The organism is Henriciella marina, assembly GCF_027213945.1.
GTDB lineage: Bacteria > Pseudomonadota > Alphaproteobacteria > Caulobacterales > Hyphomonadaceae > Henriciella > Henriciella marina_A.
Genome location: NZ_JAPWGW010000003.1, coordinates 452,451 through 508,800 on the forward strand (window position 1 = coordinate 452,451; position 56,350 = coordinate 508,800).

57 protein-coding genes and 1 other RNA gene (2 of these 58 only partly in view) are annotated in these 56,350 nt (G+C 59.4%); 23 read left to right on the forward strand and 35 right to left on the reverse strand.

The window, feature by feature from the left end; genetic code table 11:
- The 4 genes from O4G74_RS11445 to O4G74_RS11460 all read right to left on the reverse strand — a co-directional run.
- On the reverse strand, positions 1-797 hold the 5' portion of the coding sequence (locus O4G74_RS11445; RefSeq protein WP_269402743.1) for a TIGR01459 family HAD-type hydrolase. Its footprint begins 58 nt before the window's first position; only the first 797 of its 855 coding nucleotides appear in the window; the start codon lies at positions 795-797; the stop codon falls past the left edge of the window.
- 53 nt (positions 798-850) lie between these two features.
- Entirely contained in the window at positions 851-2,077 is a 1,227-nt protein-coding gene (locus tag O4G74_RS11450; protein ID WP_269402744.1) for an EAL domain-containing protein, read from the reverse strand.
- A gap of 302 nt (positions 2,078-2,379) precedes the next feature.
- On the reverse strand, positions 2,380-3,135 hold the full coding sequence (locus O4G74_RS11455) for a hypothetical protein (RefSeq protein WP_269402745.1): 756 nt from the start codon (positions 3,133-3,135) through the stop codon (positions 2,380-2,382).
- Between the two features lie 27 nt (positions 3,136-3,162).
- A complete protein-coding gene (locus O4G74_RS11460; RefSeq protein WP_269402746.1) occupies positions 3,163-4,017 on the reverse strand; it encodes a fumarylacetoacetate hydrolase family protein in 855 nt (284 codons plus the stop codon).
- Between the two features lie 119 nt (positions 4,018-4,136).
- Here O4G74_RS11460 and O4G74_RS11465 point away from each other — a divergent pair, with 119 nt between their 5' ends.
- A complete protein-coding gene (locus tag O4G74_RS11465; protein WP_269402747.1) occupies positions 4,137-5,798 on the forward strand; it encodes a DUF262 domain-containing protein in 1,662 nt (553 codons plus the stop codon).
- A gap of 25 nt (positions 5,799-5,823) precedes the next feature.
- On the opposite strand, the gene O4G74_RS11470 is transcribed toward O4G74_RS11465, so the two are convergent.
- The gene (locus O4G74_RS11470; RefSeq protein WP_269402748.1) at positions 5,824-6,381 is read right to left on the reverse strand and encodes a hypothetical protein; all 558 of its coding nucleotides are present in this window, start codon (positions 6,379-6,381) and stop codon (positions 5,824-5,826) included.
- Between the two features lie 189 nt (positions 6,382-6,570).
- Here O4G74_RS11470 and pip point away from each other — a divergent pair, with 189 nt between their 5' ends.
- Positions 6,571-7,527, forward strand: coding sequence for a prolyl aminopeptidase (pip, locus tag O4G74_RS11475; protein WP_269402749.1), 957 nt, complete (start codon positions 6,571-6,573; stop codon positions 7,525-7,527).
- A gap of 92 nt (positions 7,528-7,619) precedes the next feature.
- Here the strand turns inward: pip and O4G74_RS11480 are convergent, their stop codons facing one another.
- The 10 genes from O4G74_RS11480 to O4G74_RS11525 all read right to left on the reverse strand — a co-directional run bounded on the left by O4G74_RS11480 (position 7,620) and on the right by O4G74_RS11525 (position 18,972).
- Positions 7,620-9,107 (reverse strand): sodium-dependent transporter, encoded by a 1,488-nt coding sequence (locus tag O4G74_RS11480; RefSeq protein WP_269402750.1) that lies wholly within the window; start codon positions 9,105-9,107, stop codon positions 7,620-7,622.
- An 81-nt stretch (positions 9,108-9,188) separates the two neighbouring features.
- Positions 9,189-10,361, reverse strand: a complete 1,173-nt coding sequence (gene rodA, locus O4G74_RS11485; RefSeq protein ID WP_119380480.1) for a rod shape-determining protein RodA — start codon at positions 10,359-10,361, stop codon at positions 9,189-9,191.
- Positions 10,361-12,280: a penicillin-binding protein 2 gene (mrdA, locus tag O4G74_RS11490; RefSeq protein ID WP_269402751.1), complete on the reverse strand. Its 1,920-nt coding sequence runs from the start codon at positions 12,278-12,280 to the stop codon at positions 10,361-10,363. The genes rodA and mrdA overlap by 1 nt, the downstream gene beginning before the upstream one ends.
- Positions 12,277-12,837, reverse strand: coding sequence for a hypothetical protein (locus O4G74_RS11495; RefSeq protein WP_269402752.1), 561 nt, complete (start codon positions 12,835-12,837; stop codon positions 12,277-12,279). The genes mrdA and O4G74_RS11495 overlap by 4 nt, the downstream gene beginning before the upstream one ends.
- Positions 12,838-12,839: 2 nt before the next feature.
- Entirely contained in the window at positions 12,840-13,772 is a 933-nt protein-coding gene (mreC, locus tag O4G74_RS11500) for a rod shape-determining protein MreC (RefSeq protein WP_269402753.1), read from the reverse strand.
- Positions 13,773-13,884: 112 nt separating this feature from the next.
- Positions 13,885-14,925, reverse strand: coding sequence for a rod shape-determining protein (locus tag O4G74_RS11505; protein ID WP_119380476.1), 1,041 nt, complete (start codon positions 14,923-14,925; stop codon positions 13,885-13,887).
- Between the two features lie 279 nt (positions 14,926-15,204).
- Positions 15,205-16,740, reverse strand: a complete 1,536-nt coding sequence (locus O4G74_RS11510) for a 2-isopropylmalate synthase (protein ID WP_269402754.1) — start codon at positions 16,738-16,740, stop codon at positions 15,205-15,207.
- 160 nt (positions 16,741-16,900) lie between these two features.
- Positions 16,901-17,644, reverse strand: coding sequence for a TVP38/TMEM64 family protein (locus O4G74_RS11515; protein ID WP_269402755.1), 744 nt, complete (start codon positions 17,642-17,644; stop codon positions 16,901-16,903).
- Between the two features lie 51 nt (positions 17,645-17,695).
- On the reverse strand, positions 17,696-18,028 hold the full coding sequence (locus O4G74_RS11520) for a GNAT family N-acetyltransferase (RefSeq protein WP_269402756.1): 333 nt from the start codon (positions 18,026-18,028) through the stop codon (positions 17,696-17,698).
- 125 nt (positions 18,029-18,153) lie between these two features.
- Complete coding sequence (locus tag O4G74_RS11525; protein ID WP_269402757.1) at positions 18,154-18,972, reverse strand: class I SAM-dependent methyltransferase; 819 nt, start codon at positions 18,970-18,972, stop codon at positions 18,154-18,156.
- Between the two features lie 175 nt (positions 18,973-19,147).
- Between O4G74_RS11525 and O4G74_RS11530 the strand changes: the two genes are divergently transcribed.
- The 4 genes from O4G74_RS11530 to O4G74_RS11545 all read left to right on the forward strand — a co-directional run bounded on the left by O4G74_RS11530 (position 19,148) and on the right by O4G74_RS11545 (position 22,672).
- Positions 19,148-19,747: a tetratricopeptide repeat protein gene (locus tag O4G74_RS11530; protein WP_269402758.1), complete on the forward strand. Its 600-nt coding sequence runs from the start codon at positions 19,148-19,150 to the stop codon at positions 19,745-19,747.
- A gap of 92 nt (positions 19,748-19,839) precedes the next feature.
- Positions 19,840-20,616 carry a GGDEF domain-containing protein gene (locus O4G74_RS11535; protein WP_269402759.1) on the forward strand — a complete coding sequence of 259 codons (777 nt, stop codon included), beginning with the start codon at positions 19,840-19,842 and terminating at the stop codon, positions 20,614-20,616.
- A gap of 69 nt (positions 20,617-20,685) precedes the next feature.
- Complete coding sequence (locus tag O4G74_RS11540) at positions 20,686-21,696, forward strand: LLM class flavin-dependent oxidoreductase (RefSeq protein WP_269402834.1); 1,011 nt, start codon at positions 20,686-20,688, stop codon at positions 21,694-21,696.
- A 55-nt stretch (positions 21,697-21,751) separates the two neighbouring features.
- Positions 21,752-22,672: a DMT family transporter gene (locus O4G74_RS11545; RefSeq protein WP_269402760.1), complete on the forward strand. Its 921-nt coding sequence runs from the start codon at positions 21,752-21,754 to the stop codon at positions 22,670-22,672.
- Here O4G74_RS11545 and eda read toward each other — a convergent pair whose 3' ends face one another.
- The 5 genes from eda to O4G74_RS11570 form a co-directional block, all read right to left on the reverse strand.
- Positions 22,673-23,314, reverse strand: coding sequence for a bifunctional 4-hydroxy-2-oxoglutarate aldolase/2-dehydro-3-deoxy-phosphogluconate aldolase (gene eda / locus O4G74_RS11550; protein WP_269402761.1), 642 nt, complete (start codon positions 23,312-23,314; stop codon positions 22,673-22,675).
- Positions 23,311-24,291 (reverse strand): glucokinase, encoded by a 981-nt coding sequence (locus O4G74_RS11555; RefSeq protein WP_269402762.1) that lies wholly within the window; start codon positions 24,289-24,291, stop codon positions 23,311-23,313. The genes eda and O4G74_RS11555 overlap by 4 nt, the downstream gene beginning before the upstream one ends.
- The gene (gene edd / locus O4G74_RS11560) at positions 24,284-26,128 is read right to left on the reverse strand and encodes a phosphogluconate dehydratase (RefSeq protein ID WP_269402763.1); all 1,845 of its coding nucleotides are present in this window, start codon (positions 26,126-26,128) and stop codon (positions 24,284-24,286) included. Before edd ends, O4G74_RS11555 begins: the two co-directional genes overlap by 8 nt.
- On the reverse strand, positions 26,125-27,594 hold the full coding sequence (gene zwf / locus O4G74_RS11565; protein ID WP_269402764.1) for a glucose-6-phosphate dehydrogenase: 1,470 nt from the start codon (positions 27,592-27,594) through the stop codon (positions 26,125-26,127). Before zwf ends, edd begins: the two co-directional genes overlap by 4 nt.
- A 129-nt stretch (positions 27,595-27,723) precedes the next feature.
- Positions 27,724-28,140: a DUF3617 domain-containing protein gene (locus tag O4G74_RS11570; RefSeq protein ID WP_269402765.1), complete on the reverse strand. Its 417-nt coding sequence runs from the start codon at positions 28,138-28,140 to the stop codon at positions 27,724-27,726.
- Between the two features lie 208 nt (positions 28,141-28,348).
- On the opposite strand from O4G74_RS11570, the gene O4G74_RS11575 reads away from it, so the two are divergent.
- Complete coding sequence (locus O4G74_RS11575; RefSeq protein ID WP_269402766.1) at positions 28,349-29,698, forward strand: MBL fold metallo-hydrolase; 1,350 nt, start codon at positions 28,349-28,351, stop codon at positions 29,696-29,698.
- A 43-nt stretch (positions 29,699-29,741) separates the two neighbouring features.
- Here O4G74_RS11575 and ilvC read toward each other — a convergent pair whose 3' ends face one another.
- The 4 genes from ilvC to miaA all read right to left on the reverse strand — a co-directional run bounded on the left by ilvC (position 29,742) and on the right by miaA (position 34,296).
- Positions 29,742-30,761 carry a ketol-acid reductoisomerase gene (gene ilvC / locus O4G74_RS11580; RefSeq protein ID WP_269402767.1) on the reverse strand — a complete coding sequence of 340 codons (1,020 nt, stop codon included), beginning with the start codon at positions 30,759-30,761 and terminating at the stop codon, positions 29,742-29,744.
- Between the two features lie 46 nt (positions 30,762-30,807).
- A complete protein-coding gene (gene ilvN / locus O4G74_RS11585) occupies positions 30,808-31,359 on the reverse strand; it encodes an acetolactate synthase small subunit (protein WP_018149517.1) in 552 nt (183 codons plus the stop codon).
- A 6-nt stretch (positions 31,360-31,365) separates the two neighbouring features.
- A complete protein-coding gene (locus O4G74_RS11590) occupies positions 31,366-33,153 on the reverse strand; it encodes an acetolactate synthase 3 large subunit (protein WP_269402768.1) in 1,788 nt (595 codons plus the stop codon).
- A gap of 213 nt (positions 33,154-33,366) precedes the next feature.
- Positions 33,367-34,296 carry a tRNA (adenosine(37)-N6)-dimethylallyltransferase MiaA gene (gene miaA / locus O4G74_RS11595; protein WP_269402769.1) on the reverse strand — a complete coding sequence of 310 codons (930 nt, stop codon included), beginning with the start codon at positions 34,294-34,296 and terminating at the stop codon, positions 33,367-33,369.
- Between the two features lie 51 nt (positions 34,297-34,347).
- Here miaA and serB point away from each other — a divergent pair, with 51 nt between their 5' ends.
- Entirely contained in the window at positions 34,348-35,277 is a 930-nt protein-coding gene (gene serB, locus O4G74_RS11600) for a phosphoserine phosphatase SerB (RefSeq protein WP_269402770.1), read from the forward strand.
- A gap of 15 nt (positions 35,278-35,292) precedes the next feature.
- Here serB and O4G74_RS11605 read toward each other — a convergent pair whose 3' ends face one another.
- Positions 35,293-36,138, reverse strand: coding sequence for a prephenate dehydratase (locus O4G74_RS11605; protein ID WP_419715397.1), 846 nt, complete (start codon positions 36,136-36,138; stop codon positions 35,293-35,295).
- 244 nt (positions 36,139-36,382) lie between these two features.
- On the opposite strand from O4G74_RS11605, the gene O4G74_RS11610 reads away from it, so the two are divergent.
- On the forward strand, positions 36,383-37,198 hold the full coding sequence (locus tag O4G74_RS11610) for a c-type cytochrome (RefSeq protein WP_269402772.1): 816 nt from the start codon (positions 36,383-36,385) through the stop codon (positions 37,196-37,198).
- 10 nt (positions 37,199-37,208) lie between these two features.
- Here O4G74_RS11610 and O4G74_RS11615 read toward each other — a convergent pair whose 3' ends face one another.
- The 6 genes from O4G74_RS11615 to hflK all read right to left on the reverse strand — a co-directional run bounded on the left by O4G74_RS11615 (position 37,209) and on the right by hflK (position 42,380).
- Positions 37,209-38,060, reverse strand: coding sequence for an NlpC/P60 family protein (locus O4G74_RS11615; protein WP_269402773.1), 852 nt, complete (start codon positions 38,058-38,060; stop codon positions 37,209-37,211).
- Between the two features lie 13 nt (positions 38,061-38,073).
- Entirely contained in the window at positions 38,074-38,463 is a 390-nt protein-coding gene (locus tag O4G74_RS11620) for a MarR family winged helix-turn-helix transcriptional regulator (RefSeq protein WP_269402774.1), read from the reverse strand.
- A 98-nt stretch (positions 38,464-38,561) separates the two neighbouring features.
- Positions 38,562-40,028: a Do family serine endopeptidase gene (locus O4G74_RS11625; RefSeq protein ID WP_269402775.1), complete on the reverse strand. Its 1,467-nt coding sequence runs from the start codon at positions 40,026-40,028 to the stop codon at positions 38,562-38,564.
- Positions 40,029-40,100: 72 nt separating this feature from the next.
- Entirely contained in the window at positions 40,101-40,298 is a 198-nt protein-coding gene (locus O4G74_RS11630) for a DUF2065 domain-containing protein (protein WP_119452754.1), read from the reverse strand.
- Positions 40,299-40,337: 39 nt separating this feature from the next.
- Entirely contained in the window at positions 40,338-41,234 is an 897-nt protein-coding gene (gene hflC, locus O4G74_RS11635) for a protease modulator HflC (protein ID WP_269402776.1), read from the reverse strand.
- Positions 41,235-41,237: 3 nt separating this feature from the next.
- A complete protein-coding gene (hflK, locus tag O4G74_RS11640) occupies positions 41,238-42,380 on the reverse strand; it encodes an FtsH protease activity modulator HflK (RefSeq protein WP_269402777.1) in 1,143 nt (380 codons plus the stop codon).
- A gap of 90 nt (positions 42,381-42,470) precedes the next feature.
- Here hflK and O4G74_RS11645 point away from each other — a divergent pair, with 90 nt between their 5' ends.
- Positions 42,471-43,664, forward strand: a complete 1,194-nt coding sequence (locus O4G74_RS11645; protein WP_269402778.1) for an Mrp/NBP35 family ATP-binding protein — start codon at positions 42,471-42,473, stop codon at positions 43,662-43,664.
- 5 nt (positions 43,665-43,669) lie between these two features.
- Complete coding sequence (locus O4G74_RS11650; RefSeq protein ID WP_269402779.1) at positions 43,670-44,014, forward strand: DUF3088 domain-containing protein; 345 nt, start codon at positions 43,670-43,672, stop codon at positions 44,012-44,014.
- Positions 44,015-44,017: 3 nt separating this feature from the next.
- Here the strand turns inward: O4G74_RS11650 and O4G74_RS11655 are convergent, their stop codons facing one another.
- Both O4G74_RS11655 and O4G74_RS11660 read right to left on the reverse strand, forming a co-directional pair.
- Positions 44,018-44,926, reverse strand: coding sequence for an SMP-30/gluconolactonase/LRE family protein (locus O4G74_RS11655; RefSeq protein WP_269402780.1), 909 nt, complete (start codon positions 44,924-44,926; stop codon positions 44,018-44,020).
- A gap of 97 nt (positions 44,927-45,023) precedes the next feature.
- Positions 45,024-45,575 (reverse strand): dihydrofolate reductase, encoded by a 552-nt coding sequence (locus tag O4G74_RS11660; RefSeq protein WP_269402781.1) that lies wholly within the window; start codon positions 45,573-45,575, stop codon positions 45,024-45,026.
- Between the two features lie 116 nt (positions 45,576-45,691).
- Here O4G74_RS11660 and O4G74_RS11665 point away from each other — a divergent pair, with 116 nt between their 5' ends.
- The 3 genes from O4G74_RS11665 to O4G74_RS11675 all read left to right on the forward strand — a co-directional run bounded on the left by O4G74_RS11665 (position 45,692) and on the right by O4G74_RS11675 (position 47,700).
- The gene (locus O4G74_RS11665) at positions 45,692-46,402 is read left to right on the forward strand and encodes a VUT family protein (RefSeq protein ID WP_269402782.1); all 711 of its coding nucleotides are present in this window, start codon (positions 45,692-45,694) and stop codon (positions 46,400-46,402) included.
- Between the two features lie 75 nt (positions 46,403-46,477).
- Complete coding sequence (locus O4G74_RS11670; RefSeq protein ID WP_269402783.1) at positions 46,478-47,263, forward strand: SDR family oxidoreductase; 786 nt, start codon at positions 46,478-46,480, stop codon at positions 47,261-47,263.
- 86 nt (positions 47,264-47,349) lie between these two features.
- On the forward strand, positions 47,350-47,700 hold the full coding sequence (locus tag O4G74_RS11675) for a carboxymuconolactone decarboxylase family protein (protein WP_269402784.1): 351 nt from the start codon (positions 47,350-47,352) through the stop codon (positions 47,698-47,700).
- Positions 47,701-47,706: 6 nt separating this feature from the next.
- Here the strand turns inward: O4G74_RS11675 and O4G74_RS11680 are convergent, their stop codons facing one another.
- Positions 47,707-48,501 carry a thymidylate synthase gene (locus tag O4G74_RS11680; RefSeq protein WP_269402785.1) on the reverse strand — a complete coding sequence of 265 codons (795 nt, stop codon included), beginning with the start codon at positions 48,499-48,501 and terminating at the stop codon, positions 47,707-47,709.
- Between the two features lie 213 nt (positions 48,502-48,714).
- On the opposite strand from O4G74_RS11680, the gene O4G74_RS11685 reads away from it, so the two are divergent.
- The 7 genes from O4G74_RS11685 (at position 48,715) to O4G74_RS11715 (ending at position 53,896) form a co-directional block, all read left to right on the forward strand.
- On the forward strand, positions 48,715-50,166 hold the full coding sequence (locus O4G74_RS11685; RefSeq protein ID WP_269402786.1) for a TadE/TadG family type IV pilus assembly protein: 1,452 nt from the start codon (positions 48,715-48,717) through the stop codon (positions 50,164-50,166).
- 98 nt (positions 50,167-50,264) lie between these two features.
- Positions 50,265-51,527, forward strand: coding sequence for a TadE/TadG family type IV pilus assembly protein (locus O4G74_RS11690; RefSeq protein WP_269402787.1), 1,263 nt, complete (start codon positions 50,265-50,267; stop codon positions 51,525-51,527).
- Positions 51,528-51,883, forward strand: a transfer-messenger RNA (tmRNA) gene (gene ssrA, locus O4G74_RS11695).
- Positions 51,884-51,968: 85 nt separating this feature from the next.
- A complete protein-coding gene (locus O4G74_RS11700; protein ID WP_269402788.1) occupies positions 51,969-52,169 on the forward strand; it encodes a hypothetical protein in 201 nt (66 codons plus the stop codon).
- Between the two features lie 166 nt (positions 52,170-52,335).
- Entirely contained in the window at positions 52,336-52,836 is a 501-nt protein-coding gene (locus O4G74_RS11705) for an SspB family protein (protein ID WP_269402789.1), read from the forward strand.
- Between the two features lie 3 nt (positions 52,837-52,839).
- The gene (locus O4G74_RS11710; RefSeq protein ID WP_269402790.1) at positions 52,840-53,295 is read left to right on the forward strand and encodes a PaaI family thioesterase; all 456 of its coding nucleotides are present in this window, start codon (positions 52,840-52,842) and stop codon (positions 53,293-53,295) included.
- Positions 53,296-53,446: 151 nt separating this feature from the next.
- Positions 53,447-53,896, forward strand: a complete 450-nt coding sequence (locus O4G74_RS11715) for an SET domain-containing protein (RefSeq protein ID WP_269402791.1) — start codon at positions 53,447-53,449, stop codon at positions 53,894-53,896.
- A 30-nt stretch (positions 53,897-53,926) separates the two neighbouring features.
- On the opposite strand, the gene O4G74_RS11720 is transcribed toward O4G74_RS11715, so the two are convergent.
- Positions 53,927-54,283, reverse strand: coding sequence for a RusA family crossover junction endodeoxyribonuclease (locus O4G74_RS11720; RefSeq protein ID WP_269402792.1), 357 nt, complete (start codon positions 54,281-54,283; stop codon positions 53,927-53,929).
- A 136-nt stretch (positions 54,284-54,419) separates the two neighbouring features.
- Here O4G74_RS11720 and O4G74_RS11725 point away from each other — a divergent pair, with 136 nt between their 5' ends.
- Together O4G74_RS11725 and O4G74_RS11730 are read left to right on the forward strand one after the other, a co-directional pair.
- The gene (locus O4G74_RS11725) at positions 54,420-55,202 is read left to right on the forward strand and encodes a GGDEF domain-containing protein (protein WP_269402793.1); all 783 of its coding nucleotides are present in this window, start codon (positions 54,420-54,422) and stop codon (positions 55,200-55,202) included.
- 130 nt (positions 55,203-55,332) lie between these two features.
- Positions 55,333-56,350, forward strand: partial view of a TonB-dependent receptor gene (locus tag O4G74_RS11730; protein ID WP_269402794.1) — the 5' portion only. The gene runs 1,271 nt beyond the window's last position; the window shows 1,018 of its 2,289 coding nt (coding positions 1-1,018); it begins with the start codon at positions 55,333-55,335; its stop codon lies beyond the right edge, outside the window.

A 56,350-nucleotide genomic window follows, 5' to 3' on the forward strand; every position in this document is an offset into this window, starting at 1 on the left:
GTTTCAAGTTCGCTTTCAAAGTCGCTGCCGTGCTCTGCGAGGCCCGTGCCGACATAGAGCGCGTCAAAGCCCTGATCGGCAGCACCGCGCATGTCTGTGGCCGGGCTGTCACCGATGCAGAGGACGCTTTCAGGCGCCTTGCCGCGAATCTCTGCCGCCCGCGCCAGAGACAGTCGGTAGATCGGGTCGTGCGGCTTTCCGGGATAGATGACCTTACCGCCCTCTTCCTCATAGATCGCGGCAAGCGCACCTGCACACCAGATAAGCTGGTCGCCAACCCGGACTTTGATGTCCGGATTGGCGCAGATCATGGGCAGACCGCGCTTCGCGCCGACTTTCAGCTCTTCACGGTAGGCCTCCGGATCGTCCTTCTTTTCATCCTCGAGACCGACGCAAAGAACGGTTTCGGCGTCTTCAGGAGACGCGAAATCAAGGTCGAGCCCTTCGTAGAGAAACTTGTCCCGCTCCCAGCCGCTATCGACCCCGAGGCGCCAGATTTTCTCATCGCTGCGGCGAGAAAGCTCATCGCGCGTCGCATCGCCTGACGATACGCAGTCATCGAAAACCGCATCCGGCACGCCCATTGGACGGAAGTAGGATATAACCTGCTGTTTCGGCACGGGCGCGTTCGTAATGAGAACTACGGTGCCACCGCCTTCACGGAACTTCACCAGCGCCTCGCAGGCCGGGTCAAAGGCCTTGCGGCCATTATGGATCACGCCCCAGACATCGCAGAGGATCGTATCGTATTCTTCGGCAATCTCGCCGAGCCCGGAAATATGCTGAGGTTTCGTCATGGCGGGTCAGTTAGTTGCCGCGACATGTCGGGTCAAACCGGAAGTGCGCAGGATCAGCCAAAGGCCGACAGGCGGTCGATGAATTCCTGCGGCGGTGCCGTTTCCTGCATCAGGGACGACTTGATCGGCTTTGGCGCGCCGAAGACATGCCCCTGTCCGAACGGGATGTCGTATTCGAGGATTTCGACAACGCCGACTTCCTCTTCCATCTTCTCGGCAATCAGCGTCACACCATAGCGTGAGCAGACCGCCGCAACTTCCTCGCCAGCCAGGCGGCGATTGATATTGGACACGGGGCGCGGGCCAGACGGATCACGCAGCTGTTCGATAAGCGTGTCGCCATTCACCTTCACGAAGCGAACGCCTGATTCCTGAAGGCGCGGCAGGTCGAGGGTGAGATCGCTGGCGTGATCGATTGAGAAACGGAAGCCAAGCTGGATCAGTTTTTCCATACCTTCGCGCATCTGGCGCGAGCGGTTCTCGAAACGATCTGCCGGGATCTCGAAGATCAGCGCTCCAGCAAGATCCCGGTTCTCTTTCATGAATTCAAGAAAGTGCGGGAAGAATTGCGGGTCTGTGAGCGAGTTTGGCGAGATGTTGCAGAAGACGCCGACGCGGCGGTCCCGTTCTGCCAGACGACGCACAATCTGCACGCAGCGGAACAGGAGCATATTGTCCAGCACACCGAGCAGCCGGGCACGGCGGGCGGCTTCGAGGAAATCAGCTGGCAGCAGGATCGAGCCATCAGCCTCACGAAGGCGTGTAAAGCCTTCATAGAAAGCGACGCGGCGCTGGGGCAGCGATACGATCGGCTGGAGATGAAGGTCGACGCGCCCGTCCTGAAGCGCGGCCTTAACCGTCCGCAGCAGCGCATCATCCTGCGGCGCGATCGGCTCGCTTGTCTCACGCGACAGCTTGGTTTCGAAGCTCTTGGCGAGACGGTCGATAAGGCCTTCGAGCTGGCGCATCTCGGTCACGAGAGCATCACGGCGCTCTGAAAGCTCACTTTTGAGCGAGGCTTCGACTTCCTGGCTGCGCGTTTCGATACGCGTCATGCGCTTGTCGTTTTCCTCATAGGAAAGCTCAAGCGCATCAATCCGGTCCGAGCCTTCGGCCGTGGAAATAACGTGAGAGAAGAGCAGATGAAACTGGCCCAACAGCGCCGTCGTCACCGCGCCAAGCGCAATCGCGACGGGAATGCTCAAACCTGCATAGGAAACAAGCCCGAAACCGAGCGCGCTGCCGAGTGCGATATACAGGATGAAGAGTATTCCGGTCATACTGGTAATGTGCCCCGTCGTCGATGAAACTTAATAATAAGCCTCAAAATGTTAACGAATTGGTAGTATAGGAACTGATTTGCGTGACTTGCCAATGCGCGAGATGGCGACAAGCTCCGTGACAAACATGACACAGCTTTCATAATTGACAGCCCGCGCCACAGAATTCGCTTTCGACGGGTGCCCATTCCCTTTAGTTAAATTTCGTGTGCCGAAGCCTGAATGTCCGCGGCCAATTTGGCCGGACGGGGGCGTCTCGGGGGAGACCGGGGTCCTGCACCAGCAGGACCCCGATGCTTTTTCTAGCCACCATTCATGTGCAGGAAACGCGTGCCTGTGAAGGGCCAGTTTTCACCAAATTGACCATCTACGCAGGCGATTTCGACGCGCGAGACTTCGTCCACGGTAATGTCATTGCGCGCAATGTCTGGTGCCCCGCAGGGCTGGATGACCAAGGTGTGCCAGTTTTCGTCCACATCGCGATAATCGACGCGGTAGCTGAGGCGGTCATTCATGCCCGTCGTCGCCTCGACCTTCAGGTCGCCCGTATAGAAGACAACCGTGTCCTCCATAACTTCATGTCCAGACTCCAGCAGGGCGGCATCGAAACCACCGGCAGGTGCGTCGTCCTCAACGAAGATCAACGCGTCGGAGACCTCATAGGCGCGGTTCAGCCCGTCGATGACGGAGCTGAGCCCCGCCGGACCGCTGACTGGGAGAGGTCCCGGCCTGCCCGCCTGCCAGCTGATATTGCGGACCTCATCCAGCCCTTCGATATCTTCGGAACGAAGGGAGTAGAGAAACAGACCGTCGAGCCGCGCCAGCTCTCTGCTGTCGATCTGGTTGCCGACGCCAGCCGGCGCCCCGAACACGAGCCGTTTGCCCCCTGCCCGCGCGAACAGGCAGATGGACGTGTCTGACCGGCTGCATGGCTCTATCGCGAAATCCGCTGGACGCACTTCGCGTTGTGGTGCTGCGACTTCTTCGACAACGTCTTTGCGGCCTGGCAATTCGGGCCCGCGAACATCGCAGGCGGCAAGCAGAATAACTGAAGCCAAAAGGATAACAGGCGCGCGCATGAGCGATTAACCGATCCGCATCGTGTCCGGTTCGGCGATCACCGGGTTTTCGAGTGTGCCGACATTTCCAATCTCGACGCGGACCGTATCACCGGGCTTCAGCCATGTTGGTGGGCTGAGGCCTGCGCCGACGCCCGCAGGGGTGCCGGTAAAGATGACGTCGCCCGGCTCCAGCGTGAAGGCGGCAGTGAGGTGCGCAATCTGGTCTGCAATCGAGTGGATCATGTCAGAGAGCTTCGCTTCCTGGCGTAACTCGTCATTGACATAGCAACGGATCGCTTGCGGGCCCAGCTCTCCCACCTCGTCCAGGGTGACGAGATACGGGCCGAATGGCGCATGCGTGTCGAAGCCCTTGCCCATGATCATGGTCGGACTTGCCTTCTGCCAGTCTCGGACCGAGCAATCGCAGCCGCAACTGACGCCCGCGATGATGTCGAACGCTTTCTCCCTGGGCACGTGGCGGCCATACTTGCCAATGACCAGGACGAGTTCAGCTTCATAATCCAGTTGCTGCGAAACCTTGGGCACGTGGATCGGCGAACCCGGCCCGTTCGCAGCGGTCGACTGTTTGTTGAACCACTTCTGCACTTCGGGCTTGTCGTTCGAGATGAAGCTGACGCTTTCGGCAACATGAGCGGCGTAGTTAAGGCCGATGGCGAGGATCTTGCCCGGCCTGATAACGGGCTGGCGGAGCTTCACATCGCTGAGCATGAGTTTCGTGCCATCGCGGGCAGCTGTTTCAAGTGACTGCAGGTCGCCAAGGTGCTGGCTGAGGCAGCCTTTAGCTGCGACGAGGACCGCGTCACTCTCTACAAGCCCGCACCAGACTTCACCTTCGTGTTCAAGATTTGCCCATCTCATGTGGCTTATCTGCCTCCCCTCAATGGAAATCGGATGTCTGGCGCGCGTAGCAGGTTTCTACCCGGCCGATACACCTCTATCGATAGCGTTCAGGTCTAGTATGAATTGCCGGGAGTGCAATGGAATCCGGAATTAGGGCACGCGAATGCAGCCTCTCGGCTATTCTCGCTCCGGGTATCCTCCTCCGGATGCCGCCCTATCAGCGCAGCTATGCCTGGCAGGGTGATGAGGTCGGCGAGCTGCTGAGCGACCTGTGGCGAGCGTCCAGCCGGGGAAAGCACCATTTCATTGGCGCGATCGTTCTGGTCGAGATGGATGATCGCAGCTTTCTTGTCGTGGATGGCCAGCAGCGCCTCACCACACTCTCCATGATCCTCGCCGTCCTGCGCGACCTGGAGACCGACCCGCACTACAAGGCCCTGGCGCATACGATGATCGGGGACCCGGACAGGGCGAGCCAAGGCGACGACAATGCCTGGCGCCTGACGCTCAACCATATCGACACGCCATATTTCCGCGAAGCCGTACAGACCGAAGGCGCGACGCGCCTGCGGGACGCCGAAGCCGGCCAGGCCACCAATCACGGGCGTATGTCGACAAATCTCGACCTGATCGAGGCCTACCTCACCCGGCTCAACGGAAATCAGCGCAGACAGCTTTTCGAGACAATCCGCGACAGGATCATGCTGGTGCGCGTTGTCGTGCCGGACTGGGACGGCGGCTATGACGTGTTTCGCGTGCTGAATACCCGCGGAAAGGCACCTAATACGCACGACATCATCAAGACCGAAATCCTGCAGCGCGGCGATTTCTCCGAAGGAGAAGCGAACGCCCATGCCCGGCGCTGGCTGGACCATGAGTCCAGGCTGGGCGCGAACGGGCTGGATGATCTTCTCAACTATATCCGCCAGCTTTACTCGCGGAGTTCCAAGGGCAAGGTCGCGGCCGAATTCTCCAGAGCCGTCCTTTCAAAGGTGGATGCACGCACGTTTCTGGACGAGCACCTGCCAGACTATGTCAGCACCTACAATGCGATCCTGCGCGGTGAGCCCGACTACGGCGCGTTTACCGATGCGGTACGCGGCCCCATCAATCATCTGCGCCTGCTGGACCATCATCTCTGGCGCGTGCCGGCGCTGGCCTATCTCTATCGCCAGCGGGAGAATGGCGCCGAAGCCGCAGAGTTCTTCAGGCTGCTGGAGCGGTTCGGCTTTGTCATGATGCTCTACGTCACCAATGGCGACGCACGGCGAAAACAGTATGCGCGGCTGACCAAGGCCATACTGGACGGAAAGTCGCTCTTTCACCGTAACGGGCCGCTCAATTTCTCCCGCGAGGACAAGCGCCGGATCCGCGAGCGGCTGACCGGCAGGTTCGTCAATTTCATGCAACGCAGGGCTGTTGCCCTTCGGCTCAATGCGGCGCTTGAGAATGGCGAGCAAATCTCCGCGGAAGAAGATGCAAGCGTCGAACACGTGCTGCCGCGGATCGTGCCGGAAGATAGCCACTGGAACAGGATCTGGCCGAGCGCAGCGGTGCAGAGAGAGCTGGCTGAAACGGCGGGCAATTTCGTCATCGTGCCGCGCCACGTGAACAGGATCGCCGACCGGCTGGAGTTTCGGGAGAAGAAGAAGCTCTATTTCGCCGAGGGCGTCAGGGTATTCGCGCTGACCGAAGACCTGCGCGGAAGAGAGACATGGACGCCGGACGATGTACGTGAGCGCACCGAGCAGCTCGTCGACATTCTGATGGGGGTCTGGTTTCCCGATCCGCAGCGCTAGCGCGCTTGACGGGATGTATGGAAAACTAGCTGAGTGTCTCGCCAGCTGTTTCAGCATCCGCATAAGCCGCGGCCATCTGGTCAGCGGAGAGACGCGCACCGTCAATGACACCAGCCAGAAGGCGAAGCGCCGCCTCGGTCTCGCGGCGTTCACGGCTGGCCGCGCCTTCAACGACACCGGTCGCCTCAGCAAAGCTGCGATAGCATTTCTGCGCAGTGACAAGCGCGCTCTCGAAACTGATAAGGTCGGCGCGCTGAACGTCACCCGACTGCAGCAGTGCCGTCGCGATGAGGTCGAGCTCCTGAAGGCTGCGTGCAGCAGCCGATGCATCGGCCTCAACGGTTGCATAGATTGCAGCCGGTTCTTCTGCCGAGGCTGCGATGGTCTGCGCATAGCTGAGCGAGGATGCGTCGCTGGCAGACTGCTCTGCGCCGAACAGCATGTCCGCAAGACCGGAGAGACCACCCGCCTGCCTCACCCAGCCTTCATCCGCCGCCATGGCCTCGAATGCCTGCGCCCGCTCGCGGACTTCAGATTGCTGGTCCGTCAGTTCTGTCTCAACGATTGCCTGTTTGGACACCATTGAAACTGTGGTGCAGCCAGTCAGCGCGAGAGTTGCAAGACAAAAGAGAAGCGGTTTCATATACTGGTACGACCCGTGCGGTCTTAATACTTTAACTGCGTTTACACATACAGGTTGGAGTTTTGACGTCCAGACCCTTATGCCAAAGTGGTTCACATACTGTGGTAAGCGTTCAGACAAGGTTTATAGATGCTCAAACTTTACCCACCTGTTGACACTAACAGGACAGGCCGCCTCAGGGTTTCAGACCTGCACGAAATTTACTGGGAAGAGTCGGGCAATCCTGACGGCATCCCGGTCATCGGTGTCCATGGTGGCCCTGGCGGCGGCTCCAGCCCTGAGATGCGCCGCTTCTTTGATCCGAAACTCTATCGCATCATCCTGTTTGATCAGCGTGGTTGTGGCCGGTCCACACCGCATTCCGAGCTGGAAGAGAACGACACCTGGGCATTGGTCAGCGACATGGAGCGCATTCGTGAAGCGCTGAACGTTGACAAATGGGTGGTATTCGGCGGCTCCTGGGGATCGACCCTGTCGCTCTCCTATGCCGTCACCCACACCGATCGCGTGTTGGGCCTCATTCTGCGTGGCATCTTCCTGATCACCGAAGCCGAGATCCAGTGGTTCTACCAGGATGGCGCAAGCCGCATCTTCCCGGATGCCTTCGACCGCTATGTCGCCCCGATCCCGGAAGACGAGCGCGGCGACCTGCTTCACGCGTTCCATAAGCGGCTGACAGGCAGCGACCGGCGTGCCCGTATTGCGGCAGCCAAAGCCTGGGCCTGCTGGGAAGGAGAGACCATCTCGATCAAGGGCCCGGATTCACGTCCGGCCAAGTTTGAGGAAGACAGCTTCGCAGACGCCTTCGCGCGCATCGAGTGCCACTACTTCGTAAATAAGGGCTTCTTTCCGGAAGACGGCTGGCTGTTGAAGCAGGCCGAGGAAAAGCTGAGCGGTGTGCCCGGCATAATCGTCCACGGCCGCTATGACGTCGTGACCCCGATCGGGACGGCCTGGCAGCTGACCAAGGCATGGCCTGATGCCAAACTGCACATCGTCCCGGATGCAGGCCATTCGAGCCTCGATCCCGGCATAGTGGATCAGCTGATCACTGCGACGCGGGCTTTCGCCAAAAAGTTTGGCTAGGTCCACGAGCTAAGTAAAAATAAAAGGGCGCTCCTGATTGGGAGCGCCCTTTTTTGTTTCGTGGATGCGGGCTGCGGATGACGGCGTCCCGGTCAGGACGGTGTTTCTGAGCCAGCACCCGCATCAGTTTCGGTTTCTTCTGCTGGTGGCTGAACATCGAGTTCCTCAACAGGAGCAAGCTCATTGTTCGGGCCAAGCAGCTGGGTCATGAAACCAGGCAGTTGAACGTTGTATTGCTGCTGGATCTTGTCGAAGAAGCCGAAGAACAGGACGAAGCCGAGGAAGGCAGGAACGAACCAGCGCATCAGGAAGCGCCAGACATTCATGACGAAACCTTCGCCGATCTCGCTTGTCATCATGTCACGCGAGAGCACCCAGCCTGCGAAGATAACCGCAAGAAGACCGCCGAGCGGAAGCAGGATGTTGCCCGTCACGAAGTCCACAAAGTCGAGATACTCAAGCGAAAAGACATAGGCTGCACCGACGACGAACAGGATGAAGCCCATCCCCATCGCCGCGCCAAGGCGGGTGACGCCCTGACGTTCCTCAAGCCATGAGACTGACACCTCAAGCAGGGAGATGGATGAGGTGAAGGCCGCAAAGAGCGCGAGCGCAAAGAATATCACCGCAATGATCGGGCCGCCCGGAATGGAGCCAAACGCCACTGGCATGGAGACGAAGAAGAGGCTTGGACCGCCTGCCGGATCGAGACCCGCTGCAAAGACGACCGGGAAGATTGCAAAGCCAGCAATCAGCGCGACCAGCGTATCAGAGCCTGCAATCAGGCCGGACGAACGTGGGATGTTCGTCGAACGCGAAAGATATGCGCCATAAGTGATCATTAGGCCGACGCCGATACCGATAGAGAAGAAGGCCTGGCCGATCGCCTCAAGGAAGGTGTTGAAGCCAACCTGATCCCACTTCGGCGTGAGCAGGAACTCCGCCGCGCGGGCTGCGTCACCGGTCGCCAGACCGAAGCCGACGACAACCACGAGCATGACGAAAAAAGCCGGCATCAGAATGGTCGCTGCCCGCTCGATACCGCCTTTTACGCCACGGCCGACGACCACGATATTGGCGATCAGGAAGATGGCGAGCAGGAGAAGCATATACCATTTGGAGACGAGCGGGTGTTCGCCCTGCCCGATGGTATTGTTGAAGTTTGCTCCGGAGCTCGCCGCATCCATCCCGGTGAAGTTACCGCCGAGCGCCTGTAGCGTGAAGGCCATGAGCCAGGCGGAAATCACGACATAGAAGCTGAGGATGAAGGTCGCGGTGATTGTACCCACCCAGCCAACGATACCCCAGTTCAGGGACTTTGATTCTGCGCGGGCAAGCGACTGAACGCCTTCAATTGCCGACATGCCGGATTTGCGACCCATCGAGTATTCCGCCATCAGCAGCGGAAGCCCAACAAATGCAACACAGAGCAGGTAGATGATAATGAAGGCACCGCCTCCATTTTCGCCTGCGGTGTATGGAAACCGCCAGAAATTGCCGAGACCTACCGATGAGCCGACGGCGGCCATGATGAAGCCGAATTTCGACCCCCATGTCTCAGTCTTGCGGCCAATTTCCATTATCTGCTCCCCTCGTGAAAAGAATTTTGCCGGACACTAGCTTTAGCGGGACAAAGGTCAACGCACCTGCCCACATAGAGGTCAAATCATCCCCTGAGTGCTCAGGCGCTCGTCGCGTCCGATGTGCACAGAGAGGAGAATGCCGAAGCAAGCCATGGTGGTGAACATCACGGTACCACCATAGGAGACGAGCGGCAGCGGCACGCCAACGACAGGGACGAGACCCAGCACCATCGCCACATTGAAGAGGATGAAGAAGGCCACCGTTGCGACGCAACCTACCGCCGCGAAGCGTCCGAAAAGCGAGGCCGATCGCCCGGCAATGACAAGCCCCCAACCCAGGATCGCGGCCCAAAGTGCAAGAAGCCCTGTCGCGCCGAGGAAACCGAATTCTTCAGCGATCACGGTCAGAATGAAGTCGGTGTGCTGTTCGGGAATGTAGTCGAGTTGGGCCTGCGTGCCTTCCATAAAGCCCCTGCCCTGCCAACCACCCGACCCGATGGCAATTTTGGCCTGTTCGATCTGGTAGCCATCATCGAGCGTGTTCACCGCCTGGCCCGTGAGCTGCGCAAGGAAGGTATTCACCCGTTCGCGCTGATAATCCTGAAGCACGAACATGTAGATTGGCCACGCACTGGCGATACCCGCCAGGAAAACCGCCGCGATAATCCGGTAATAAAGCCCCGCAAGGAAGATGAGCACCGCGCCAGAGGCGATGAGCGCCAGTGTTGTGCCGAAGTCGGGCTGTTTGAAGATCAAGGCCGCCGGGACGATGATGATGAACAAGGCGGGCAGATGAATGAAGAACCTGCCTGACTGGAATGTCAGATTATTATGATAGTACCGCGCCAGCGCCAGTGTCAGCGCGAGCTTCATGAACTCAGACGGCTGTACGCCAATGGGACCAAGCTGCAGCCACCTTGTGGCACCGCCTCTCGTCAAGCCGAACAGCTCCACGCCGACAAGCATGGCCAGGGTCACGAAGTAAGCGGGCCAGGCCGCCCGCAGCCAGATACCAATCGGCACAAGCGCGATGACAAACATGATGCCGAGCGAGATGGCGAAGCGAACCGCATGACGGGCTGGCAGGCCAGCCTCCTCCGGGTTCGTGAAGGTCGAGGAATAGAGCGCCGCCGTGCCAATGCAGGCGACGGTGATCAGCATCAGGACCAGCCCCCATGGCAGCTCGCCCAGCGTCCCTGCAAGGGTGCGGTCTTCAAATCTGATAGCCGAGGCGCGTGCAGCCCGCGCCATCAGGGGTTGCCCCCGCCATTTCCGCTGCCCGATGCCGAGGCAGTCTGCTGCCACCGGGCAGCGGCGCGCGAGTCGCGGCGGATCGCGGTGGCGAGAATATCTCGGGCAACGGGCGCTGCGGTACTCGAACCGCCCTCACCATGTTCAACGACAACCGAAATCGCGTATTTCGGGTCATCGGCAGGCGCATAGGCAACGAAGAGTGCATGGTCGCGAAGACGCCGGTCAATCTCGTCGCCCTTGAGCACGCCTGAACGGCGCTCGGCCTCAGATATGCGACGCACTTGCGCGGTACCCGTCTTGCCCGCAAGGCGTGGGCCGCCAAGACCAAGATCGCCCGAGCGCCAGGCAGTACCACCCGCTTCGGAGGTGACGCCATACATTCCATCCATCATGCGTTGCATGTGGTCAGGGTCGAGCGGCTCAGCATAGGGGATCGGTTTATCAGGGCGCGGACCCTCGCCGATGATATAAGGCTCGATCAACCGGCCCTTGGCGGCAATGCGGGCAGACATGAGCGCCAGCTGGAGTGGCGACGCCGACAGATATCCCTGACCGATACCGTAGTTCAGGGTTTCACCTTCATACCAGGGTTCGCCCAGCGCCGCGCGCTTCCAGGCATCGTCTGGCACTGTACCACCGCGCCCACCCGTAAGGCCAAGGTCCCAAACCTGTCCGAAACCAAAGCGGCGCGAAACGTCGGCCAGATGTTCAACACCAATCTTGCGGGCAATATCATAGAAATAGACGTCGCAGCTGCCCTTCATGGCCCAATGCATGTCCACATTGCCGTGGCCGCCGCGCTTCCAGCAGTGCCAGGTGCGGTTACCGAACCGGTAGTAGCCATTGCAGTAAACCCGCTGGTCCGGGTTTATTCCGGCTTCAAGCGCTGCGGTCGCAACGACCATCTTGAACGTGGAGCCCGGCGGATAGGTGCCGTCATACGCCTTGTGGTAAAGCGGCGAGCGGTCATTCTCACGCAGCGCGTTATAGTCGGCATAGGATATGCCGTTGACGAAATCATTCGGATCAAAGGCTGGCGTCGACACGAAGGCGAGAATTGCGCCCGTTTCGATATCGAGAACGACAGCCGCACCGCTTTCGTCTCCGAAACGGTCGATTGCCGCGCGCTGAAGCTCAGCATCGACTGTCAGGCCAATATCCCGTCCCGGCGTCGGCGCGAGATCGTCGCTCTCAAGCTCACGAATGACGCGGCCTGCGGCATTTGTCTCAAGGCGGCGGAAGCCCGGTTCACCGCGCAACCAGCCTTCTGCGGCGCGCTCAATACCGGAACGACCCGTCCGCATATCCGGATGGCGAAAAAGGCGGGCCAGCAAGGATGCTTCCTCTGGAGAGGCATTTTCAGTCAGACGCGAGAGATCATCTGAACTTGCCTTGGCGACATAGCCAAGCACGTGAGCGAAATCGCGCCCACGCGGATAGGAGCGCGTCGCCGCCATGTCGGCGCGCACGCCCGGCATGTCAGCTGCCAGCAGCGTCATGCGTGCAAACTCTTCGTAGGTGAGCTCGCTTTTGACGATCGTCGACTGGAATGAAGCCTGGCTACGGGCCTGCTGGATCACCCGCTGGCGTTCATCCATCGGCAGATCGATATGGCGCGCAATTCCGGCCAGTGTGGCGTCCATGTCCGGCGTCTGCTCGCGGACGATGGAGACGCGGCCTGCCTGACGGTGGGAGGCAAGCGGAACGCCGAAACGGTCGTAGATCGCGCCACGGATCGGCGGAGCGAGATCGAGTTTGACCCCGTTCTCATTCGCAATTTCCTTGTAGCGCTCACCCTCGAAGAGCTGCAGCTGGACGAGGCGGGCAACGAGGCCAGAAAACAGGACGCCGCCAGCTGCACCCGTGATGATGGTGCGCCGATTGAGCCTGGATTCGAAGTCGAGTTCGCTGCTCATGACATGCTCCCCGCGAGTGGGCCGACCCTACGGCCAAGGTCAAAGACGGGTGCTGTAAGAATATGAAGAATATATGTGACTACAAACACATTCACCAGTGGCGATAGCTGAACGAGGTGGTTGCCGGAGAAGCTGGCGAACAGCCAGACCAGCACGAATGAAACCGCATACAGCACCACTGGTGCAACGGTGCTGATGAGGGGATTACGCTCCCGGTCAAAGCTGCGAGCAATGAGTGAGCTTGCGCCAAAGGCCGCCAGATTGATGAAGCCGAAACAGCCAAGTGGCGCATAGGCACTCACGTCCTGCGCCAGACCGAAAACGACAAGCACCACCATCGGGCGGAAGCCAAGACCGCTGCGTCCCCAGCCAATGGCCGCGACAAGCGAAGCGTACGGCCAGACCAGTTCAGTGTCGAAGAGCGTTTTCGGCGTGAGGCCGATAAGGCCGATCGCAGCAACGATGAGCGTACCGATCAGAAAGCGACTGGTTGGCCCGGTTTCGGCCCAGATACCTGAGATCGCGGAAAGGCGTTCAGACTTGCGGCGTCTTGCCATTATTACTCGCCTCCTGGCGCACCTGCGTCAGGCAGCGCGTCTGAAGCAGCGGTTTCAGCACCCTCTTCCGAACCCGCCTCGCCATCTGTCTCGATAGCGGATTCAGGGTCCGGCAACTCGGCTGGAAACTCCTCAGGGCGCGGGATCTGCATACTGGGCATCAGACGGACAAAGCCGCCGCGCCCACGATTCATACCGAACTCCACCCGAAGCGCACCGCCGCGTTCGACGACTTCGCCAACCACGATGCCGCGCGGGAAGATGCCACCCTCGCCTGATGTCAGGACCCGCTCGCCGAGAATGAAGCTGCCGCGCTCCGGCAGGTCAGTCAGCGTACCAAGATCGTCGCGGTCGCCGAACAGGATGGCGCGCATGCCGCTTGCCTCCCCCATGACAGGAACGCGTGAATTGAAGTCGGCAACGAGCAGCACGCGAGAGGACCGCTCCCCGATCTGGACGACACGGCCAACCAGGCCGCCCTCATTCTCTGCATAGGCGCCAGGCTGTACGCCCTGCAGCGTGCCAGCGTTGACGAGTATGGCCTCACGGAAAGGCCCGTTCGTTTCGGAGGTGATGCGAGCCGTTACGCCGCGAACGGGCGGTTCACCCATGACGTTCAGCATATCCTCATAGGCTTCCAGACGTGCCGCCATGGAAATCGCAACAGAGCGATAGCGCGTCAGTTCACGGACTTCTGCTTCGAGCTCGCGAATACGTTCGTCGCGGGCGGCCTTGCCGGAAATGCGGTCCCAAAGGCCGGGGCGCGCAGAACTGGCAAGCTGGTCAGCGGCGACAGTCCGTGCTGGGTCGATCCAGGCGCGAAGGCGCGGCGACGTCTGCGCAAGAAGCACAGCGAACAACACCACGAGCGCCACAATAAGGGCGTAGCGGCGTACGGGCCGGGCTTTCAGTCTTTTTCCACGCAAACGGGCCATGGTCGTCCCTTATTGCCTCCCCACGGCAGGGCTAATCCTGAAGTGAAGCGCAGCCGCGCGCAACCGGGATTTCAGCGCCGCGCACATGGCCGCGCGCAGGCCGTCGCCGGGCCTAGACTTCAGGCGACAGGACGTTGCGCATGCGCACGAGATTTTCGAGCACGTAGCCACACCCCTGCGCGACACATTTCAGCGGGTCGTCAGCGATCATGACTGGCAGCTTCGCCTGCTCGCGGATCACGACGTCGAGGTTGCGCAGCAGGGCGCCGCCGCCGGTCAATACAATGCCGCGATCAACAATGTCAGCAGCAAGTTCTGGCGCCATGGCTTCGAGCGCGAGACGGATCGCGTCTACGATTTCATTGACCGGATCGGCAAGCGCTTCGGCCATCATGGCCTCGTTCACTTCCACCTCGTTCGGCACACCGTCGATCGTGCCGCGGCCTCGAACCGTAACGGTAAGACCATCGCCGCTCTCTGGTGCCTTCGCCGAAGCGATTTCCTTCTTGATCCGCTCGGACGACATCTCGCCGATCATGATCTGCTGGTTCTTGCGCAGATAGGACATGATGGCGTGGTCCATCTTGTCGCCGCCGACACGTACGGAGCGCGAATAGACGATACCGCCCAGCGAAAGCACGGCGACCTCCGTCGTACCGCCGCCAATATCCACAACCATGGACCCGGCAGGCTCTTCGATCGGCAGGCCGGCGCCAATAGCGGCAGCCATCGGCTCTTCGATCAGCTGGACTTCGCGGGCGCCTGCAGCCAGAGCCGACTGATGGATCGCGCGGCGCTCAACGTTCGTTGCGGAGCTTGGAACACAGATGATGATCAGCGGAGAAACGAAAGCCCGGCGATTATGCACTTTGCGAATGAAGTGCTTGATCATTTCTTCGGCGACTTCGAAGTCGGCGATGACGCCATCACGCATCGGGCGGATGGCTTCCATGTTGAGCGGGGTCTTGCCGAGCATCTGCTTGGCCTGATTACCAACCGCGTACACGACCTTGCGGCCGCCCTGATTCATATAGGCGACGACAGAGGGTTCATCGAGCTTGATACCCTGACCCTTCACATAGACGAGCGTATTTGCCGTCCCGAGGTCAATCGCCATATCTGTGGAGAGCATGCCGAGAAGGCTACCGATCATGAGTAAGGTCGCTTCTTTACTATTGGCACGACCAAATTAGCTGCAGTCGTGCGAGAATTTCTTTGCCAGCCCGTATTCCCCATGCAGCCTTATTCCACGGAAAGCAAGTGAGAGGCTGCCCGAAACAGGTACGCCTCGTACACTCAATCTCGCCCCGAATTTCCGAAAGTTACAGGCCTGTAAGCGGCTGAAACAATAAGAAGAAGTTTTCGTACGCTTCGTACACTTGAGGGCTTGGGCTCTGGCGTTTGTTGTAAGCGGAGGTGTCCGGTGTGCAGCTCACGCAGCCAGACGCTTCATGCGTCGCGCCTCAAGCTTGTTCAGCGCATGGATATAAGCTTTCGCGCTGGCAACGAGCGTGTCCGGATCCGACGCACGTCCCACGGCCATGATCCCCTCGCCATTCAGCCTTACGCTGACCTCGGCCTGTGCATCCGTGCCGCCGGTGACTGCGTGGACCTGATAGAGATCGAGCTTGGCTTCATGGTTTACGATCTTACGAATTGCGTTGAACACCGCATCTACAGGGCCATTGCCCGTACAGCTGGCTTCCATGAGCTGCCCATCTACACGCAGGGACAGGTCGGCTTTCTGCGGACCGACCGATCCGGCAATGACGCGAAGGCTGTCAAAGCCGACGCGTTCACCCATAGCTGATAGCTGGTCATCGACCAGCGCCAGTATGTCATCGTCAAAGACATGCTTCTTGCGATCGGCGAGATCCTTGAACCTGCGAAACGCCTCGTTCAAAGATTCGGGCTCAAGCTCATAGCCGAGAGAGGCGAGCTTGTCCCGGAAAGCGTTACGGCCAGAAAGCTTGCCCATCACCAGGGATGACTTGGAGACGCCAACGTCTTCCGGCTTCATGATTTCGTAGGTTTCAGTGTTCTTCAGCATGCCATCCTGATGGATGCCGCTTTCATGGGCGAAGGCGTTCTTGCCAACGATCGCCTTGTTGTACTGGACCGGAAAACCGGTGATCCGGCTGACCATCTGGCTTGCTCGGGCCAGCCGGGTGGTATCGATCGCGGTTTCATAGGGCAGCGTGTCGCCGCGCACCTTGAACGCCATGACGATCTCTTCGAGCGCCGCATTGCCTGCCCGCTCGCCAAGACCATTAATCGTACATTCGATCTGTCTCGCTCCATTCTGTGCACCTGCGATGGAGTTTGCGACAGCGAGGCCGAGATCGTTGTGACAGTGCGTCGACCAGATCACCTTGTCCGAGTTCGGGATGGTTTCCCGCAGGGCCCGGATCAGGCCGCCATACTCATCGGGATGCGTATAGCCGACCGTATCGGGTACATTGATAGTCGTTGCCCCGGATGCGATTGCTGCATCGATACATTTGCAGAGGAAATCGAACTCGGTCCGGGTGGCGTCCTCTGCCGACCATTCAACGTCGTCGACAATATTGCGGGCATGGGCAACGGAACGGCCAACCGCCTCCAGCACAGCGTTCGGCCCCATCTGGAGCTTATGCTTCATGTGCACCGGGCTGGTGGAAATGAACGTATGGATGCGCGGGCGGGCCGCGTGACGCACCGCCTCACCGCAGCGATCAATATCCTCGAGCTTTGAACGCGACAGTCCGGTGATCACGGACGACTTTGATCGGCGTGCAATGTCCCGCACAGCCTCGAAGTCCCCCTGCGAAGAGGCAGGAAAGCCCGCCTCAATGATGTCGACGCCCATCGTTTCGAGAAGGTCGGCAAGCTCCAGCTTCTCATTGTGCGTCATCGAGGCGCCTGGCGACTGTTCGCCGTCGCGCATGGTCGTGTCGAAGATCAGGATGCGGTCTTTTCCGGTGGTCATGGACGGGCCTGCGAGTCTTTGGAACTGTCAGCGAAAGGGCGTTTAAGTCGATCCCCTGACCAGGCGCAGGACCAATCAGAGTCCGACGGCCACCAGCCAGGGGCTGCTAAGTAGCAGGTCCGTTAGTCCCTCAAGAGGCAAATTCTTGCGCATACTTGACCTAATCCGGCTTTTCGCTTGCCCTGTCAACCGGCTTGATAGGCATCGGCGAAATGATCTTGCCTGATTTCTGCCGGTGACGGACATAGAGCCAGAGCCCACCAAAAATGATTGCCGCCAGAACTGCCAATGCCGCCGCAATCAGCGGCGAACCAGTAATAGCTGAAATCAGGCTTTGTCCCGCGAAGGTCACCAGCAGGATTTTGGGGAGCGAGCCAATCGCCATACCGCCCAGAAATGCGAGATAGTTTGCGCGGAGCGCGCCGAACGCCATGTTGACGATCAGGAACGGCCCCGTCGGAACGTTGCGTACGATCATGCTCGCTGCGAAAGCATTCCGGCTGACAAATTCGGTAAAGCGCGCAGCACGGCGACCGGAGAAGCGTGCCACGGCCGCTTCTCCGCTGAACCTGCCAAGCCAGAAAGTCACCGTGCCGGAGACCATTGTCGCTACCCAGGAATAGAACGCGCCATTGACTGGACCGAAGGCGACAACCGCCGCCCCGATCAATCCGAACTGTGGCAGCCCCACAAATGCAGCGCCCGTAAAGAGCACGATAACCGCCGGTAGCGCCCATGGCGTGTCGGCCATTTCCTGCATCTGGACGATGAAAGCTTCGAGGGAGCCAAGCACACCCGTCTTTCCAAGCAGGAACAGGGTGATGACGGCGGCACCCAGCCCAAGGCCGAGCCAAAGAGCCTTGCGCGAACGTGCAGCGGGAATACGGTCGGTCGGGGTCGTCATGCGGGGATCCATGTCCTCCAGACCAGAATGTCCGTCAAGTCATCCTGGGCGTCAGAGCTTGAGCAATAGGCGCGGGAGCGAACGGCCTGAAACAGATTCAGACGGAGCGGTCCCGGCTTCGCGGGCGCCATAGCGCGTGTAGAAACCGACGGCGCCGGGATCGGATTCAATAATCATATTAGGGGCACCGCGTCGGCGCGCGGCCTCACACGCCCAATCCATGAGGACCCGCCCGACACCAGCGCCGGCCCTGTCTGGCTCAACAAAGAGCTTCTCCAGAAAGCAGCCGGCAGGACCGGTGCTTACCTGAACTATGCCAAGAATGTTGTCTTCGCCGTCCACTGCGACGGCAACTTCATCCTCATCCAGGTCCCAATGTGACAAGGTCAGTTCTTGCCTGAAAGCTTCAAGCAAGGTTGCGCTATAGCCGTGCACCGCTTTTGAACGCAGACACAGAGCCGAAAGGGCTTCCAGCTCTACGGCGCGAGCTCGGCGTATCTGAGCCACCGTTATGGCGCGCTCATCGGCTTTTCGAACTTCATGAGGAACTGGTCAGTACGGCCCCGCACTGACTCGTCGAAGACGTTTGCGTTCAGGTCGTCACCCGGATTGTCGAGCAGGTCGCTTTCGGCAACTAGAACGAAGCCCGCTTCCCGCCCAAGGTCGCGAACAATCTGCGGGTCGATGCGATGGGTTTCGCCGCCGATCGTCGCCGGGGCGCCGTCTGGCCCGGTGTGATCAAGCACGACAAAACTGCCACCCGGCTTCAGGACGCGGAAGATTTCAGGAAACGAGTCGTCGGGATTAGAGACGAGTGGCTCGCCATTTTCCGGCGTGTACCAGAGTTCATGCGGGCCTTGGAACCATGTCACGACGTCTATGCTCTCATCCTCCAGCGGGAAGCTGTCGAAGTCGGTGCGCAGATATTCCACATTATCGAGGCCATCCATACGGATCTCTGCCGCATCACCAAGGAAGCCATCGAACGCAGCAGGGTTCTGCATATAGAGCGTCGTATCTTCATTCAGGTATCGCGACAGGATTTCAGTAAAGTAGCCGCCGCCCGCCTCAAGTTCGAGAACCGTCTCATCTGGTAGCAGGCCAGAAAACTCTATTACCCCGGCCGGGCGGCGCAGCTCATCGCGCTCGACATCGGTCTCTGGCCGTTCGCTGCTTTCGATAGCGCCTTGAAGGCGGGCGCTATCCACGCCGGGCGAAGTCATCATTGGCGGAAGCGGCGCTTCTGCCGGGGGCAGGTCATCGCCGCCCTGCGTAGCGCAGGCGCTTGCCAAAAGAAGTGCGCTCAGTCCTGTCAGACGCTTGATCATGCTCGGGTCCTCCTTCGCAAGGCGATAAGCCTTGATGACCGGGATAAGCGGTTCGCGAGTCACAGACAATCAAAAACCGAAACATTGCGACTTGCAGCCATCGACAGGAAACCGCCACATTCAAGGCGAATTGTAGGCATGTCACCTGAATAAGGAATGCTAGCGAGGTCCCATCATGAAAGCCAAACGTCAGTTTATCGCAGGACTGATCAGCGCTTCCACTCTTGCGTTTGCCCTTCCGGCGTCCGCGCAATTTGGGCCAGAGCGGATCGCCAAACCGGATGCTGATGAGCTCTATGCCGACCGCGCCATGCAGAAGGGTTGGTATGACGATGCCCTCGAACGCTACGCGCAAGCCTGCGAAGACAAGAGCCAGCAGCGCGAAGTCTGGTCCCGCAATTGCAGGAAGGCCGGCCATATTTACCGCCGGGGTCTCGGCATCGAACAGGATTATGAACGCGCGCGCGAACTCTATGACACGTCGTGCTTCGATGGACGTGACGCCGATAGTTGCCTTGAACAGGCGCATGTCAGCTTCACCGGCAATGATGGAAACCAGGACTATGAGTATGCGCGCCGCCTTTATAAGCGCGCCTGCGATCTTGGCGATCAGACCGGCTGCGGAGGTTATGGCTCCATGGTCTATCGCGGCCAGGGCGGGATTATGAATCGGGAAGAAGGCAAGGATTACATCCAGCAGGCCTGCGAAACCGGCGACACTTGGTCCTGTGAGCGGGCACGTGGTTACGGGTTTCCGGACCGGCGCGGCCTTTGATCCGCCACAAAAACGTCCTCAACCCAAGGATACATAAAATTTGAAACTTGCGATTACAGCAATGTTTTCTTTCGGCTGCTATTTGAGCGGGCATGACACAAGGCTACCGACTCCTTGAAGCCGACAACGGCGCTGTTACACGAGCTCTGATTTTCTTCGGGTTCGTGATTGCCGCCGCCCTGTCTCTGTCGGTTCTCTTTGCGGTCCTTGTCATCAATCTGTTCGGGGTTCCTGCGGGAAATTACGACTTCATGCTGATGACGGTCGTCATCGCGGCATGTGTTGCAAGCCCAATGGCCGGCCTCGCCGCGCAGAACCAGTACCGCGTTGACCGTTACCAGACGACGCTGGAAGCCATGGCTTCGACGGACCCGCTGACCGGCCTCCTCAATCGTCGCTCCTTCAAGACGCTCGCCGAAGAAGAGCTTGCGCGCATGGAGCGCACAAGAAACAGCGTCTACGTCGCTCTATTCGACCTCGACCACTTCAAGCGCGTGAATGACACGTATGGCCATGCCTTCGGGGACCGTGTCCTCGTCTCTATTGCCAATCTCAGCCACGCTGCCCTCCGCGGTCCATTTGATCGCCTGGGACGCTGGGGCGGCGAGGAGTTCATCATTCTCCTCAGCGAAGTGAACCAGGAGCAAGCCGAAGCAGTGTGCGAGCGGCTTCGCAAGCGCATCGCAGGCACCGAAGTCAGCATCAATGGCAAGATGACGCGCGTCTCAGCAAGCTTTGGCCTCGCCAAGCTTCGCCCGGAAGACGGCCTTACGGCCTGCATCGAGAAAGCCGACGGCTATCTCTACGAAGCCAAGAATGGTGGGCGCAATTGCGTGCGTAGTGAACCAAGGATCCGCAGCGCCGCTTAAGTTGCGCGCGCCGCCTGTCACTCCCGACCTATTGAGAACCCACATTGCGGCTCATACATTGAGTGCGTGATGATACCATTTTCCGTTCTCGACCTCGCCCCGATCGTTGAAGGCAGCAATCCGCAGGATGCGCTGGCCCGTGCCCGGCGCCTTGCCACGCATGCCGACCGGCTCGGCTATAATCGCTACTGGCTGGCCGAACACCACAACATGCCCGGCATTGCGAGCGCGGCGACGGCCGTAATGATTGCCCATGCGGGTCAGGACACACAGAATATCCGCCTTGGCGCAGGTGGCATCATGCTGCCGAACCATGCGCCGATCATGGTGGCTGAGCAGTTCGGGACGCTTGAGGCGATCTATCCCGGCCGCATCGACCTTGGTCTTGGCCGTGCACCGGGCGGCGACCAGCTTGTCTCACAGGCCCTTCGCCGCACCATGGTTGGCGGCGAGGACCGCTTTCCCAAGGAAGTCATGGAGCTTCAGGCCTTCCTCGGCCCGGTCCAGCCGGGTCAACGTGTACAGGCCGTCCCCGGCGGCAATACGAACATCCCGCTCTGGATCCTCGGTTCGTCGACCTTTGGCGCGCAGCTGGCGGCCTATCTCGGCCTGCCCTACGCGTTCGCCTCTCACTTTGCGCCGCAGCAGATGAAACAGGCCATCTCCATCTATCGCGAGACGTTCCAGCCGTCAGCGCAGCTGAAGAAGCCCTATGTCATGCTCGGCTACAATATGATTGCCGCTGATAGCGAGGAAGAAGCAGACCGGCTTGCCTCATCGCTGCGCCGGACATTCGTCAATCTGCGCAGGGGCACACCGACACGCCTCGCCCCGCCTGACCCATCTTTCGACGCCGAAATCCAGCCGCACGAACGTACCATGCTCGAGGCCACACTTGCCTGCACGGCCATTGGCTCGCCCAAGACCGTCAGCGAAAAAGTCGAAGCGTTCCTCGCCGACACGGGCGCCGATGAGCTGATCCTCTCGGCACACATTTTTGACGAGCAGGCGCGGCTTCGTTCCTATGAAATCGCCGCAGATGTACGTGAAAGCCTGAGCGCCGCTAAAGCGGCCGAATAGGGTTCGCTAAAGATTTACTGGCGGGAGAGGCGATGGCGCGTTAGACCGCGCGCCCATGCTGAGATCCCGCTTCCTTGCCATGCCTGTGCTGATTGCCGCCTTCGCGATTGCGATGGGCGCGGTCATCGACGCGCTGGTAAAAGGCGTCGCGCCCGGTGCTGGCCTGCATCATCTTCTAGCCTGGCGCTTCCTTTTCGGCGGCGTGATCGCGGGCGCGGTATTTCTTGCCAAGAAGCGCCCTCGCCCTTCCAATGAAGCTATACGGTTTCACACCATGCGCGGTCTGCTTCAGCTTTTCTGCGCCTTCACTTTCTTCTATGCGTTGACGCAGCTTCGCCTCGCGGAGGCAACCGCGCTCGGCTTTACAGCAGCACTCATGGTTGCGCCGGTCGCCCGTATAGTGATTGGCGAAAGGCTGAGCCGCGTTGCCGTACTTGCTGCTCTGATCGGATTTGGCGGTGTGGCCCTGGCAGTCTTCGGCTCCAACCCCGGAGGAAGCGCGGCCCTTGGAGACCGTACGCTCGGCTATGTCGCGCTGTTCAGCTCGACCATCGGCTACGCGTTCGTTCTGGTTTTCTTGCGAATGCGCGCCCGCCATGAAGATGCGACCACGATCGCGCTCTTCACGAACATTGTGCCTGCCATTGCGCTTTTACCGATCACGCTGGGCCTGTTTGGCTGGCCAGCGCTGTCCTACATTCCGTTCTTCTTGCTGCTCGGGGTGCTTGGCTATTCGGTCTGGTACCTGATGACACTCGCCTATGCGCAGGCAGAAGCGCAGGTGCTCGCCCCACTGGAATATACAGCTCTGGTGTGGAGCGCGCTGCTCGGTCTGTTCTTCTTTGACGAATGGCCAGGGCTCGCCCTCTGGGTTGGCGCCATCATCATTATCGCAAGTTGCCTGCTCGTGGCATTTGAAAGCCGTTTCAGGACAAGGCGTGCCGCCAGAATGCCCGCGAGCGACCTGCCCGAATAATCAGGCGCGGCGGCCAAGCTTGGCAGCGGCGGCTGATTTATCGGTGACAGCCTGCCAGTCGCCCGAGGCCATTTCGTCTGCTGTCGCGATCCATGACCCGCCAACGGCAACGACATTCGGCAGGGCGAGGTAATCGGCGGCGTTCTCAGGCGTCACGCCGCCCGTCGGCATGAAATCCACATGAGGCAGGGGCGCCGAAAGGGCTTTAAGGAACTTTGCGCCGCCAGCCGCTTCTGCCGGGAAGAATTTCAGGACGCCATATCCTTCATCGAAACGGGCCATGGCTTCGCTCGCCGTGGAAACGCCGGGCAGGATGACACCGTCATGATTTGAGAGCGCTTCGAGCAAAAGCGGCGAGGTGCCAGGTGTTACGAGAAAATCGGCGCCAGCTTTGAGCGAGGCGTCGACATCACCTTCAGAGATAATCGTGCCTGCGCCCACCAACAGCCTGTCATCGACATGCGACATGCGGCGAATGACCTCCAGCGCTGCAGGCGTGCGCAGCGTGATCTCGACCGAAGATAGCCCTCCGCGAAGCAGTGCTTCTGCAAGCGGCTCGGCATGGTCAGCTTCATGGACCGTTAAAACCGGGACGACAGGGGCCTTGTCGATGGCGGCACGAAAAGCGGTCATTGTCTTCATGGGACGGGCACCTCGTCATATTCCAGTGCGGCCGCCCCGATGAGCGCGGCCTCCCCCGACATCAGGATGCGGATCGGGATCGGTTGCATATAATCGCTCATTGGCCCGCGTTGCAAAAACCGGTCAATGGCTTCAGGCGCGGCCATCCAGTCTGCGAGCTCTTCTGCCACGCCTCCGGTCACGACAACGCCGCCACGCGTGCCATTCATGAGCGCAGCATCGCCAAGCGCGTAGAGCGTGCCCCGCGCCTTGATCTCGCAAATATCCCGGCAGATCGGATCGCCCTGTCGCGCAAGTTCTTCGACTCTTGCAGGGTGGGTCTTCTCCCAGGCGACCCCATCGATGTCGCAAAGCGCCTTGTGTACGGCGTCGAAACCTGAGCCAGACAGGACAAGCTCCCGCGAGACATAGGCATGGGTTTTGCGCAGCTTCTCTGCCAACGCCCACTCACGCGGTGTCGCGGGCGCAAAGGCGGCGTGCCCACCTTCTCCCGTCAGCACCCTCCATCCTGTTGTGCCGACAGGTATGAGCGTCGCCATGCCGAGACCAGTTCCCGGGCCAGAAACGAGGATGGGATGGCGCGCCGATGTGTCAGGCTCACCTTTGCGGACAAGGCGGAAGGCGTCGTCCGGCAGCTCCGGAATGGCCCGCGCCATGGCGGCGTAATCATTGACGAGGCGCACGGAGCTGAGGCCGCAATTTTCCTCCAGGCGCTGCGTGTCCACGATCCAGTCACGATTGGTGAGCTTGACGCGGCCCTTCTGGACCGGGCCAGCCAGCGCGATCAGAGCACGCTTAGGCGCGCCCTTTCCGAGTTTGTTCAGGTAGAGGCCCAGCGCATCGTCGAACCGATCGAAATTCTTGCCCGGCATGACAGAGACATCAGAGACCACCGGCTTGCCAGCAAAGCCCTGGCTCGCGACCGCAAACCTGACATTCGTGCCGCCTATATCCCCGACGAGGACCGGATCAGCCATCGCTGCCCCCCGGCAGCGGCAGGAAGAATTCAAACAGGCTACCGCCCGTGTCTGGCCGGCTGGCATTGTTGCGGAAGGCGCCAAAAAGCTCGCGCCCAAGGCCCTGCCCCTGAATGTTCGGGCGGTATTGTGCTGGCTCTCTCGCCTCGAACACGGATGGGTCACAGTCGATGCCGAGCTCGCCGGTTTCGGCATTCAGCCGGATCATGTCGCCATCCTGCACGCGCGCAAGCGGGCCGCCACGCGCGGCTTCTGGGCTCACATGTATTGCAGCCGGGATCTTGCCGCTCGCGCCGGACATGCGCCCATCGGTGACAAGCGCCACCCTGAAGCCCTTGTCCTGAAGCGCGCCCAGCGCTGGCGAGAGGGCGTGTAGCTCTGGCATGCCATTGGCGGCTGGCCCCTGAAAGCGAACGACCGCGACAAAATCCTTGTCGAGTTCGCCTGCCTTGAACGCATCTTTGAGCGCTTCCTGATCGTCGAAGACGCGTGCGGGCGCTTCGATAGTGCGCCGATCTTTCTTAACGGATGAGACCTTGATGACGCCTCGTCCAAGCGGCCCATTCAACATGCGCAGGCCACCTTCCCTCTGGAAGGGGTCGCTCGCCGGGCGCACGATGTCGGTATCGCCGCTGGTCTCGGCTGCGTCCCTGAAGGCAACTTCACCATCCCTCAACCACGGCTCCTTCGCATGGTCTGCGATCGATCCCATGATGCCGCGCGCCTCGCCATTCAGGAGGCCCGCCTGCAGCAGCTCCTTCATGACAAAGCTCATGCCGCCAGCGGCCTGGAAATGGTTCACATCGGCGGGGCCGTTCGGATAGATGCGGCAGAGAAGCGGCGTGATCTCGCTCACATCGGCAAAATCCTCAAGCTCGACCTGATAGCCGCTGGCTGCGGCCATGGCCGGAATGTGAAGCGCATGATTGGTGGAGCCGCCGGTTGCCATCAAGCCAACCATGGCGTTCACCCAGCTGCGCGCATCGATCATCTCGCCCATCGGCGTATAGTCGCGCTTCACCGTCAGCTCCACGACGCGGCTGACAGCAGCCCGGGTCAGGGCTTCGCGAAGCGGCGTGCCGGGGTTCTCAAAGGCGGCTCCCGGTATGTGCAGCCCCATGACTTCCATCAGCATCTGATTGGAATTGGCGGTGCCATAGAAGGTACATGTGCCGGGGCTGTGATAGCTTTCAGCTTCGGCCTTCAGCAAGGCGTCGCGGTCCACATTACCGAGCGCGTATTCCTGCCGGATGCGCTGTTTTTCAGGGTTTGGCAGGCCGGATGGCATCGGCCCGCCCGGCACGAAAATGTGCGGCAGCCAGCCAAAGCGTAGCGCGGCGATCATAAGCCCGGGCACGATCTTGTCGCAGATCCCAAGATGTAGCGCGCCATCGAACATGTCGTGGCTGAGCGAAACGGCAGAGGCGAGCGCGATGACGTCGCGGGAAAAGAGCGAGAGCTCCATGCCCTGCTGCCCTTGCGTGACGCCGTCACACATGGCCGGTACGCCGCCCGCCACCTGCGCGGTCGCATTCACCTTGCGAGCCGCATCGCGGATAATTTGCGGGTAATCCTCATACGGCGCATGGGCCGACAACATGTCGTTGTAGGCGGTGATAACGCCGATATTCGGCCAGTTCGCGCCAAGAAGCTGGGTCTTGTCCATGACGGCGCAGCCCGCAGACGCGTGCGCCAGATTGCCATCAGCCAGCTTCTGGCGGGCAAACCCGTCCGGCTTGCGCCCATGGATCAGTTCCAGATAGGTGGCGCGCGTTTCGGCCGAGCGTTTTTCGATCCGCTCGGTCACTTCCTGAATTTTGGGGTGTAATGAGGTCATTTGCCATTGCTCCACCAGTCTCGCCCGTCCTGACGCAGCAGCATGCGCGCCTCCACGGGTCCGTCTTCCAGTCCGGCTGCGTAGGTATGGACAGGTGTATTCGCAGCTGCCCAGCCCTCAAGCAGGCCATCGACCCACTCCCAGGCCTCTTCGACTTCCTCGCGCCGCATGAAGAGAGCGAGGTTACCGCGCACCACATCCATGAGCAGCCGCTCATAGGCATCCGGGTATCTCAGCTGAAACGACTCTGCGTAGGAGAGGTTCAGCGGCAATGACTGTACCCGCAGACCGCCGGGCCCCGGTTCCTTGATCTGGACATAGAGTTGCACGCCCTCGTCAGGCTGGAGTCGGATAATCAACCGGTTGGAGTGGGCCTGGTCTTCGCCGAACATGGCGTGCGGCGCCTCGCGGAACTGGACCACGATCTCCGAATGGCGCGATCGCATGCGCTTGCCTGTGCGCAGATAGAAAGGCACCCGCGCCCAGCGCCAGTTATCGACCCAGGCCTTGATGGCCACGAAAGTTTCGGTGTCACTTTCACCGCTTTCGAGCTCTTCGAGGTAACCCTTCACCTGCTTGCCATCGACTGTACCGGCGTCGTACTGCGCACGCACCGTGTCTGCACCAACATATTTGGACTGGATCGGCCGTAACGCGTTCAGCACCTTGATCTTCTCTGTGCGGATTTCGTCCGCCTCGATCGAGTTAGGCGGCTCCATCGCGATGAGGCAGAGAAGCTGCAGCAAGTGGTTCTGCAACATGTCGCGCACGGCGCCTGCGCTATCATAATAACCTGCCCGGTCGCCGACACCCACGCTTTCGGAAACGGTGATCTGGATATGATCGATGGCGGTCCGGTTCCAGAGCGGTTCGAACAGGGTATTGCCGAAACGCAGGACCAGAAGATTCTGTACAGTCTCTTTCCCGAGATAGTGGTCGATGCGGTAGATATGATCTTCGGCAAACACCGCGCCTACACCGCTATTAATTGCTTTCGCAGACTTCAGATCTGTCCCGATCGGCTTTTCCAGAACGACGCGCGCATCGCCCCCCGCAAGACCCGCAGCCCCGATCGCCTCACAGATCGGCACATAGATTTTCGGCGTCACGGCGAGGTAGAAAATGGCGGGCCTGTCGTCGCCGCCAAGACGTTCTTTCAGGCCTGACCAGTCCGCATCGGGATCGGTTGCGTCCATCGTGATAAAGGAAAGCAGTCGCTCGAACTTTGCCCAGCAATCCTTTTCGATGCTGTCCTTGGTGTGGGCCTCGCAAGCCTCGAAGGCGAAAGCGCGGAACTCCTTGTCGGACATTACAGTTCGAGACACACCGACTATCCGAGAGTCCTCGGGGATCTGTCCATCAGCATAGCGGTGATAGAGCGCCGGCAGAAGCTTGCGCTGGCTAAGGTCGCCTGTACCCCCGAAAATTACGAGGTCGAACGTTCCAACAGGAATAAATTTGGCCATCTTCCACACGTTCTAGGCAGGCAAGACGTGCTGTCAAAGGAAGACGAGCGAGAAGTTTCAATATTCTTTCCGTAAGGGCATAATGCCACCAGTTTACCTACGCCGACGCACAAACCTGCATCGCCAGAACTAACAGGTTGAGGCGACGCGTTCAGCCGTAGCCGTCAGCATCACGGGTACGTTTTCGCTGGCCGTGCCGGTCCATCCGGTGGCGTTCAGAATGGCGGTATCTGCGCCAACCTGCAGCTTTCCATCCAGCTCGCCATCCGGCCCACCGGAACACTGCAGCTTGAAATCATAGCCGTCAGCCGTTGTTTCGCTATCGGTGACGCGGCAGCGAGAATTGATGTCATTGAAAAGCTGGTCGAAAGAACTTTGCGACATGTCTGAGCCGACGCAATACTGGCCGCGGTCGCCTGCCGGGATCGGACCAATCATGTAACGTGCCTGGTAAGACCAGAGACCTTCGGCCACATTAGACTGCGCGAAGGCGGACCCCGAAAAGGTGAGAGCGGAAAGGCCGAGGGCAAAGATACGGGCGGTCATAGAGGCCTTTCGAAAAGCGCAGATTTCGGCAGTCTTAAATGTGCACCAGCGCGCCGAACGGCAAGATAAAGAGATTTAATCTGATGTTCAGTCGCCATTCAGCCCAGGCTTGAAGGTAGAGGCAGCCCATTTCTGGCACGCCTTGGAGCCTTGAGGTCTTTCACGCGTAGTTGGGGCACACTCTTTTAGCATCGATCGGAGGCAAAGAATGTTCCTGCACAAGATCAAGTCGAATGGCCTTGCTCACCTCTCCTACATGATTGGATCGAATGGGAAGGCCGCTATCATAGATCCGCGCCGTGACATCAGCGCCTACATGGATCTTGCGCGCAAGGAAGACGTCCGCATTACGCATGTCTTCGAGACCCACCGGAACGAGGATTTCATCTCTGGCGCACCTGCCGTTCGTGCTGCGACAGGGGCTCGTATCCTGCACGGCCCCAACCGCGATACGCCGATCCAGTACGCAGAAACCACGCGCGAGGGCGACCATTTCGAAATCGGCTCCATGCGGATCGAAGTACTGGAAACGCCGGGCCACACTTATGACAGTGTTTCCTATGTCCTCTATGACACGGCATTCGACAATCGCGCTGTTGGCGTCTTTACCGGCGATGCCTTGTTCATCGGGGATGTCGGACGCACCGACTTCTATCCCGACCAAAAGCGTGAGGTATCCGGACTGTTGTTCGACAGCCTGCAAAAGCTGAAGACGCTTGGCGACCAGACGATTGTCTACCCTGCACACGGGGCTGGGTCTGTATGCGGTGCCGGCATGGCGGACCGTGAGTTTTCCACGATCGGGCATGAACGTTTGAATAATGACCGGTTTGCCATGACGGACCGTGAGGCCTTCATCGACGCAAAGGTCGCCGAGAACCACTATCAGCCCCCTTATTTCGAGATGATGGAACGGCTCAACACCGAGGGCGGCGCACCCACCGACCGTTATCTTACGCCGCCACCGATCAGCCCGGACAGCGAGCTTCTCAAGGGTGAAGCGCAAATCGTCGACATTCGCAGCGAGACAGATTTCGCTGCAGCCCACGTCCCCGGAAGCTACTGTATCCCTGCCGGCATGCTCGCTTCCTTTTCTGGCTGGTTCCTCGACTATGACCGCGACATCGTGCTGGTCAGCGACAGCGCTGCGCAGGCACAGGAAGCAGCGACGACCCTCGCCCGCCTCGGCTATGACCGCGTTGTTGGCCATCATGCCGGGACGGTTCCGATGGCGACCTCAAACCAGCCGCTTGAGAGCATCGACCTGATTGACACTGATGAGGTGAAAGCGCGGCTCTCCGACAGGCCAACTGGCTGGACGCTGCTTGATGTGCGCAGCATCGACGAATTCAAAGGCGGCCATATCGAAGGCGCAGAACACGCCTATGCCGGCCGGATACCTGTCGACCTGCCAAACCTTGACCGTTCGGGCCCAATCACAGTGATGTGCGGCAGCGGCATGCGCGCCAGCATCGCCGCCTCCGTGCTCAGGCGGGAAGGCTTTGAGAATGTGGATGTCTATTACGGCTCTTGGAAAGCCTGGAACAGCCAGGGCTGAGCGCTAAAGGGCGGACGCCGTTTCCGGCGTCCGCCTGATCAGTCTAGTTGCGCGACTTGTCGACCAGCCGGTCATTCTGCGCCCAGTGCATCATGCTGCGCAGCTTCTCGCCGACTTCCTCGATCTGATGGTCATTCATGCGGGCACGTTTGGCATGAAAGCCCGGCGCGCCGGCCTGGTTTTCCAGAACCCAGTTGCGCGCGAATGTGCCGTCCTGGATGTCGGTCAGGATCTTCTTCATCTCCGCCTTCGTCTCAGAATTTACGACACGTGGGCCTGAGACATACTCGCCATACTCGGCGGTGTTGGAGATCGAGTAGTTCATGTTTGCGATGCCGCCCTCATAGATGAGATCGACGATCAGCTTGGTCTCGTGAAGGCACTCGAAATAGGCCATTTCCGGCGCATAACCGGCCTCGACCAGCGTTTCGAAACCTGCCTTGATCAGCTCGACAATACCGCCGCAGAGCACAGCCTGCTCACCGAAGAGGTCGGTCTCGGTCTCTTCGCGGAAGCTGGTTTCGATGACGCCAGCGCGGGTGTTGCCGATGGCCTTGGAATACGAGAGCGCAACGTCCTTTGCGGTGCCGGTCGCGTCCTGATGGATGGCGATGAGGCCCGGCAGGCCGAAGCCGCGCTGATACTGGTCGCGCAGCGTGTGCCCAGGGCCTTTCGGCGCTGACAGCGAGATGTCCACATTCGCGGACGGGCGGATGAGGTTATAGTGAATGTTGAAGCCGTGGCCGAACATGATGTGCTGGCCGTCGCGGACGTTCGGCTCGATCTCGTTCGCCCAGAGCACGGCCTGTTTCTCGTCCGGGATGAGGATCATCACCACATCGGCCCAATTGGTGGCCTCTGCCGGGGTCATAACCTTCAGACCCTCGGCCTCACACTTCTTGCAGCTGGATGAACCTTCCTGAAGCCCGACCACGATGTCCGTGACACCGCTATCGCGCGCGTTCAGCGCATGGGCATGGCCCTGGCTGCCATAGCCGATCACGGCGACTTTCTTCTTGGTGATGAGGGTGAGATCGGCATCCTGCTCGTAATAGACTTTCACTGCTCGTTACTCCTTGGTGTCTCTGGGATACTTTTGAAATTGATACCTAGCCGGCATCCTTACCGCGGCGGATTGAAAGCACGCCTGTGCGGCTGACTTCGACAAGGCCGAGGGGCTCCATCAGCTCACAAAACTGGTCGATCTTTTCGGACGCACCGGTGATCTCGAAGATGAAGCTCTCATTCGTCGTATCGATGACGCGGGCACGGAAGATTTCAGCGATGCGCAGCGCCTCGACGCGCGGGTCGCCCTCACCGGCCACTTTCACGAGCGCCAGCTCGCGCTCAATGCCGCGCTTTGACTTGGTGATGTCGATGACGGCCGCCACCGGCACGAGCCGCAGAAGCTGCGCCTCGATCTGTTCCAGCATGTGCGCTGTGCCGGTCGTCACGATGGTGATGCGGGAGCGGTGTTTGCCGCGGTCCACTTCGGCGACGGTCAGGCTTTCAATGTTATAGCCGCGCGCAGAGAACAGCCCGACGACACGGCCAAGAACGCCCGGTTCGTTGTCGACGAGGACGGCGAGCGTGCGGCGCTCTTCGACCTCTTCGGCATGGTCCATGTCATAGGCGCTGGCGGGGATTGGTTCGCGGGTCATGTCAGCTCACACCATCTTCCGGCCGGCTTCGTCAATCTCATCGCCAGCGATCTTGCCGAGGATCATCTGGTTGTGCGGTGCGCCTGACGGGATCATCGGCAGGCAGTTTTCCGCCTTCTCGACCCTGCAGTCAAAGATCACCGGTCCGTCATGGTCGATCATTTCCATGATCTTCGCGTCGAGCTCTGCCGGGTCATCGCACCGGATGCCGTGGGCACCATAGGCCTCCGCCAGCATCACAAAGTCCGGCAGGCTTTCAGAATATGAGTGCGAATAGCGCTCCCCATGCAGCAGCTCCTGCCACTGGCGCACCATGCCCATCCACTCATTGTTGAGGATGAAGACCTTGATCGGCAGCTTGTGCTGAACAGCGGTCGAAATTTCCTGCATCACCATCTGGACAGAGGCTTCGCCGGCAATGTCGATGACGAGGCTGTCGCGGTGCGCCGCCTGGATGCCAACGGCCGCTGGCAGGCCATAGCCCATCGTGCCGAGGCCGCCCGACGTCATCCAGCGATTCGGCTCCTCGAAATGATAGTGCTGGGCGGCCCACATCTGGTGCTGGCCAACTTCGGTCGAGATATAGGTGTCGCGGTCCTTGGTGAGCTCATAGAGACGCTCAACCGCATATTGCGGGCGGATCGCGCCGTCGTTTTCCGGATAGGCAAAACAGTCCACCGCGCGCCATTTTTCGATCTGCTCTTTCCAGTCGGAGAGGTCAGGCTTTGGCAGGCGGCGCGCCTTCCAGCCCTCAAGCAGCGCCTTCAGCGCCGCCTTGCTGTCTGCGATGATCGGCACGTCCACGCGGATGATCTTGTTGATCGAGGACGGGTCGATATCGATATGGATCTTCCGCGAGCCCGGCGAGAAGGCCGAGATCTTGCCCGTCACGCGGTCATCGAAGCGCGCGCCGACGCAGATCATAAGGTCGCAATCATGCATGGCATTGTTGGCCTCATAGGCGCCGTGCATGCCGACCATGCTCAGCCAGTCCTCATGGCTGGCCGGGAAAGCGCCGAGCCCCATCAGCGTGGAGGTGACCGGAAAGCCGGTTGCCGCCTGAAGCTCTCGCAGAAGCTTCGACGCCTCGGCGCCGGAATTTATGACGCCGCCGCCGGTATAGAAGACAGGCCGCCGCGCGGTCGCCATCATGTCGAGCGCGTCGCGAATGGCGTGTTCGGACGGTTCGGTCTTCGGTTGGTAGGTCGGTTTGTAGACGCCTGCCTTGCCGACATAGGTGCCGGTCGCAAACTGTACGTCCTTCGGAATGTCGATCACGACAGGGCCGGGACGCCCGGATGTCGCGATGAGGAAAGCTTCGTGCAGGGTGCGGGCAAGGTCATCCACGTCCGTGACGAGGTAATTGTGCTTGGCGCAGCAGCGCGTAATGCCAACCGTATCGCATTCCTGGAAGGCATCCGTGCCGATGAGGTGGGTCGGCACCTGGCCCGTGATGACCACCATCGGGATGGAGTCCATCATCGCGTCGGTGATGGGCGTGACCATATTCGTGGCGCCCGGGCCGGAAGTTGCCAGGGCAACACCGCACTTGCCGGTCGAGCGGGCATAGCCTTCGGCGGCATGGCCCGCGCCCTGCTCATGGCGCACGAGGATGTGCTGGATGGACGGTTCGGAATAAAGCGCATCATAGATCGGCAGGACCGCGCCGCCCGGATAGCCGAACATGGTGTCGACGCCCTGCTCCCTGAGCGCGGTGATCACCATTTCGGCGCCCGTCATACGCGCCCCTTCAAGGGAAGACTGGGTCTGGTCGCTGAGTGTGTGCGTGTCCATTTACCTGTTCCTGTCTGCCTGTCCTGCGTTCTCTCTGGTCGATCTTACCTGCTCTGCCCGGGGCGCAAAAGAAAAGGGCCTCCTTGGAGACCCTTCCATGCGCACCCGCGCCGACATCTGATGATGCCGGTCACGGGCTGATAAGTACGACGACGTCCTGATTGCGCAAAACTGTTTCCTTAAATTGGTAATGCCGCAATAACGTGCCTCAGCCTAGCGGTCAACCTCTCTGTAGAGGGCAGAAATCACCCTAATGCGCGTCGCGATTTCCGTAGAGGGAATGCGCGGCCAGAACGGGAACTGCCGGCCGATCCAGGTGAACTGGCGCTTCGCATAGCGGCGTGTATCGCGCTTCGCGTTTTCTGCGGCTGTCGCCGCATTGATCTCACCGCGAATAAACGCTGTCAGCCATGGCATCCCGTGCGCCTTCATGGCAGGCAGCTCCGGGTCGAGGCCGAGGCGGTCCAGCTCCCGCGCCTCTTCCATCGCACCTTCCATGAGCATGCCTTCGAACCGGCGGTCGATCCGCGCATAGAGTTTCGACCGCGGCGGCGTCAGCGCCACGCCCAGCCATTCGTCCGGGTTCAGGACAGCATTTGTCTTGTTATTCTGAAAACTGGTAAGCGAACGTCCCGTCGCGAGCCATACCTCATAGGCGCGCGTCAGGCGCTGGCGGTCATTGTCATCGATCCGGGCGGCCGCATCCGGGTCGACGACCTGCAAGCGGATCTTGAGGCCGCGCAGACCATCGGCTTTTGCGATCTCGAGCACCTCATGGCGCACGTCTTCAGGCACTGGAGGAATGTCGGAGAGCCCCTCTATGAGCGACATAAGGTAAAGCCCCGTGCCCCCCACCACCACAGCCGTCTTTTCGCGCTTTTGAATATCCTCAATAATGGTGCGCGCCTGCTCCAGCCACTCGCCGGTCGAAAAACGGGTTGCCACTGGCACGTGGCCGAACAGATGATGTGGAACACCATCCATTTCTTCTTCTGACGGACGCGCCGAAATTACATTCAGACGATCATAGACCTGCATCGAATCGGCATTCACGATCTCGCCATCAAACTTGCGGGCAACGGCGATCGAGAGCGCCGTTTTTCCACTTGCAGTCGGTCCATGGATCAAGATAGCGGGTTTCATACGTTTAGACGTAAGGACTTTGGACGTGAACGTTAAGTAAGGACCGCGCCTATGGACAGAAAAACCACGGATTTTAGTCATGTCGCGGTTGTCGTCGCCCGCGGTGACAAGAGCTTGCAGCAGATTGGAGACAGGCTGGAAAAGTCGCTGGCGGTGGTTACGCGGGGCGAAAATGCACCCATCCGTCTACTGAGCGGTGAGCGTGAGTTCACGGCAGTCGAGCAGGCAGGAAATTTCGCCGATCCACAGGCAGCCCGCAACGCCCTCGAAGAAGCTTTTGGAAGCGACGCCGATATCTGCGTATCCACGACCTCTGACCGCCGTAAGAAACTCCTGATCTGCGACATGGATTCCACCATCATCCAGCAGGAGTGCCTTGATGAGCTTGCGGACTTTGCAGGTTTAAAGGCAGAAATTTCAGCAATTACAGAGCGGGCCATGCGCGGTGAGCTGGAATTTGAGCCGGCCCTGCGGGAACGCGTCGGCAAGCTTGCCGGGCTAGACCTCTCGCGCCTGGACCAATGCTATCGTGAGCGCATCACTTTGATGCCTGGCGCCAAAACGCTGGTCGCGACGATGAAAGCCAGAGGCGCGCATGCCATGCTGGTTTCTGGTGGCTTCACCTTTTTCACGTCGCGGATCGGGGAGGCGGCAGGCTTCGATACCCATCGGGGCAATACGCTGCTTGATGATGGCAACGCCCTGACAGGCAAGGTCGCCGAACCCATTCTCGGGCGAGAGGCAAAACTCGCCGCGCTCGAAGAACAGGTGGCGGCGTTGGGATTGTCGAACGCGGATGCCCTCGCAATGGGCGATGGGGCCAATGACCTTGCCATGATCGAAGCCGCCGGCCTTGGCATTGCCTATCGGGCCAAACCCGTCGTCGCGGCCGCCTCCGATTGTGCGATCAACGTTACCGACCTTACCGCCGCGCTTTACTTCCAGGGCTATACCGACACCGAAATCGTCTGGAAGCACTAGGTCCGGGCTACGGCGCTAGCGATTTGCGTAACGCGCTGCGCTGGCCGGAAAGACGCCCATGATCTTCAGCGATGTGGAGAAGAAGCCAAGCTCTTCCAGCGCGAGTTGCACGCGGCGCTCATCCGGATGGCCTTCAATCTCGGCATAGAACTGCGTTGCCGTAAATGAGCCATCAATCTGGTAGCTTTCCAGCTTGGTCATGTTCACGCCATTGGTCGCGAAGCCGCCCATCGCCTTGTAGAGCGCGGCTGGAATGTTGCGGACCTGAAACAGGAAAGACGTTACCGCATCATCGCCGACATCTTCATGCTCAAGCGGGTCTGGCGCCATAATGACGAAACGGGTCGTATTGTGTTCGGCATCCTCAATGTCCCGGGCCAGGATATTGAGGCCATAGACCTCAGCTGCGAGTTCGGGCGCGATCGCCGCGGTCGTCTGCTCGCCCAGTTCCTTCACGATCCGCGCTGCGCCGGCCGTATCAGCGGCCACAATCGGCTCGATCCCATGCTCGCGCATGAAAGCGCGGCACTGGCCGAGCGCCATGATGTGGGAATGGGCCTGGCTGACCTGTGACAGCTCGACACCCGGCAGCGCCATGAGTTGAAAGCGGATCGGCATGAAATGCTCGCCGATTATGTTGAGCGTCGTTGCCGGCAGCAGGTGGTGAATGTCGCCGACACGCCCGGCAATCGTATTTTCGACAGGTATCATGGCAAGGTCAGCGTCGCCGCGCTCGACCAGGGACAGCACGTCTTCAAACGTCTTGCAGGCGACCGGTTCCATGTCGGGATAGGTCTCATTGCAAGCGATATGGGAGTTTGCGCCCGGTTCGCCCTGATATGCTATTCGCCCTTGCCGCATGTCCATTACCTGTTCCTCGTCCAGATTCCCAACTCTTGTTTCAAAGAGCGGCCTGCCATGCGGGAGGCGCAGGCGATTTGCAAGCCCCACACCCTGTTGCGGCCAGACAGGTCAGGACCAAGCCTGCGCCCATTCGCCGCTGTAAATGCCCACGCATCCCGCAACACATCCGCTTATATTGCCACCGACTCGATAGCGTGCCAGAAGGCGCGCAAAGACTGATAAAGATACAAGGATGATCCCGATGGGCGATCTCTTCTGGAACAAGGTATTCGGTGCGATCCTAGCTGTTGTGCTGGTCGTTATGGGCCTGCAGACGCTGTCAGGCATGGTCTTCTCATCCGGCGGCGACGGCCACCATGGTGAGGAGGCTCACAGCCTCAATGAATGGGCGCAGGGCCGTTTCTCATATTACACCGAAATCGCAGAGACCGGCGGCGCGGGCGCCGTTGAAGAAGAAGTATACGATTTGGGCGCTCTTCTTGCTGCTGCTGACCCAACATCGGGCGAGCGCGCCTTCAAAGCGAAATGCTCGACCTGTCACACCATCGAGCAAGGCGGCAGCAACGGTACCGGCCCTAACCTCTATGCTATCGTCGGCGACAGCCACGCTCACGATCCAAGCTTTGGCTACTCTTCAGCCATGCAGGCCACGTCGAGCGAGAGCTGGACCTATGAAAGCATGGATCAGTGGCTCGAGAATCCGTCCTCCTATATTCGCGGCACCTCCATGGCCTTCGCTGGCCTTCGCCGCGACGATGAGCGTGCGGACGTGATTGCGTATCTCGCACAGTACACCCCGGAGGCACCGGCCTTCCCAGAGCCGCTTCCTGAAGAGGAAGAAGGCGCAGAGGGTGATGCCCCGGCAGAAGGCGACGGAGCTGACGGTGAAGCTGTTGACGCAACTCTTGATGCTGAGACCGTTGAAGACGCACCGACACTGGCGACCGGCGAGATAGAGACCCAGGACGTTGTAGACGACCAGGACTCAGAAGCTGAAGGCAATGTCAGCGAAGTCGAAATGACGCCGGAAGCAGAAGACGGCGAAACCGAAGAGTAGGCTTTGTGCTTTACCGGTGAGCGAGCCAGTCAGGCGTCCGCTCTCTTTCTTTAGAGATATCGATACGGCGAGCTCCTCTGGGCTCGCCGTATTCTTTTGCAATGCGCGGAATTGCCATCAGCAGCGGCTCCTTCGCAACGGCCATGTGATGACCATTCGCATGAAGCAGCGTCTTGTCATCCAGCATGATACCGACATGCCCCTTCCAGAAGACCAGGTCATTGCGCCGTAGCGCGCCTGGCGCATTCCAGTCGTCCACGGCCTCACCACTCCAGGCGAATTGCATGTCGCTGTCCCGCGGCAGGACGACACCGCATGAAAGGAATGCCGCCCGCGTCAGCCCGGTACAATCAAGACCGAGGCTCTCGCAACCACCCCAGAGATATGGCGCATGCAGGAAACGAAGCGCTACATCGGCAGGATCATCAAAGCGGGTATTGATCGGCTGCACGTGACCCGATGTCAGCCATCCACCTCGTGTTGTCCGGAAAAAGCCGTTCTCCTCGCCCGTTACAGTAACCGCGCTTCCCATGGAGATCAGTCCATATGGCGCCGATTTCAGGTGCGGTTGCGAATAGGCATACGTACGCAAGGCGCTCACCCAGTGGGTTGGCTCTGAAACCGGAGCGGAGAGCGCGTCCATGAGCGTCCAGCCGACATAGCGATCACGCTCCATCTGAACCAGGCCAAATTCGCCAGCTTCGCTGAATAGAGTAACGGTCTCACCATGTAGCGCCTGAGTCACCATTTCGGCGTCCGGGCGCGGGGCACCTCGCAGCGCTGCGATGCCCGCAGACACCTGCATCAGCATGCCCTGCCCGCGACGAGGCGGCGTCAGTCGTTGATCGAAGAAATCAGGCACGGCGCCACCTCAATCAGGCCGCGACATTCTTGTCCAGTGGTTTGGCGTCCGCAATTGACTTGCGCTCTTCGCCAGCCTCGGCAGCAATGATGAGTTCGGCGAATTCCCGTAGCCAGGTCATGCCCTCGACCGTACGCTCAATAATGACGCTGCGCAGGTCATGCTCATCACGGCGACGGCGGACAAAACCAAGCTTCTCGAGCGCATCAACAGCCCGTGTGACAGCGGGCTTTGCCAGATCAAGATCTGTCGCAAGACCCCGGACCGTATGTGGTCCGGCAGACAGGGCAACTGCCATCAGGATCGCCTGTTGGCGAGCGGTCAAGTCGCCGTCCGATGTGCGCACATAGGATGCCAGGGCGCGGCGCCACAGATTGAGGGCTGCTCTTTCGTTCATCGCCATACAGTCACGCTCCTGATCCCGGTCGCCCTCCCCAATTCATAGAACTGTGATTTGCGGACGTCGTAAAGCAACGGCTTGCCGATCAGAATTCTGCGTTCTTACCGCTTGGTTTCGATGGTGAAAAACATGTTCTGCCCGGAGCGATTCACACGCAGGAGCAGCGGCGCGCCCGGCGGTGCATTCGTCGGCGAAAGCGCATCATATGCATCTTCCAGGTCAGCCACGCGCTTGAAGCCCATCTCCGTGATGACGTCGCCCTTGCGCAGCTTTCCGAAGCTTGGACCATTGGCGGCGACGGAGTTTACCAGCACTCCATCGACACCGCGCGCAATGCCGTAGCGGCGGCGGGCATCGTCATCGACATTCTTGAGTTCCGCCCCGATCGGGTTTTGAGCCAGCGCATTGTCGGGCAGCGGTTCGCGTGTCTCGGACTCATTGTTCGACGCAAGTTCACCGACCTCAAATATCACGGTCCGCCGTTTACGATCACGGATGAGGTCAACGCGCACGCGCTTTCCAATCTCTGTCTCGGCAACAATACGGGTCAGACCACGAACATTCTCGATCATCTTGCCGTCAAAAGTCAGTAGCAGGTCGCCAACTTCGAAATCGGCACTGGCTGCTGGCCCTGCACCGTCAATATTGGTGATAATGACGCCATCTGTGCTGTCGAGGCCGTAGGCGCCCGCAAGGCCTTCATCAATGCCCTGAACATTGACACCGAACCAGCCGCGGCGCGGCTTGCCGTATTCAATGATCTGCGCGGCAACCTGCTCGACGAGATTTGCAGGAATGGAAAACCCAAGGCCGACAGACCCGCCAGTCGGCGAGATGATTGCCGTGTTCACGCCCACGACTTCGCCGTTCAGATTAAAGAGCGGGCCGCCCGAATTACCCCGGTTGATCGCCGCATCGGTCTGAATGAAGTCGTCATAGCGCCCGGACTGGATGTCACGATTGCGTGCCGAAATAATACCGGCTGACACCGAGCCACCGAAGCCAAACGGGTTACCGATGGCCATCACCCAGTCGCCAACTTCTGCTGCGTCGCTGTCAGCAAATTCGACGAAGGGTAGCGGCGCTTCGCTCTCAACTTTCAAGACGGCAATATCGGTCTCGACATCGGTTCCGATCAGTTCCGCCTGAAGCGTCCGACCGGACGCAAAGATCACGTTGATCTCGTCAGCATTCTCGATGACGTGGTTATTGGTAATGATCACGCCATCGGCGGAAACGACAAAGCCGGACCCTAGCGACCCCTCACGGCGAAAGCCCTCGGGGTCACGACCGAAGAATTCGTTGAAACGCTCAAGCGGAGAACCGTCAGGAAATTCCGGCATACCATTCGGCGCTACGGTCTGGCTTGTCGTGATGTTGACCACCGACGGCATGAGACGACGCGCAAGCTCAGAGAAAGAGTCCGGCGCGCGCTGCTGGTCGATGACACTTGTCGTATCAGAGAGAGAACCTCGAGTTTCGCCCTGCGATCGCTGCGCACCCGCTGGACCAGCCAGCAAGGCAGCGCCAGCAAGCCCGGCCAGGGCCGAAATCGCAAAACGTCTCATACTCCGTACTCCATCACACACGCATACTTGTTAGTTTTGAACTATGGCGGTTCGCAGGCAGAACGCAACGCGTCAACCAAACCGGACGGCGCAATAGAACAGGATCAGTCCCAGTATCGCTGACCAGATGCCACCGCTGCGTACCGCGTCGAGCGGTAGTGCCGACAGCCACGCCGCCATCCGGCGCATGGTTTCGGGCGCGGCGGCGTAGAGGATGCCCTCCAGCGCAAACCACAACCCGACCGCCGCAATAAGGACCTGCCAGCTCATGACAGGTCCAGATTGATAGCAGAGTTGCGGCGTAACGCCTTAGCGGCGTGAACCGCTCTGGCGGGCCTGGTCGATGAAGTCATTGCAAACTCCAAGCTGGTTTGGTCCGACCACAATGCGGGTGCCTTCGGTAAAGGCTTCCTCACAGGCAATGAGCGAGCGATAGAAGCGGAAGAATTCGGCATCCTGCTCATAGGCCTCAGCGTAGATTTCGTTTCGGCGGGCATCGCCTTCACCGCGAATTTCTTCCGACTGCTGCCGGGCTTCAGCCAGTAGAACCGTACGCTCGCGTTCCGCCGTCGCACGAACAAGTTGTGCGCGCTCATCGCCCTCAGCACGGATTTCCTCAGCCTCTTGCTCACGCGTAGCTTCCATACGCTGGAAGACACGCTCCGACACATCATCCGGAAGGTCCGCGCGGCGGATACGAACATCGATGATTTCGATACCGCGTCCTGCAATATTGCCCGCAAGGTTGGTGCGGATCTCATCCATCAGTTCAGAGCGCTGACCAGAAATAATGTCTTCCGGCAGGCGTGAGGCAAGCGCGTTACGGATGGCTGCATCCGTAAAGTTACGAAGCTGGCTGCGTGCGTCACGCTCATTGTTGAGACGCTGATAGAAGGCGAGAGGATCGGAGATCTGCCAGCGGACGAAAGCATCCACAATAAGCTGCTCCTGGTTCGAGGCATATGCCTCGATGCCCGGCACGTTGAGACCGAGGTTGCGGCGGTCATACATGACCACATTCTGCAACAGCGGAATCTTCAGTTTCAGGCCGGCCTCATCCGAACCCGGTTCATTATAGGCTTCAACCGCACGACCAACCTGCAGGAGAAGCGCCTGCTTGCGCTGGTCGACAATGAAGAACGAATTGAACAGGACAATAGCTACCAGAACGGCTGCGACGATCCCGAGGATACCGATCGATTTCATGACCTAGTTCTCCGAGTTTCTGCGATTGACGCTGTCGAGCGGCAGGTAAGGCACTGCGCCGGCGTCATTATCGAGGATAAGCTTGTCGCTACGATTGAGGACACGCTCCATCGTTTCAAGATACATGCGCTCACGGGTAACCTGTGGCGCCCGCTGATACTCCGTCAGGATTTGCGTGAAGCGATTGGCCTGACCAGATGCGTCCGCGATCACCTGCTCGCGATAAGCTTCTGCATCCTGAAGAATCTGCTGCGCCTCACCACGGGCACGCGGGATGATGTCGTTGGCGTAACGGTTGGCAACCTGCACGGCACGTTCAGCGTCCTGACCGGCATTGACCACGTCGATAAACGCCGCGCGGACTTCAGCCGGGGCCTGCGCTTCCTGAATTTCGACGTTCAGGATCTGCGCACCCGCGCGATAATCCTGAAGCAGAGCCTGAAGCTGTTCGCGAACCTGGTTCTGAAGCTCGTTACGACCCGTCGTGATGACATCGTCGAGATTCGACTTGCCGACCACTTCGCGCATGACGCTCTCGGCGGCCGCTTTGACGAGATCCTCACCGTCCTCGACATTGAGGATGAAGTTCTCAGGATCTTCCTGATCATAGTACCAGAAGACGCGGTACTGGACGTCGACGATATTCTCGTCGCCAGTCAGCATCAGGCGCTCTTCTTCATTTGCACCGATCTGGGTGACCTGTTGTTGCTGCGACGGCATGATCTCATGCGTTTCGATCGGCGTCGGCAGATGAACATGGAGGCCCGGACCGAAATTCTTCTGCCACTGGCCAAAGCGGAACACCGCGGCCGTCTCACCTTCGTCAACGACCACAACGCCGGAAAAAAGCCAGGCGAGCAGCGCTACGAAACCGAGGACGATAAAACCGAATGGACCGAAGTTCTGGCCACTGCCACCGCGACCACCGCCGCCATTGCCACCACGGCCACGGCGAAAGCGCTCCTGCATGCGGCGCATCTGTTCTTCAAGATCGGGGCGATTGTTTCCACCACCGCCGCCAGACCCGTTGCCACCGCCAGAACCGCCAGGGCGGGACCAGGGCGAATCAGACTTCTTGCCCTGGGATCCCCACGGGCTGCTGCCTTTGGACGAACCCTCTCCGTCCTTATTATCATTCCAGGGCATTGCCCCTCCTTCACGACTGTCCGTCTATGGCCATATAGACACTGAACGAATATGTGCACCCCAGACCGCGTGCATCAAGGAGTGGCCCGCATGTTTCGGCGTAAACAGCGACAATCTGGCAGCCTCGAAGACCGAATTCGGGCTGCGCTAGGCAGTCCGGACTGGCTTCAGGGCGTCCGCGTGCAGGATGGCGAACGCGTCACTCTAATCCTCGATGGCGACCCCGAAGACCTTGAGGGCTCCGAGGCGCGCCGCATTGAGGCCGAAGCCCGCGTCATGAATATTGCTGGCGTTACCGAGGTACGTGCCATGCTGACGGCGGAACGCGCCGCGGGCAGTACACCACTGGAAGATCCGCACGCGCACACCGTTTCCCCGACCGGCCAACCAAAGCCTGGCCACCGCCGGGTGTCCAAAGGGGCACGCCTGTCTGACGACGCGATCACCCAGGGCCAGCCCGGCCAACCGACGACAGATCGCATTCCCGGCATTTCACGCATTCTCGTCGTGGCGAGCGCCAAGGGGGGAGTGGGCAAGTCCACTGTTGCTGTGAACCTTGCCGCTGCTTTCGCCAGGCTCGGCCTGAAGACGGGTCTCCTCGATGCAGACATCTATGGCCCCAGCGCGCCGACTATGCTCGGCACAGGTGATGCTTCGCCCGAGACGGATGCCGCCGGCAAACTAATCCCCGTCGAAGCGCATGGCATACGGTCACTGTCTATCGGCTACCTGTCAGATCCCGATGCCCCGATGATCTGGCGCGGCCCAATTGTGATGTCGGCGATTACCCAGATGCTGAACGATGCAGCCTGGGGCACGCCAGAAGATCCGCTGGACCTGCTCATCATCGATACCCCGCCCGGCACGGGCGACGCACAACTCGCCATCGCGCAGAAAGTGCCGGTGACAGCTGCCGTCCTGGTAACCACACCGCAGGAAGTTGCACTCGCAGACGTGCGCCGCGGCGCAGCCATGTTCGCCAAGACGGCCGTGCCTGTATTGGGCATCGTGGAAACGATGAGCTGGTTCGAGGATCTTGCCGGCAACCGTCACCACCTGATGGGTCAGGGCGGTGGCAGAACAATCGCGGACGCACTCGGCCTGCCTCTGTTGGCTGAGCTGCCCATTCTCGACGAAATCCGCGAAGGCGGGGATATAGGCAGACCGGCTGCCCTCAGTGATGGCCCTTCGGCAAAACTGTTTCATGAGCTCTCCAGATCGGTCGCGCTGAACCTGGACAGCCTGCAAACCAAGGCCCCTCCCCGCATCATTTTCGAGGATTGACCGACATGCCGAGTGATATCCTGTATCTGCTTACGCCCGGCGAAGACCCGGCCTATCCGGGCGAAACGTTTTACTGCCCGCCATGCGCAATGGTCGAAGGTGTACTCGCATCGTTTCCGGAGCTCGCCGCCAAGCTGGACGTGCGCCGGGTCGACTGGCCCCGCCCCCGCAAGGACGTTGTCGCTGTTGTCGGCGAAGAGAACCAGTCACTTCCCATGCTGTTGCTCGAAGAAGGCACCTCCTCACCGCACCAGACCGGCACCCATCAGGGCCGTGCTTTCATCAATGACCGCGACGATATTCTGGCAGCCCTGACTGAGCGGCACGGATTCCCGCGGGCGCCCCCATAGGCGTCAGGCGTTGAAGTTCAGCTTGAGCCCTGCCTCTGGCCAGCGGCACTTGATGAGCTGCCCGGTGCCTGAGAGCGTGATGTAGGCATCCTTCATGTCTTCGCCGCCAAAGGCGATATTGGTGACGAACGGGTCCGGAAATGCGATGTGGGCGTGATTGCCGTCGGGCTCTACCGTTGTGATGCCGCCCTGAAGGATGGTCGCGACGCAGACATTACCCGCCGCTGAAATGGCAAGGCTGTCGAAGTAGCGAAGGTCTGGCATACCGGCGACGACACGCCCTTTCGAGAAAGGTGAAGCCTGCTTCGCCGCGCCGGGGCTTTCCAGGTCATAGGCCCAGACGCGCGCTGTCATCGTATCGGCAAAGTAGACCGTCTTCTCGTCAGGCGAAAGGCCGATACCGTTCGGCGAAATGTGATTGTAGTCGAGTTCCTGAACCTTGTCGGACCCGGCGGCCAGGAAATAGACGCCGCCCGTATCGCGATGGGTCGGATAGGATTTTCCGAGATCGGTGAAATAGAGATTTCCAGCCTTGTCGAAGACAAGATCGTTTGGCCCCTTTAACGGGCGCCCGCCGCACTCGGTGGCAACGACCTCAACCTTTCCAGTCTGCAAATCAATACGCTCAATCCGGCCACCCGAATAATCTGGCGGGCAATGGCCCGGGATCAGCAGGCCGTCGCGTTCGTGGTAGGTGAAGCCGCCATTATTGGTGCACCACAGCTTGCCATCAGGGCCGACGGCCAGACCGTTCGGTCCGCCGCCCGGCTCTGCCACGGTCTCGCGCTTTCCATCCGGCCAACAACGCGTGATCAGCTTGCTCTCAATCTCGACGACAATAACCGAGCCGTCCGACATAACGACCGGGCCTTCCGGGAACCGGAGACCCTCTGTGATCACTTCATAGTCCATGATGTTTCTCCCGCATTTTATCTTTGCGGAAGACAGTGTCGCGCAGCGCAAGGCGCATCAAGCCGCCTCGTCGCGGAAGTTCTGAATTTTGAAAGCGTTATTCGCCCGGCCGGATCACTTCGTCCGCGACACGCTCATAGACGCGGTGGGTGAAGGCATATTCGTTCCGGTCGTCAGCCGGATAGGTCGTTCCGCTTACCTCTTTGAACGTGTCGAGCCCCTCGACCGAAAAGAAGACATCGCCATCAACGTCAGCGTCAACATCAGTGATGTAGAGGCGGTCGGCCAGCGGCATCGCGCGCTCGAACAGGCTTTGGCCACCAATCACGAAGATCTCGTCCATATCGGCCTTTTGCGCCATGGCTCGCGCAGCTGCGATCGCAGCGTTCATGTTTGAATAGACTCGAGCTCCGCATGCGGCATAGCTCCAGTGCCGGGTCAGCACGATGTTCTGGCGGCCAGGCAACGGCTTGCGCGGCAAGCTTTCCCACGTCTTGCGACCCATGATGATAGGCTTGCCAAGCGTAATCTGCTTGAAGAGCTGAAGATCATCTGGAAGCGACCAGGGGAGCGTCCCATCCTTGCCGATGGCACCATTGCGGTCGCGCGCAACGATAAGGGCAAGCTTCACATTCTGTGAGATGGGCATAAATTACCTCTCAAAAGCTGGCGGGTCTTTCCACGCCTCTGCGTACCGGCGGGCCGTCATTACGCGGACTCCGTAAACCTTCAATGCTGGCCCTGCTCAAGGAACTGCTGTTTTTCATGATGACTTTCTGGGACGGTTTCGTCGCCGCGCTGACCAATCAGCAGCCAGCATTACTATTTCCGGTTTTTTTCGGCCTTGTTCTGACATCCGGCATCATCTGGGTCGCAAACGGGCGCTTCTGGGCGTTTGTCTATTTCGCGACCATTCCTTTCCTGAACTGGTCCTTCGGTGTCATCGACAGCATTTCCCTCATGGCGCCGTCAGAAGCCTTTGATCGCGGAATCGAACTTCATCCACTGACCGTCGTTACCGGTCTTGTCTTTGTATTCCGCGACTTTGTGCAAAGGCGAATGGGACATAAGGTCCTGATCGTAATGGCCCTCGCCATCGCATGGTCATTCTTCTACGCTTGGCCGGTGATCGCGCTCGCTTCCGGCATCGCCTTTGCTATTTCGGAAATCACAGACTGGCTCATCTTCACGCTGACAAAGTACCGCCTTTCAACACGCATCCTTCTGTCGAGCGCAATTGCGGCCCCGGTCGACACAACGATCTTTCTCTATGGCGCTGATCTTGCTCGCCAGATGCAGCTTGGCGATGAGCCGGGCAACATGCTCCATCTCGCAAACTGGGTCGTCTTTATCGTGGGCAAGATGTCAGGTGCTGCCGTCATCTCCTACTATATCCGACAGCGTGAAAAGCAGGGCCTGATAGACCCGTATGATGATGACGGCTTCACGCCCGAAAACAAACCGGCGAACGCCTGACCTCACGACAGTGTTTTCACCGCCTCCTGCTTCGCTATGGTCTGGTCAGAACAACCAGACCAAAGGGAGGTCCTCATGAAACTCGGTAGCAACACACCCGCCGTGGTGACCGGCGGCGCGTCCGGCCTCGGGCGCGCAACCGCAGAGGCGCTCGCCGCCCAAGGCGTAAAAGTCGCGATCTTCGACATTCAGGAAGAGAAAGGCGAGGAAGTCGCCAAAGCCATTGGCGGCGTCTTCTGCAATGTGAACATTCTGGACGAAGCCTCCTGCGAGGCCGGCTTTGCAAAGGCACGCGACGCGCATGGGCAGGAACGCATCACCGTGCACTGCGCCATGACGTCTGGCCGCGGCAAGACGCTTTCCTTCGACAAGGAATCGATGAGCTATAAGCGCACACCTACTGATCAGTACGACAGGGGCGCGCAAGGCATCCTGGTCTCATCCTACCGTATCGGCTCCATGTCCGCAGAAGGCATGGCCAATTCAGAGCCGCTAAACGACGATGGCGAACGCGGCTCGATCACGCTGACGGCATCCGTCGCTGCGCAGGACGCCCAGATCGGTCAGGTCATCTATGGCTCGTGCAAGGCTGGCGTGAACGGCCTCGTCCTTCCGATGGCGCGTGACATGATGGATGTAGGCATCCGTGTGAACTCAATCATGCCCGGCATTTTCGCGACGCCGCTAATGCTTGGTGCGCCTGAGAAGGTTCTGAACAGCCTTGCCGCGTCAGTCCCTTTCCCTAAACGCCTCGGCAAGCCGGAAGAGTTTGGCTCGCTGGCGGTGGAAATCGCCCGTAATACCTACCTCAACGGCCACAATTTCCGCCTCGACGGGTCTATCCGGATGGCGCCGCGCTAGCCGAGCGGCCCACGTATTTCTCCTTATCGCCGTCTGCCATCTGTGGTCCGATGTAAGCTGGAAATCCAGCTAGAAGGAGCAAGCATATGGCAGGCGGACCCAAGGACTACAAAGCGATCACCTCATCTGTAAATGATGGGATCGGCGGCCTGCGCGAGCATGGCGGCGAAGTCCTGAAGGCTTTTGGTGGGCTTTCAAAAGCGGCCATGACAGACGGCGCGCTGGACAAGAAGACCAAGGAACTGATCGCACTCGCCATTGGCGTGTCCAAGCAGTGTGACGCCTGCATCGGTTTTCACACGCAGGCGCTTCGCAAGCTGGGCGCCAGCGATGAGGAAGTTTCCGAGATGCTCGGGGTCAGCGTCTATATGGGCGGTGGGCCATCCCTGATGTACGCCGCCGACGCCTGGACGGCCTGGCAGCAGACTGGAGGCTAGCTTCGGTCAGACGGCTACAGGCGCCTTGATGTGCTTGTGCGCCTGATAGCCAACCAGTTCGAAGTCTTCATACTCCCAGCCATACAGGTCGGTCTTGTCGGGATTCAGAACCATCTTTGGCGGCGCGAAAGGTTCACGTGTCAGCTGAAGCTTGGCCTGCTCCACATGGTTTGAGTAAAGGTGCGCATCGCCCAGCGTGTGAACGAATTCACCCGGCTGCAGGCCTGTCGCTCGCGCCATCATCATGGTCAGCAGCGCGTAGGACGCGATATTGAATGGCACGCCAAGAAAGATGTCCGCTGACCGCTGGTAAAGCTGGCAGTTCAGCTTGCCGTCCATGACATTGAACTGGAACAGGCAGTGGCACGGCGGTAGCGCCATCTCGTTCACATCCGCCGGGTTCCAGGCCGACACGACCAGTCGGCGGGAATTCGGATTGGTCTTGATCTCGTTCAGCACCCATTCGATCTGGTCAATGGTGCTGCCATCAGGCGCTGCCCATGAGCGCCACTGCTTGCCATAGACGGGCCCAAGATCGCCATTCTCGTCGGCCCACTCATCCCAGATCGAAACCCCATTATCCTTGAGGTACTTGATATTGGTATCGCCCTTCAGGAACCAGAGCAGCTCGATAATGATAGAGCGCAGGTGCAGTTTCTTGGTCGTCAGCAATGGAAAGCTGCTCCCAAGGTCAAACCGCAACTGACGGCCGAATACACCCAGCGTGCCGGTACCAGTGCGGTCACCGCGCGCAACACCGTTTTCAAGAACATCGGCTAACAGGTCGAGATACTGGCGCATGGCGTAAGCAATGACGACTCGCCAGCGTGAGTCCAGAGGGACCCCGCACCTGGCTCCAGAAATTTTGGCGCGGCTTCCCGTAAGCCGCCCCATCAGGGCGTTAACGCAACCTTACCCCCCACCATAAAAAGAACCGGGAGAGCGAAGCGGCATCCTAAGACCCCGGTTGTAGAAGACATACTGAACGAACCGCTTCCATCCGGATGAAAGCCCATGCTGACGACCCGTCTGACGAATTTACCCAAGAACAAACGCGGCAATGTCGCGGTGATCTGGGCATTCGCAATTCTACCTATCCTCGCTGTCGTAGGCCTGACGCTCGATTCGCAAATCGCCTTCAGCAAGAAAAGCCGGGTGCAACAATCACTCGATTCAGCCGTGCTCGCAGGGGCCCGGATGCTTCAGTCTTCCAATTCGCAGGAAAACGGCCGCGCGCATGCAGCAACATATTTTAACTCACTTGTTGCTAATAATGCGGGCCTGAATTGCGAACCGGTCGTCATCAGTTATCCGGCAGACGAAGAAATTCAGGCAGACGTCCGGTGTTTTCAGGACACCGCCATGAGCGGTATTGTCGGCCGCTCGCAGCTTGAATTCAACGTAACATCCACCGCGACCTACGGTGTCGGCAAACTCGATGTGGCCTTCGTCTTCGACATTTCAGGATCGATGAATTCACACGGTCGTCTGGCTTCGCTGAAGCTGGCCGCAGCTGACGCGGCGACCACGCTTCTACCACTTCCGGGCTCATCCAGTGATGGCGACGTGCGCATCGCTATGGTCGCCTATAACAGCATGATTGATGCCGGCCAGTACTTTGAAGAAGTAACAGGCCTCACCAAAAACCGCACCTATACGGCAAGTTACACCGCAGAAGTTGAAGAGTGCGAATGGGTCTGCCGGTTTGCGATTGGCCGTTACTGCATCAGCTGGCGCAATGAGTGTCGCGACGTCGACCGGGAAATGACCGCGACCAAGTCCGTCAATTCCACCTGCGTCTATGAGCGAGACGGCGATTTCCGGTTCGACGAGCATCAGCCGACCCAGCGCTCTACCCCCGACCTCATCGACACGCTGCCAGCTGGCCAGCGCCGGGCAACCACGGACGGGACGAACTCGTCCGGTTATCTCTCGACGGCGTATGCCGAATACGATTCATACCGCAATTCGTGGAATGTCGTCGGCGATGATTGTCTGAGCGTTAAACCTTTCGAGCTCAGCGACAATGCCACACAGATCCAGCTCTATATCCAGAGCCTCTATGCCAATGGGGGCACGGCAGGCCATCAGGGCATTGCCTGGGGCTGGTATCTGATCTCACCGGAATGGTCTGACGTTTTCGACAATAGTGCCGAGCCGCTTTCCTATGACGAGCCGGATACGACAAAGGCGATGATCATCATGACGGATGGTGAGTTCAACTCCCATCTCTATGGTGGACAGGGCAACTCGACCGAACAGGCCCGCGCGCTTTGCGACAGCATCAAGGAAGAGAATGTCGTGATCTTCACGATTGCCTTCCAGGCGCCGCCCGCTGGCGAAGATGTGCTGAACTACTGTGCATCAAGTGGCGAGCACGCTTTCAAGGCGTCCAATGGCGCTGAACTGAGCGCGAGTTACCAGTCGATCGCAACATCCATCTCGGACCTTCGCATCAAATACTAGGCCTGAGGCTCTAGGTTAATCACGGCCTGCCCGGCACGCTTCAATTTCACGCCAGAAATGAAGCGTACCGAAAGCCATCCTGAAAGAAGATGGGTGATATGGGCAGAAGCTTTCGGACCTTCGATTACAAGCGAAACAGAGAGGGTCAGATGGCCATCCTGTTTGCGCTATCGCTGTTTCCAATTGCCTTGATCGCGGGTTTCGCGGTCGACTTCCAGGTGCTGACCACCAACAAGTCCAAAGCCCAGAGCAGCATCGATTCGGCCGTTATCGCAGGGACCCGCGCCTATCAGGAAGGCGCGACCAAGCTCGAAGTCCAGCAGACCGTTCGCACCTATTTCAGTGCGCTCATCTCCAACGGTCCTTTCCCGCTGACCTGCACGCTCCCCGCCGTTGTCATCGACGAAACCGATGTGGAAGCTACGACGCGCTGCACGATGGAGACATTTCTGGCGAAGATCGCGGATATCGACACGTTTGAGTTCGACGTCGAAACAGCGACCACTTACGGCATCGGCAAGGTTGATGTCTCCTTCGTTTTCGATGTTTCCGGTTCGATGGATGGACAGCGCATCGCAGACCTGAAGATCGCGGCGCGCGATGCCGTCGATACACTGCTCGTAGAAGAGCCCAAACCCGGACACGAAGACGACATTCGCATTTCCATGGTCGCCTATAATGGCGCCTTCAATGCGGGCGACTACTTCGAGGCCGCAACGGGCAGCTCAAGCTCGCAAAGCGTCAACTATTACTACGATGGGCGCTGGTACACTTACTATTACGACTCGACTTGCGTGTTCGAACGCGAGGGGAGTCAGGCGTTCACCGACGCTGCACCGGGCCCCGGTCAGTACGTGGTGAAGGCGGATGTCTATCGCCGCGATGATTGCGGCGATGCGGAACCTCTCGCCCTGACCAGTTCGCGCCAGCCGCTCTACAATTATATCACTGCGCTGGGCGCTGAAGGGAACACGGCCGGCCACCTTGGTGTGGCGTGGGGCTGGTACATGATTTCGCCAGCATGGAGCACTGTCTTCCCCGAAAGCGCCGCCCCCCTCGCCTATGACGAGCCAGATAGTGCCAAGGCCCTTATCCTGATGACGGACGGCGCGTTCAATACAGTTGGCGACAGCTCAAACGGTAATTCGACCTGGCAGGCCAAGCAGCTCTGCGATGAGGCCAAGGCTGCAGGCATACGCATCTATTCGGTCGCGTTTCAGGCCCCGGAGGCGGGCCGCGAAGTGCTCCAGTACTGCTCCAGCGGGTCGGAATTTTTCTTCCGTCCAGAGAACGGTCAGCAGCTTCAAGATGCCTATCAGTCCATCGCAAGCTCCATCTCCGATCTGCGGATCACACTCTGACCCCTTTCATCGGCGCGGGTCGCGGCCTATATTCAATTTGTCCTTTCGAGGACTATGGCGATAAACGCGCGTGCAATAAGCGGTTCGGACCCGGGGGCGGTACCCGGCGCCTCCACCAATTCCCATCCTTCAGCGGGACGGCTTTGGGGGCGAAACAGGATCGACGGACGTGTAAAGACGATGCCTTCGCCCGGATGAGCTCCGTTAGAAGCTCACTCAACAATAGTTGCAAATGACAACTTTGCTGAAGGCGAACTGCTCGCAGCCTAGTCTGCGCTCGGTTTACCGAACTTAACTCCTAGGGCTTCAGCGCCTTAGGCGGGGCCCGGAGGCGCCTGGCAACAGAAGCCTCCACCTTACCTCTTCAGAATGCATCCCGACGCCCACTTGGAACGCGAGCACGCCAAGGCGCGTTTGCCTCTCATCTAAAGGAGAGAACAGATGTCCTCATTCGCGATTTATACTATCGGCTTCATCATCTTCCTTGGCGGGCTTATCTGGGCAGCAGTTGCACTTGGTGTTCCTGGCCAGTGGGTTGCTATCGGTGCCGTTATTCTCGCCGGGCTTGGTCTGATCACGGCTGTAACCAATACGCGCCGCAAGGACGAAACGCCTGCTACAGAAGGCGAACCGAGCAACTAGCACAGCTGCAAGGCGCTGGTTCAGTATGCCTGACCCTGCCTCGTTTGTGACGCAATCGTCATCAAGAGTACGGGCGAAACGCTGCTTGGCGCTTCGCCTCATGGATGAAGCATGTTGAACCGGCCGTTGTTACCGGTACAAACAGAACCCTTGAGAGGATTTTTGGATGACCGACTATATCGGCTATGAAGCGCTGACCCAGGCCGCGATGCGTGGCGTTGTGAGACAGACCCTTCGCCAGACCGCAGAGAACGGCGCGGCACCGGGTGAACATCACTTCTATATTACCTTCCGCACGAAAGCGCCTGGCGTGAAGATGGCGGATCAACTGATTGAGCGTTTCCCTGATGAAATGACGATTGTCATCCAGCATCAGTTCTGGGACCTCGAAGTGCATGATAGCCATTTCGAATTGATCCTGAAATTCAGCGGCGTGCCGCAGCACCTCTCGATTCCGTATGCAGCCATGACCCGCTTCGTCGATCCGGCGGTGAACTTTGGCCTGTCATTCGAGAAGGAGATGACCAAGGGCGAACCTGAGATCATCAGCCCGGCCAGCGAAACACCGGCCGAAGCGATAAAGGAAGAACCAGAGCCCGCAGCGAAAGCGTCGGGCGACGGTAGCGGCTCAACGGTCGTCAGCATCGACGCCTTCCGCCGGAAATAAGTATTGGCTGACCAGACTGACAAGCCGCGTTTGAGCGACGCCGACATGCTTGCGCGCTTTCGCAACTCGAAAAAGCGCCCCGCCTGTTCTGACACGCTGGGTATGGATCTCGCTGAAGTTCATCAGGACGAGATGCGCGTCATAGTTAACTTCGTCGCGCACGAAAGCTTCGCCAATCCGACCGGCGCAATCCAGGGCGGCTTTATTGCCGCCATGCTGGACGAAGCCATTTCGACCAACATCATCATCGCTTCGAACGTGACGATGACGGCGCCAACGCTTGAGATGAAGGTGTCCTACCTCGCCCCCCTTTTTGTTGGCCCGGCAAAGGTCGAGGCGAAAATCCTCAAACTTGGCAAGTCGGTCTGCTTCTCCGAGGCCCGCTGTTTTGATCCGGACGGGAAACTTGTGGCGACGGCGACAGCAACTGCTTCCCCCCGTCCCTTCAAGCGGTTCTGAACGCTTATCTATCGGCGCTAAAGCCACTTAATAATTTAACTTGATATTTGTCCCGCTGCGGGCATTTACAGAAGTTGCGCGACGCCAGCGCGGGCAAAACCCTGATTCCGTTCCCGGGCGGCGACCCGGCCTTTCAGGAGCTCGCCAGTCAATGATGCTGGTCCCCTGCTATCTTGCCGCCTCCGACATTGAAGGTCTGGGCGTTTTCTCCCGTGAACCCATCCGACGTGGTCAGCTGATCTGGCGCTTCGACCCGCGCGTTGACCGGATGATTTCCCTCGACAGCTTTACCGATGCAGACCAACGTCTTTCCGACTTCCTGAAGCGCTACACCTATATCCCGCCATATGACCGCCAGGTCTGCATCCTCGACGGCGACGAGGGCCGCTATATGAATCATAGCGAACAGCCCAACACCGACTTCTCGTCAATCGATTCAGGCTACGCGCTGTTCGATATCCCGGCAGGTGTCGAACTGACCTGTGACTATCGTGAGTTCGACACGACCGCTGACAACATGATGGCTTCCATCAGTCCGCTCGGTCGCCAGCTTCCGGCCGACTTCATGATGGCGATCAATACGGCAAACCCAGCGAACTAGCCACGTTCAGGCGCCGCCTCGCGCGCGCCTTTAATCCATCGCCTCGACGCGCATATAGATGCCTTCGCGCTCGCCCACCCGGCGCTCGACAAGAAGGCGCGCGACCTGATGATCGTCCGCGAAGGCGTTGCCCGATACACTGTCGAGCAACGCCTTTGCCAAATTGTCGAGATCCATCCAGGGCGGGTCGCCAGTATATTCCATCACGATGTGAACTGCGTAATCACCATGCCCGGGACGCAAGCGGGTAAAGTCCTTGCGAAAGAACTCCCTCAGCAGTGGCTTGTAGTATTTCGCCTGCGTCGTAAGGCCGAAGCAACGCACCTCCAGCGCACCTTCATCGGTGATCCGCGCGCGTACTTTTCCAGATTTGATCCAGTCGTCCATACGCTCACACCTAGAGCGCCACTGCATCACGCGCCACCACCCGAAAGGTGCGTCCGTTTTTCATTTTGCAGGTGATATATGAAATTTGACAGGATTGAGAGAGAGAACGTCATCCCTAACGTGCAAGAAGCTCCGCATGCGTAATTTTGCTTCTCTTGTGTCGAACTTCGTTCAACGAAACCCGACCCGCCTTCCCATTCTGGTCAGCGGCACGGCGATTACGCTTGCCACAATCAGCGCTTCGATCACTGTTGCGCTCGGCCTGAACCACAATGGCGCCCTTTTCATAGCCACCGCAATTTTCATTTCGTGTGCGATCGCTGTCCCCGCCGGCATCATCCACTATATGCGCGAGGTCGAAATCGCCGCGCATCAGGAAAAACTACAGGAACTGGCCGCGACCGACGCGCTTACCGGCATCATGAACCGCCGGACATTCGAGCGACTTGCGGAAAAAGAACGGGCGCGGATGGCGCGGACGGGCGAAACGGCTGCGATCATTCTGTTTGATCTCGACTGGTTCAAATCGATCAATGACAATTTTGGCCATGCAGCAGGCGATGAAGTTCTGAGGACGGTTGCCGGGCTGGCAGGAGGCGTCCTGCGCCGTCCCGTAGATGCGCTGGCCCGCTGGGGCGGTGAGGAGTTCGCGATCCTTCTGTCCGGAGTCACCCCGGCGCAGGCATATGGGGTCACCGAAAGGCTTCGCTACACCATAGACATGGCTGTTTTTGAAGAGGTTGCACAGGGCCTTTCGGTCTCTGCCAGTTTTGGTGTTGCCTCTTTTACCGCCGATACTTCGCTGCATAACGCGCTCAGCGAAGCAGACCGCGCGCTGTATGAAGCCAAGAAGGAAGGTCGAAATCGCACCGTGAGCAGAACAGATGCCGAGCGAAAGGTCATCGCCCTGACGCGTTGAGAGCGCGGGCGAACGTGACCGATTAACAACAATTGCCATTTTTGAGGCCGCTCCGGCCAAACCGTCTCACGACTGTTGCAAAGCACACATAGGAGGCACGCCAGCAGAACACTACATAGCGGAGCCTCCCATGAAAAATTTCCTCCTTACAACGACGACACTTGCCCTTGCTGCGGCGTTCGCGGCCCCTGCCCTTGCGCAGGATTCCAGCGAAGATGAGCTTCGCCAGACGACGGTGACGGTTACGGTCCAGAAGCGCGCGGAAAACCTGCGCGATGTTCCGGTTGCCGTCTCGGCCGTCGACAGCGAACTTCTCGACGATCTGGGTCTCGACGAGTTTTCTGACGTCGCCCGCTTCGTGCCCGGCTTCGAGGTTCAGGAGCAGAGCCCGAACAATCCAGGCTTCGTGATCCGCGGCATCACCTCCGATAGCGGCGAATCGAATATTGAGCCTCGTATCGCCATCTTCCAGGATGGTGTTTCAATCTCCCGCTCGCGCGGCTCCGTTGTTGAACTCTTCGACCTCGAGCGCGTCGAAGTCGCAAAAGGCCCGCAACCGACCCTGTTCGGGCGCGGCGCCCTCATCGGCGGCGTGAACGTAATCCAGGCCAAGCCGGAATTCGAACTCTCCGGCCAGGCAACCGCCGGTATCGGCAATTATGACGAGGTCTACCTCGACGGCCACGTCACCGGCCCGATCATCGAAGACACGCTTGCCTTCCGCATTGCGGGTCGCCTGCGTGAGCGCGATGGCTATGTCGAAAGCGTCAATCCGGCCGAAGAGGATTTCAACAGCCAGGACATGTCGGCGGTGCGCGCCTCGCTTGCCTTCACGCCGACCGCAGATCTGCGCTTCGACCTCATCGCCAACTATCAGGAAGACAGCCCATCCGGCACGAGCTTCAAGTCGAAGGCGTTCCTGCCCAGCCCGACAGGCTCTTCGGAACCATGGGACCCAGCCAACCTGAACACGTTCGGCGACTTCCTCGGCGGCAAGCCTCTCGGCCTTGAGCGCGACGTTACCAGCGTGACGCTTCTCGGCGACTGGCAGGTTTCCGACAGCATCTCGCTCTCGTCCATCACCGGTTATCGCGAGTTCGACAGCCTCGAAGTGTTCGATCCGGACGGTTTCGGTCTTGAGCTCCTTA

Excerpts from the sequence above, each read along its gene's own strand:
- hflC (WP_269402776.1), bottom strand. The coding sequence starts at position 41,234 with ATGAAATCGATCGGTATCCTCGGGATCGTCGCAGCCGTTCTGGTAGCT.
- O4G74_RS11570 (WP_269402765.1), bottom strand. The coding sequence starts at position 28,140 with ATGACCGCCCGTATCTTTGCCCTCGGCCTTTCCGCTCTCACCTTTTCG.
- O4G74_RS11650 (WP_269402779.1), top strand. The coding sequence starts at position 43,670 with ATGCCGAGTGATATCCTGTATCTGCTTACGCCCGGCGAAGACCCGGCC.
- O4G74_RS11715 (WP_269402791.1), top strand. The coding sequence starts at position 53,447 with ATGATGCTGGTCCCCTGCTATCTTGCCGCCTCCGACATTGAAGGTCTG.
- O4G74_RS11610 (WP_269402772.1), top strand. The coding sequence starts at position 36,383 with ATGGGCGATCTCTTCTGGAACAAGGTATTCGGTGCGATCCTAGCTGTT.
- O4G74_RS11705 (WP_269402789.1), top strand. The coding sequence starts at position 52,336 with ATGACCGACTATATCGGCTATGAAGCGCTGACCCAGGCCGCGATGCGT.
- O4G74_RS11465 (WP_269402747.1), top strand. The coding sequence starts at position 4,137 with ATGGAATCCGGAATTAGGGCACGCGAATGCAGCCTCTCGGCTATTCTC.
- O4G74_RS11460 (WP_269402746.1), bottom strand. The coding sequence starts at position 4,017 with ATGAGATGGGCAAATCTTGAACACGAAGGTGAAGTCTGGTGCGGGCTT.
- O4G74_RS11725 (WP_269402793.1), top strand. The coding sequence starts at position 54,420 with ATGCGTAATTTTGCTTCTCTTGTGTCGAACTTCGTTCAACGAAACCCG.
- O4G74_RS11645 (WP_269402778.1), top strand. The coding sequence starts at position 42,471 with ATGTTTCGGCGTAAACAGCGACAATCTGGCAGCCTCGAAGACCGAATT.
- O4G74_RS11660 (WP_269402781.1), bottom strand. The coding sequence starts at position 45,575 with ATGCCCATCTCACAGAATGTGAAGCTTGCCCTTATCGTTGCGCGCGAC.
- edd (WP_269402763.1), bottom strand. The coding sequence starts at position 26,128 with ATGACCTCATTACACCCCAAAATTCAGGAAGTGACCGAGCGGATCGAA.
- O4G74_RS11625 (WP_269402775.1), bottom strand. The coding sequence starts at position 40,028 with ATGAGACGTTTTGCGATTTCGGCCCTGGCCGGGCTTGCTGGCGCTGCC.
- O4G74_RS11630 (WP_119452754.1), bottom strand. The coding sequence starts at position 40,298 with ATGAGCTGGCAGGTCCTTATTGCGGCGGTCGGGTTGTGGTTTGCGCTG.
- O4G74_RS11450 (WP_269402744.1), bottom strand. The coding sequence starts at position 2,077 with ATGACCGGAATACTCTTCATCCTGTATATCGCACTCGGCAGCGCGCTC.
- miaA (WP_269402769.1), bottom strand. The coding sequence starts at position 34,296 with ATGAAACCCGCTATCTTGATCCATGGACCGACTGCAAGTGGAAAAACG.
- rodA (WP_119380480.1), bottom strand. The coding sequence starts at position 10,361 with ATGGCGCGGGCTGCACGCGCCTCGGCTATCAGATTTGAAGACCGCACC.
- O4G74_RS11665 (WP_269402782.1), top strand. The coding sequence starts at position 45,692 with ATGATGACTTTCTGGGACGGTTTCGTCGCCGCGCTGACCAATCAGCAG.
- mrdA (WP_269402751.1), bottom strand. The coding sequence starts at position 12,280 with ATGAGCAGCGAACTCGACTTCGAATCCAGGCTCAATCGGCGCACCATC.
- O4G74_RS11470 (WP_269402748.1), bottom strand. The coding sequence starts at position 6,381 with ATGGTGTCCAAACAGGCAATCGTTGAGACAGAACTGACGGACCAGCAA.
- O4G74_RS11530 (WP_269402758.1), top strand. The coding sequence starts at position 19,148 with ATGAAAGCCAAACGTCAGTTTATCGCAGGACTGATCAGCGCTTCCACT.
- ilvN (WP_018149517.1), bottom strand. The coding sequence starts at position 31,359 with ATGACCCGCGAACCAATCCCCGCCAGCGCCTATGACATGGACCATGCC.
- O4G74_RS11510 (WP_269402754.1), bottom strand. The coding sequence starts at position 16,740 with ATGACCACCGGAAAAGACCGCATCCTGATCTTCGACACGACCATGCGC.
- mreC (WP_269402753.1), bottom strand. The coding sequence starts at position 13,772 with ATGGCCCGTTTGCGTGGAAAAAGACTGAAAGCCCGGCCCGTACGCCGC.
- O4G74_RS11590 (WP_269402768.1), bottom strand. The coding sequence starts at position 33,153 with ATGGACACGCACACACTCAGCGACCAGACCCAGTCTTCCCTTGAAGGG.
- serB (WP_269402770.1), top strand. The coding sequence starts at position 34,348 with ATGGACAGAAAAACCACGGATTTTAGTCATGTCGCGGTTGTCGTCGCC.
- O4G74_RS11575 (WP_269402766.1), top strand. The coding sequence starts at position 28,349 with ATGTTCCTGCACAAGATCAAGTCGAATGGCCTTGCTCACCTCTCCTAC.
- zwf (WP_269402764.1), bottom strand. The coding sequence starts at position 27,594 with ATGGCCAAATTTATTCCTGTTGGAACGTTCGACCTCGTAATTTTCGGG.
- O4G74_RS11655 (WP_269402780.1), bottom strand. The coding sequence starts at position 44,926 with ATGGACTATGAAGTGATCACAGAGGGTCTCCGGTTCCCGGAAGGCCCG.
- O4G74_RS11685 (WP_269402786.1), top strand. The coding sequence starts at position 48,715 with ATGCTGACGACCCGTCTGACGAATTTACCCAAGAACAAACGCGGCAAT.
- O4G74_RS11620 (WP_269402774.1), bottom strand. The coding sequence starts at position 38,463 with ATGGCGATGAACGAAAGAGCAGCCCTCAATCTGTGGCGCCGCGCCCTG.
- pip (WP_269402749.1), top strand. The coding sequence starts at position 6,571 with ATGCTCAAACTTTACCCACCTGTTGACACTAACAGGACAGGCCGCCTC.
- eda (WP_269402761.1), bottom strand. The coding sequence starts at position 23,314 with ATGAAGACAATGACCGCTTTTCGTGCCGCCATCGACAAGGCCCCTGTC.
- O4G74_RS11515 (WP_269402755.1), bottom strand. The coding sequence starts at position 17,644 with ATGACGACCCCGACCGACCGTATTCCCGCTGCACGTTCGCGCAAGGCT.
- O4G74_RS11545 (WP_269402760.1), top strand. The coding sequence starts at position 21,752 with ATGCTGAGATCCCGCTTCCTTGCCATGCCTGTGCTGATTGCCGCCTTC.
- O4G74_RS11700 (WP_269402788.1), top strand. The coding sequence starts at position 51,969 with ATGTCCTCATTCGCGATTTATACTATCGGCTTCATCATCTTCCTTGGC.
- O4G74_RS11720 (WP_269402792.1), bottom strand. The coding sequence starts at position 54,283 with ATGGACGACTGGATCAAATCTGGAAAAGTACGCGCGCGGATCACCGAT.
- O4G74_RS11670 (WP_269402783.1), top strand. The coding sequence starts at position 46,478 with ATGAAACTCGGTAGCAACACACCCGCCGTGGTGACCGGCGGCGCGTCC.
- O4G74_RS11495 (WP_269402752.1), bottom strand. The coding sequence starts at position 12,837 with ATGGCAAGACGCCGCAAGTCTGAACGCCTTTCCGCGATCTCAGGTATC.
- O4G74_RS11675 (WP_269402784.1), top strand. The coding sequence starts at position 47,350 with ATGGCAGGCGGACCCAAGGACTACAAAGCGATCACCTCATCTGTAAAT.
- O4G74_RS11535 (WP_269402759.1), top strand. The coding sequence starts at position 19,840 with ATGACACAAGGCTACCGACTCCTTGAAGCCGACAACGGCGCTGTTACA.
- O4G74_RS11555 (WP_269402762.1), bottom strand. The coding sequence starts at position 24,291 with ATGGCTGATCCGGTCCTCGTCGGGGATATAGGCGGCACGAATGTCAGG.
- O4G74_RS11540 (WP_269402834.1), top strand. The coding sequence starts at position 20,686 with ATGATACCATTTTCCGTTCTCGACCTCGCCCCGATCGTTGAAGGCAGC.
- O4G74_RS11605 (WP_419715397.1), bottom strand. The coding sequence starts at position 36,138 with ATGCGGCAAGGGCGAATAGCATATCAGGGCGAACCGGGCGCAAACTCC.
- O4G74_RS11690 (WP_269402787.1), top strand. The coding sequence starts at position 50,265 with ATGGGCAGAAGCTTTCGGACCTTCGATTACAAGCGAAACAGAGAGGGT.
- hflK (WP_269402777.1), bottom strand. The coding sequence starts at position 42,380 with ATGCCCTGGAATGATAATAAGGACGGAGAGGGTTCGTCCAAAGGCAGC.
- O4G74_RS11480 (WP_269402750.1), bottom strand. The coding sequence starts at position 9,107 with ATGGAAATTGGCCGCAAGACTGAGACATGGGGGTCGAAATTCGGCTTC.
- O4G74_RS11505 (WP_119380476.1), bottom strand. The coding sequence starts at position 14,925 with ATGATCGGTAGCCTTCTCGGCATGCTCTCCACAGATATGGCGATTGAC.
- O4G74_RS11525 (WP_269402757.1), bottom strand. The coding sequence starts at position 18,972 with ATGATCAAGCGTCTGACAGGACTGAGCGCACTTCTTTTGGCAAGCGCC.
- O4G74_RS11680 (WP_269402785.1), bottom strand. The coding sequence starts at position 48,501 with ATGCGCCAGTATCTCGACCTGTTAGCCGATGTTCTTGAAAACGGTGTT.